The following is a 57,671-nucleotide window of genomic DNA, read 5'->3' on the forward strand; positions in this document are numbered from 1 at the left end:
CATCCGGTGCGAGACTTACGGCCCCCGCACCGGCCCGACAGATCAAATTAAGGACAACCCAGCAGGGCGTCAGTCGGACCCAGAGTCACGACCAGCGCAGGAACACGCCTTACATCATCAATGTCGGACCTCGCTGTCATGATGGAGCCCGTGCCCGCCCCGACCTCCGCCCCGCGCCCCGTGCTCGACGGTCTCGACCCCGAGCAGGCCGCGGCGGTCCGCGCGCCGCGCGGGCCGGTCTGCGTGCTCGCGGGCGCCGGCACGGGCAAGACGCGCACGATCACCCATCGCATCGCCCACCTCGTCTCAGCCGGGCACGTGCGGGCGGATCAGGTGCTGGCGGTCACCTTCACCGCGCGCGCGGCGGGTGAGCTGCGCGCGCGGCTGCGCACGCTGGGCCTGGGCGGTGAGGCAAATACGGTGCAGGCCCGCACCTTCCACGCGGCCGCGCTGCGGCAGCTGCGCTACTTCTGGCCGCAGGTCGTCGGCGAGGTGCCCTGGCGGCTGATCGACAGTAAATTCCCGATCGTGGCCCAGGCCGCGAATCGGGCGGGCCTGTCCACCGCGACCGAGAGCGTGCGAGATCTGGCCGGTGAGATCGAATGGGCCAAGGCCTCGCTCATCGCCCCCGAGGACTACGCCGCCGCGGCGGCCCGCCGGCATCGCGAGACGCCGTACGAGCCGCGTCGCGTCGCCGATGTCTACACCGGGTACGAGGCGCTCAAGACCAGCGCCGAGGGCGTCCTGCTCGACTTCGACGATCTGCTGCTGCACACCGCGGCCGCCCTGGAGGGCTATCCGGCCGTCGCCGAGGAGTTCCGCGGCCGGTACCGCTGTTTCGTGGTCGACGAATACCAGGACGTCACCCCGCTGCAGCAGCGCGTGCTCGATGCCTGGCTGGGCGGGCGCGACGATCTGACCGTCGTCGGCGATGCCAACCAGACCATCTACTCCTTCACCGGCGCGAGTCCGAGCTATCTGCTCGACTTCTCCCGCCGCTTCCCGGAGGCCACGGTGGTGCGGCTCGAGCGGGACTATCGCTCGACTCCGCAGGTCGTCTCGCTCGCCAACCGGGTGATCGGCGCGGCCCACGGCCGAATCGCCGGTACCCGCCTGCAGCTGATCGGCCAGCGCCCCAGCGGCCCGGAGCCGGCCTTCGCCGAATACGAGGACGAGTCGGCGGAGGCCCTCGCGGTCGTTAAGTCGATCGCCCGCCTGCTCGGCACGGGGGTGCCCGCGGCGGAGATTGCCGTGCTCTACCGCATCAACGCCCAGTCCGAGGCGTACGAGCAGGCACTCACCGAGGCCGGGATTCCGTATCAGGTACGCGGCGGCGAGGGCTTCTTCCAGCGCGCCGAGGTCCGACAGGCGGTGCAGGCGCTGCGGCAGGCCGCCGCGCGTGAGGATCTGCCCGATGCGCGCGGCCCGGAGCTGGTCACGCTCGTTCGCGCGGCGCTGTCGCGCCTGGGACTGACGGCCACCGAGCCGAGCGGTGCGCAGGCGCGTGAGCGCTGGGCCTCGCTCGTCGCGCTCGTGCGGCTCACCGAGGAGCTGGCCGAGCAGGATCCCGACCTCGAGCTGGCCGGTCTGCTGCGCGAACTCGGCCTCCGGGCCGAGGCGCGGCACCCACCGACCGTGCAGGGGGTCACCCTGGCCTCGCTGCACGCGGCCAAGGGGCTGGAATGGGATGCGGTGTTCCTGGTCGGCCTGGCCGACGGCACGCTGCCGATCGCGCACGTGTTCGGCGAGGGCGGGGCGGTGGCCGACGAGGCCGCCCTCGAAGAGGAACGCAGGCTGCTCTATGTCGGCGTCACCCGTGCGCGCGAACACCTCCAACTGTCTTGGGCGCTCTCGCGCGGCGGGCGAAAGACCCGGCGCCGCAGCCGATTCCTCAACGGCCTGGTGCCCGAGGATTCGCCCGCCTCGCGGATCGCCCAGCCCGGGGGCGAGCGCCGCGGCCCGAAGCGAGAGCATCCCCGGTGCCGGATCTGCAACCGCCCGCTGCTCGGCACCGCCTCGACCATGCTGGGGCGCTGCTCGCGCTGCCCGGCCGAACTGGATGCCGAGCTGCTGGCCGCGCTGCAGGACTGGCGGATGAAAAGGGCGATCGAGTTGTCGGTTCCGGACTACGCGGTGCTCACCGACGCCACCCTCACCGCGATTGCCGAGCAGCGGCCGGCCGACGTCCATGCGCTGGAAGCGATCCCCGGCATCAGGCAAAGCAAGCTGCGCCAGTTCGGTGCCGACGTACTCGCCATGGTGCGCTCGCGCGAACGCGCGCAAGCCCCCAAAACTGCAGGTGAAAAATAGGTTGTGCGGCCGTGTAAGGCACCCGTAGGGTGGTTTACGTGCACCGGGAGGTCATTCCGTTGCGCACAGTGATCTAACGGACAACGAGTTATGGAGGGAGACAGACCAATGAACGGCATCGTGAACGCCTTTGCCCCGACCGGCCTTGCCGCGTCGGCGATTTCGTCCGTGTCCGTCTCCCGGGGGGTCCTCATGCAGAGGACCGGTCTGTCCACCCGCATCACAAGCGTTTTCGGTGCCGAATTGCAAGCGCCGAAGCGTGTGATCAAAGCGGACAAGCCCCAGCGGAGCTGGCACCCGACGAACACCTTCGTCGGCGCCCATGCAGGTGATTCCGGAGTGAACCCGGCCTACCTGCCGGCAGCCCGCCTCCGCGAGGCAGACCCAGCGACCGTGATCAGGAGTCGACACCGAAGTCGACTCAGGTAGGGGAAACCCCCCACCAGCCTCCTGGCCACGGATCGCAGAAGCGAAACCGTGGCCAATATTTTTAAGGCCTCCAGCCACCGGCACCGGTTTCGCGGAAGAACGCAGTTTCTTCCACACAAGTTGACCGCTGCACGAGCTGAAGGAGCAAGACGTGTCTACCGCGACCGCTTTTCGCGTGACATGCCGTACACCCGTGGCCCCGACTTCCCGCCCTCGCGGAGTCTCGCTCACCCTCCCCTGCCGGGTCGGAAACCCCGACCTGTGGTTCGCCGAGAGCCCTGCGCAGTTGGAAGAGGCGAAGGCACTGTGCGCATCCTGCCCGATCCGCAAGGGCTGCCTGAGCGCCGCCCTGGATCGTGCTGAGCCCTGGGGTGTCTGGGGCGGCGAGATCTTCGAACAGGGTGTTGTGATCGCCCGCAAGCGGCCGCGTGGCCGCCCGCGCAAGGTTACCGTGGCATGAGCCGCCCCGTCTTTCACGGGGGGCATCACCAAACCCCGCATCTGAACCATCAGATGCGGGGCTTCGGCCTTTCCGGGGTGTTCTCGGTATGGGCGGTGCGAAAAATCAACTGGCGCGGAGGTGTTCGGCGTAGCCGGGGACCCAGTCCTGCATCAGCTGCATGAACGGGACCTCCGCGTCGAGCTGCGCGCAGATCCCGATTGATCCCATCAGCACCCGGAAGATCATCGAGTGCTCGCGCGGCAGCTGCAACGACCAGGAGGTGCGCATCTCGGCACTGGTGACGTCGGTGGCCCTGCCCGCGACCCGCTGCATCCATCGGCGAGTGAAGTGGAAGGTGTCGGTGCGAATGGGATCGGTGAAGGGGCGCAGGAAGTTCGAGATTTCCTCGGCGGTGACGGTCTTGCCGGGGATGACCCAGCCGTTGTCGGACATCAGCCGCGTCAGCTCGTCGAATCGGTCGTCGACGGCGAACGCCACCATCTGCCCCAGGATCGGCGGGAAGCCGCCGGGCAGCGGTGCGCACATGCCGAAGTCGATGACCGCGAGACGGCCGTCGGGCAGCATCATGAAGTTGCCCGGATGCGGATCGCCGTGCAGCAGACCGCATGTCGCGGGGGAGGAGAAGTCGAACTCACCCATCAGCCCGGCGACCCGGTTGCGCAGCTCGCGGGTGCCCTCGGGATCCTCGTTGCCCCGCTTGATGATTGCCGACAGCGGGGTAGCGTCGGCGAGCCATTCGGTGACGATCACCTTCGGGGCGCTGGCGACCACCCTCGGCACCAGGATCTGCGGGTGCCCGGCGAAACCCTTCGCGAACGCGCGCTGATTCGACGCCTCGATCCGGTAGTCGAGCTCCTCCTCCATGTGCTCGCTGATCTGGGCGAGGACGGGCTTCACGTCCGAGGCCTGCAGGATGCTCGCGATGGCCCCGCCCATGCGGTTCAGAGTCTTCAGGTCGGCGCGCAGCGCCTCGTCGGCACCCGGATACTGCACCTTCACCGCCACCTCGCGCCCGTCGGACCACACCGCCCGATGCACCTGGCCGATGCTGGCCGAGGCGGCCGGCTGCTCGTCGAAATCGCGGAAGCGCTTGCGCCAGCCGGTGCCGAGCTGCTGATCCAGCATCCGGTGTACCGAGGCGGTGGGCATCGGCGGGGCCGCGGCCTGCAACTTGGTGAGCGCCTCGCGGTAGTGCTCACCGAATTCCGGCGGCACCGCGGCCTCCATGACCGACAGCGCCTGCCCGAATTTCATTGCGCCGCCCTTGAGCTCGCCCAGGATGGAGAACAGCTGCTCGGCGGCCTTCTGATTCAGCTGCGCGTTGATCTCCTGCTTGTCGCCCCCGGCGAGCTTGCGGCCGAAGCCCACGGCGGCCCGCCCCGCAATGCCCAGCGGAATTTTCGCCAGCTTGGCATTGCGCGACGAGCGCCGACTCACAATCTCTGACACCTCCCCATCATGGCGGACGTACCGGCCGGTGTGCCATGAGAATTCGCTAAATCCGGACCGCGTGGCGTGGGTCACAGTCCCGCTGTTCGCGGGGCCGGACACCGCGCTCGCGTGGGCCGGATCGGCGGATCTCAGGCTACGGTGAACCCGCCGTCCACGGGCAGGATCGAGCCGGTGACGTATTCGGCGTCGATCAGATAGCCGATTGCGGTGGCCACGTCCGCCGGGCTACCGACGCGCCCGGCGGGCACCTGCTGCCCGGCCGCGGCGAACTGAGCCTGGCGCTGGTCGGTGGGCAGGAACGACCACCAGGCCGTGTCCACGACGCCGGGCGCTACGACGTTGACCCGCACCGGCGCCAGTTCGGCCGCCAGCGGCGGGACGATCCGCTCGATTGCTCCGTTGACCGCGGCGAACGTGACCGTCCCCGGAATGGCCGCGCGGGCCGAGGAAGCGGACACCATGGTGATCGAACCGGTCACCTGCGCGCGCTGGATCGCGAACAGGTAGCCGAACAGTTTGCCGTCGAATCCGGTGCGCAGATCCGCCAGGTCGATCTCGCGCAGCGGGCCGATGCCTACCGCGCCGGGGCTGAAGGCCAGTACCAGGTGATCGATGCTGCCCATCCGCTCGAAGAACGCCGCGACCTGTTCCTGCGAGGCGCCATCGACCGCCTCGGCGGCGTGCACCCGGTCCTTCACCGCGGCCAGCTTCTCCGGATCGCGTCCGGTGACGGTGACCTCGTGGCCCTGTGCGGTCAGTCGTTCCGCGGTGGCCAGTCCGATGCCGGCGGTGCCACCCATGATCACGATGCGCATTGCGCGTCTCCCTCTACTTTCAATACGTTGCGTCTCGATAGTATTTCGAACCGTGGCGTCTTGTAAAGTGGTCGCCATGGTTGGTGACAAACCGCTCGGACGCCCCCGCAGCGAGGACCGCCGTCGCGCGATCCTGGCCGCGGCGGTGGACGAGCTACGGGAGCGGGGCTATGCGGCCCTGACGATCGAGGGCATCGCGGCCCGCGCGGGCGCGGGCAAGCAGACGATCTACCGCTGGTGGCCCTCGAAGGCCGATGTGGTGCTCGAGGCGCTGCTCGACGCGGCCGACTCGGCCATTGCGGTTCCGGACACCGGATCGCTGCCGCAGGACCTGCTCGCCTTTCTGGAGGCCACCTTCCAAGAGCGCGGCCAGCGCCCCGTGCTGGTCGGCCTGATGGCCCACGCAATGCTGGATCCGGTGTTCGCGCAGGGGTTCCGGGATCGCTTCCTGTTCGCGCGGCGCGCTGTGCTGCGGGAGATCTTCGATCGGGCGGCGGCGCGCGGGGAGATCGCGGCCGGCATCGACCCCGAGCTGTTGATCGACGTCGTCTACGGCGTGCTGTGGTATCGGCTGCTGCTGGACCACGCGCCGCTGGACGACGCGGCCGGGCGCGATCTGGCCGATCTGGTGCTGCGGGCCGTGCGCTGAGGATCGTGCCCCAACCGCTCGCGCATCCCCGAAGGTCACGATCGGACGGTGCCCGTCCCACCGCGCCCGGTCGGCGCGCCGATCGTGCGGCAGCCACAGGCCGCGTGAACGGGCCAGTGCCGCTTGTCGATTCGGAGCGAGTCGGGGTCCAGCTCCAGCGTGGCGCCGAGGGTGAGCGGCGGGCGTGCGGCGATGCCGTCCAGGACGGTTTCCACGTCCCGCAGCACCAGGGCGGTGGCCGCGGTGATGGTCGCGGCCGAGCCGTGTCCGATACGGCCCAGCAGCTGAGCTGCCAGATGCGGCCAGTCGTGGTCCAAATCGCCGCGGGTCAGGTCGGCGCAGCGCAGGCAACTGGTGCCGCCCGGCAGCACCATCGGACCGACGATTCCGCGACCGTCCCGCATTCGCACCTGTAGGTGGGGAATCCGGTACAGCACAAGGTCGTTGGCCAGGATCGGATCGGGCACCAGCGCATCGGCCAGGATCACCAGATCTGCCGACCAGCCCGCGACCGTCGCGGCGGCGAGGTAGCCGCGGGATCGGGTCGGGCGCAGGCCCAGGCGCCGCACACCCGCGGCAATGGCCTCGGACAGCGGCCCGCGGCCGTGTATGTGGATCCGGCGCACTCGTGGGGGAGTGGCAGGTGATCGCGGATGTGTCAGCAGTCCGGCGGCATCCAGGTCCGCCAGGATCTCGAGGGCCGCGGTCGCGCCGATGCCCAAACCGTCCGCCCGCCAGACGATCTGGGGATGGCTGTGCAGCCCGTCGAGCAGCCGCAGGAACTCGGCCACCGTCTCGGCGGCGATTCCGGGCGGCTCCAGCACCATCGCGCGCTCGGGGTCCCATCCCAGCTGCACGACCCCGGACGGCCTGCGCAGCACCGTGACGCGGGGATGCAGCATCGGCCCACGCGGGGAAGTGCCACTCATGCCTCCACCTCGCTGGCGCTCGGCTCCGGCATGCGCGATGCACGCTGTGTTATTGGTTCGCTCCGCTGCGCTCCGCTCATGCCTCCACCTCGCTAGCGCTCGGCACCGGCCCTCCACCTCGCTGGCGCTCGGCTCCGGCATGCGCGATGCACGCTGTGTTATTGATTCGCTCCGCTGCGGTCATGCCCGCGCCCCGCGAGTGCGTGCACGGCGGTGCGCCGGCTGCCGGGCGCGATCGCGGCCTGGATACTCCGTGATCTCCTGGGCGACAATGGATTCCACCTGGAAACAGGTCGAGATGGCAGGGGCGGGCGAGGGCATCGCACCGCGAATCCCGCCTGCGATCGGTGCACGGTTGGTCATGGATGCAGTGTGCCCGCGGCGGTGTGCGGGACGGCCGGAACAACCACCGGTTATCCACAGGCGGACCGGTCGTCCACAGGGCAATTCGGCCGGGTGAGATGTTATCCAGGCCCCGCTCGCGGGCGTCTTCTCGCCGACTTTGCGGACTCGAGATACCCGGGGGACCACAATTTTCCGACTGGGCCTCGATCCGGGTGCGACAAGCGGCGCGGCGGCGGCCTGCATCATCGACGATGCCCGATCCAGTCGCGGATCCGACCGGCTTGGTCCGGATCCGGGTGCGACGCCCCCGTGGTGGCATTCGTGCACTCGACTTGGTCCAGGGTGCGACGCCCCTGTGGTGGCATTCGTGTGTGGTGGACCAGACTCGGTTCAGCCGGCGGACCCGGCCGCGACATCGGCCGGGAGCGGCGGCACCGTCGCCGGGTCGGAAAATACCGCGCGGCGGGCGAATTCGATCACCCCGAGCAGGATCGCATCCTCGCCGAGCAGCGCGCGGGTGACGTCGAACTCGATGGCCGGGACCAGTGCCCGCCGCCGGGACAACTCCCGGTCGATGGCCGGGTGCAGGTGCGTGAACCACTGTGCCAGTAGGCCGCCCAGCACGACCTCATCCACGTCGAGCAGCGTGGCGACGGCCAGTACCGCCGCGCCCAGCGCCCGCCCGGCCGTCTCGAGGGCGGCCAGTGCGGCCGGATCCGCGGCGTCCACGGCAGCGGCGAACCGCGCCAGGGCCCGCTCGAGTCCGCCCTGCTCCAGCACAGCGCCCAGCCCGGCCGCGGTGAGCACGGCCTCGGGCCCGGCGTAGCAGACCAGGCAGCCGCGCGCGCCGCAGGAGCAGTCCGGGCCGTCCAGGGCGACGGGCATATGGCCGGGCTCACCGGCGATGCCGTGGCTGCCGGTGTGGATGCGTCCGTCCAGTACCACGCCGCCGCCGATGCCGGTACCCGCCTCGATGTAGACCAGCCCGCGCGGACGCTGAGGGTGCGCGTGATACTCGGCCAGGGCCGCGGCGTTGGCGTCGTTGATGACGTCGAGCGGGCAGTCCGCGTCGGGCAGGGCGGCGGCGATGAGCGTGCCCAACCGGACCTCCTGTAGCCAGCCGAAATCCGTTGCCGCGATCACGGTTTGGTCCACCCCGACCGGACCGGCCATGGCGATGACCAGGCGTGCGAGTTCCGCGTCGGGGAACTGTGCGATGGCCGCCCGTGCCCGCCGCACCGCGGCGGCGACCGCGTCCGCGATGTCCTGCGGCACCCCGGGGGCGCTGCGGTGCGGCACCGACTCGCGCCAGACGATCCTCCCGGCGAGATCGGCGACGGCTACCCGCAGCTGCTCCAGGCTGATCTGCACCGCGACCGTCAGCGCCCGCTGCGCGACCATGCGGAGCAGCCGCCGCGGCCGTCCGCGCCCCGCGCCGTGCCGTACCCCGTCCTCGCGCACCAGCCCGCGCACCGCGAGATCGGCGACCAGCCCGGTCACCGAGGCGTGCGACAGGCCGGTGGCCGCGGCGATCTCGGTGCGGGCGCACGGCCCGTTCGCCGCGATGTGCCGCAGCACCAGCCCGAGATTGCGCCGGCGAACCGCGGCGGAATCGCTGGGCGCCGCGGCCGGTGACGAGTTCTCCACATCGATCAGACTAGGCTCGGAGCTAATTATTTCAACCATTGACATATTTATCGCGAGGTCGCAATACTGCGGTGACCAGTACCCGACGAATCGAGGTCATCCATGTCGGCAGTTCCGCTCTCTCGCCGCTCGCTGCTGCTCGGGGCCGGGTCCATGGCCATGGCCGCGGGCTGCTCGAGCGGCACCTCGACCGCGTCCGACACCGTCCGTACCGCTCTCGGACCGGTGCGGGGCAACCGCCGCTTGACCGGGTTCGCTTTCCTGAACATCCCCTACGCGGAGCCGCCCGTCGGGGCACTGCGCTTCGCCGCACCGGTGCCGCCCAAGTCCTGGACCGAGACGAAGGACTGCACGAAATACGGTCCGACCGCGCAGATCGAGCAGCTCTCGGCGGTGACGACCATCCCCGAGCCGAGCATCCCCGGCGCCGCGTACCTGAACCTGAACGTCTTCACCCCGGATCCCTCGTCGAGCGCGAAACTGCCTGTGCTGGTGTGGATTCACGGCGGGGGCTTCATCGCGGGATCCCCCGCCAGCCCGTGGTACGACGGCGCCTCGTTCAATCGCGACGGCGTGGTGGTGGTCGTGCTCGGCTACCGCCTGGGTATCGAGGGATTCCTGCACGTGGAAGGTGCACCGGACAACCGGGCGGTGCTGGACTGGATCGCCGGCCTGGAATGGGTGCGCGACAATATCGCGGCGTTCGGCGGCGATCCGGCGAGGGTCACCATCGCCGGGCAGTCCGCGGGTGGCGGCGCGGTGTGGGCGCTGATGGGCGCGCCATCGGCGCGGTCGCTGTTCCGGGCCGGAATCAGCGAATCGGGTGCGCTGACCCAACCCAACGACGCCGAGACCGCGGCGGCGGGCGCCGCGGCGTTCACGCAGGCCACCGGCGTGCCCGCAACCGTTGCGGCGCTGCGGGATCTGACCCGCGAACAGCTGCAGCAACTGCAGGACAAGCTCCCGCAACCCGGCGTCGGCGCGAATCCGTCCGTGCTGCAACTGGCTCCGGTCGCCGACGGCACGCTGATCCCCGAATCGTCCGCGGCCATGCTGAATTCGGGCCGCAGCGCCGATGTCCCGTTGCTGATCGGATTCACCCGCGACGAATTCAATATGATCGCCGCGAAGGTCACGGATGCGACGGCCCCGACCATGTTGTCCGCCATGGGAATCGACGCGGCCACCGAAAACGCCTACCGCGCGGCGTATCCCGGCCTCACGACTCCCCAGCTGGTCGGACAGATCGGCAGCGATCTGGTGCTGCGCGGCCCCGGCTACCGAGTTGCCGAGGATCACGCCCGCCGCGGTCGCCCCACCTGGCTGTATGAATTCACCTGCGGCTCAACCGCTTCCGGGCCATACCACGGCATGGCCGCACATTGCCTGGACATTCCGTATGCCTTCGACCTGCTGTCCGCCCCGAACGTCAGCACCGTCGAGGGCGACAATCCGCCGCAGGCCCTGGCCACGGCCATGCACAAGGCGTGGGTCGAGTTCATAACGCATGGCGACCCCGGCTCCGCCTGGCCGCGCTACACCCTGGACAAGCGCGAAACCATGATCTGGGACGACAACTCACACGTGGCCCAGGATCCCTTCATGGCCCAACGCCCGTTGTGGACCCACTGAGGCGCGACCTCCCGGCGGCGCTGTCGAGCATTCCACGTGGCACACCGTCGTTCCGGCGTGACGAGCGAACGTCGCGATGACGCTGCACCGCAACCCTTTCCGCGGCTACTCGGCAGCGTCGTCCTTGCCCGGCTCGGAGTCCGCACCGGGCTGAGCATCCTTGTCTTTCGCCTCGCGCTCCGCACGCTCGCGGGCCTCGGTCTCGGCCAGTTGCGCCAGCGGATCGTCGAATTCGCCGGTGCCGCCGCCGATCACGCCGTCGATGAAGCCGGCCGGGCTGTCCAGGTCCGCGGAACTGGGCAGCAGGTCGGGGTGAGCCCAGACGGCGTCGCGCACCTCAATGCTCGCGTCCGTGGTGAGGCGGCGCCACAGATCCGCCGCCTCGCGCAGCTTGCGCGGACGCAGTTCCAGCCCGACCAGGGTGGCGAAGGTCTGCTCGGCAGGACCGCCGGTGGCGCGGCGGCGGCGCAGGGTCTCGGCCAGCGCCCCGGCGCCGGGCAGCCGGTCGCCGACCGCCTCGGCGACCACGACCTGCACCCAGCCCTCGATCAGCGCCAGCAGCGTCTCGAGCCGATCCAGCGCGGCCTTCTGCTCCGGGGTGGTCTGCGGCTCGAATGTGCCCTGGGACAACAGTTCCTCGAGCTTGGACGGATCGGTCAGCATCATCGGATCGATGCCCTGGGCGGCCTGTTCGATGGCCGAGAAGTCCATGCGGATGCCGCGGGCGTAATCCTCGACCGCGCCCAGCACCTGCTGGCGCAGCCACGGCACGTGCCCGAACAGGCGCTGATGGGCGGCCTCGCGCGCGGCCAGGTACACCAGGATCTCGCTCTCGGGACGTTCCAGCCCCTTGGAGAATTCGGTGATCGCGGCGGGCAGCAGGGCCGCGGTGCCGCCGGGGCCCAGCGGCAGGCCGATATCCGTGGAGGTCAGCACCTCACCGGCCAGCTCCCCTAGGGCCTGGCCCAGCTGCGAGCCGAACGCCATCCCGCCCATCTGGCCCAGCATGCCGATCATCGGCCCGGCGACCTGCCGGGCCTCCTCCGGCAGGGTCTGGGTCCACATGCCAGAGACCTGCTCGGCCACCGGGTCGCACAGCCGCTTCCAGGTCGGCACCGTCTCCTCGATCCAGTCGTTGGCCGTCCAGGCCACCGTCTTGGTCGCGCCCGCGGGGAGCGTGGTCGCGGCGTCGAGCCACAGCTCGGCCAGGTGGGCTGCGTCGGCGACGGCCTGCTGGGTGCTCGCCGAGACCGGCGGCACGCTCGCACCGAGCTGCTGGCGGGCCAGCCGCTTGGCGATGTCGTAGTTCACCGGACCGGCCTGCGCCGCGCCCGGCTGACCCATGGTGGAGAACATCTGCCCCAGCTGTGTGAGCATCTGCCCCAGCTGGGAGGGATCGAAGTTCTCCCCGCCCATGGCGAATCCGAAGGGATTGCCCGCGGCCCCGAAGGGATTGCCGGAGTCGCCGATGGGATTGCCCGCGCCGGAACCGCTCTGATCGTCGCGACGCTCGCGGTCGTCGTCGTCATCGTGGTTCGAGAATCCGAAGGGCACATCACTCATACCCTTAGGCTACGCGGGTGCCGGGGACCCGAGCCGCTACCCTGGGCCGGGTGAATCGCCGGATCCTCACCCTGCTGGCCGCCCTGGTGCCGGTCCTCGTGCTCGGTATCGTCGGCAGCGCCGTCACGGTGCCCTTTGTCGCTCTCGGCCCCGGTCCGACCTTCAATACGCTAGGCGTGGTCGAGGGCAAGCAGGTCGTGGACGTGCAAGGCGCGCCGGTCCATCCGACGTCCGGCAACCTCAATATGACCACCGTGTCCGTTCGCGACGGGCTGAATATTTTCGAGGCGTTCGGGCTCTGGGCCGACGGAAACTACGGTCTGGTGCCGCGCGCGGAGGTGTATCCGCCCGGAGTGCCGCGCGACCAGGTCGACAAGTCCAACAAGCAGGACTTCAAGAACTCCGAGGACAACGCGGAACTGGCCGCGCTGCACTATCTGAAGTACCCGACCGTGGTGCAGCTGGAGACCGTCGCCGACGATGCCCCGGCCAAGGGCCTGCTGGACAAGGGTGATCAGCTGATCAGCGTCGACGGTAAGCCGGTGGCCACCTCCAAGGATGTGGTGGCCGCCGTGCAGGGCCTGAAGCCCGGCACCGAGGTGCCGTTCGTGGTGCGCCGCGGTGACGCCGCGCAGACCGTCACGGTGAAGCTCGGCGCCCGCCCCGATGACGCGTCCAAGGGGTATCTCGGTGTGACGCCCGCCGAGGTCGCGCAGGGCCCGATCAAGGTGGACTTCAACCTGGCCGACATCGGCGGCCCCTCGGCCGGACTGATGTTCAGCCTGGGCCTGGTGGACAAGCTCAGCAGCGGAAAGCTCAACGACGGCAAGTTCATCGCGGGCACCGGCACCATCGACCCCGACGGCAAGGTCGGCCCGATCGGCGGCATCCAGTACAAGATGATCGCCGCGCACGACGCCGGCGCGCAGACCTTCCTGGTCCCCGCCGACAACTGCAACGAGGCCCGCCAGCGCACGCCGAAGGGCCTGCAGCTGGTCAAGGTCGACAGCCTCACCACGGCGATCGACGCCCTCAACGACATCGACGCGGGCAAGCCGGCGCCCAGCTGCGGTTAGAAGTCCTCCGAGTCGTTCTCCAGGGTGTGCGCCAGGGCCTGCACCAGATTCGGCGCCAGGTTCGGGGCGGTGCGCAGGTCGATGTCGTTGCCGAAGGGGTCGTCCTCGTCCTCCTCGGGGCGGATCTGCAGCAGGCACAGCGAGACGCCCTCGCGCAGCACCCCGGCGAACAGGCGCGCGTCGCGGCGGCCGGGGTGGGTGATGGCCGCGTCGCGGGCCGCGCGATCGGCGGCGTCGCGGTCCGCCAGCAGGGGTGCGATGGCGTCGTCGAGAGTCTGCTCGGCATCGGGCGGCAGCACCACGATCTGCTGCACCAGCACACAGCCCCGCACGGCCTCGGGCCAGCTGGTCGTGGCCAGGAATTCGTCGAGCGCCAGCTCGCCGGTCACGTCGTCGGGAAACGGTTCCTGCGCAATGGGAGTCAGCTCCGCGCCCTCGTCGAGCTGATCCTCCAGACCCGGCTCCGCGGCCACCAGATCGGCCGTGGGTACCAGGGCGAACATCTGCGGCGGCCGATCCCACCCCTCCGCGTCGGCGAACTCCGCCACCTCGCGTATGCAGCGGTACAGGGCCGATTCCGGGTTGTCTACGGTCACGCGCGGTGAGTCTAAGGGGCTGCGGGCGCGGCCGGGCGACCTGGTCGCCCCGAACACGCCCGATCCGCTGACAGCGAATCCGCACCCGTCCGGCGAGGGAGATCGCTGCACAATGCTCGTATTTCCGTAGAGTGGGGCCGAGCGGTCCGAACGGACCACACGCAACGTATGCAACTGCGGTGCGACGAGCGCGAACTCGCGCCCGCCGACGCCGCCGGACCAGGGAGAGTGTCACCGTGGGCATGCGCCCCCCGACAGGCTTACCTTCGCTGTCTCGCCGCAGCCGTGTGCTGCTGGTGACGGCCCTCGTGCTGGCGGCGCTGCTGCTGGTCGGGCCGCGGCTGACCGATGCCTATACCAATTGGCTGTGGTTCGGCGAGGTCGGTTTCCGCAAGGTCTACACCACCGTGCTGTTCACCCGGATCGTGCTGTTCGTGGTGGTGACGCTGGTGGTCGGCGCGATCATCTGGCTGGCCCTACTGGGCGCCTACCGGGAGCGGCCGGTGTTCGTGCCGGTCTCCGGGCCCAACGATCCGATCGCGCGCTACCGCACCACCGTGATGGGCAGGCTGCGGCTGTTCGGCATCGGCCTGCCGCTGCTGGTGGGCCTGCTGTGCGGGCTGGTGGCGCAGTCGAGCTGGGTCACGGTGCAGCTGTTCCTGCACGGCAGCTCGTTCGGGGTCAAGGATCCGCAGTTCCATCTGGACGTCGGCTTCTACGCCTTCGATCTGCCGTTCTACAAGATGGTGCTGAACTGGCTGTTCGTCGCCACGGTGATCGCATTCTTCGCGAATCTGGTGACGCACTACGTCTTCGGCGGGCTGCGGCTGTCCGGCCGCGAGGGCACGCTCACTCGCCCGGCGCGCATCCAGCTCGCCACCATCGCGGGAATCTTCGTGCTGCTCAAGGCGTTTGCCTACTGGCTCGACCGGTACTCGCTGCTGTCCAGCACCCGCAAGGAGCCGACGTTCACCGGCGGGTCCTACACCGATATCAACGCGGTGCTGCCCGCCAAGCTGATCCTGCTGTCCATCGCGATCATCTGCGCGCTGGCGTTTTTCGCCGGGGTCGTGCTGCGGGATCTGCGGGTTCCGGCGATGGCCGCGGCGCTGCTGGTCCTGTCCTCGATCCTGGTGGGTGCGGTGTGGCCGCTGATCGTGGAGCAGTTCGAGGTGCGCCCGAACGCGGCCACCAAGGAGTCCGCCTACATCCAGCGCAACATCCAGGCCACCCGCCACGCGTACGGCCTGGAAGCCGACAAGGTGCAGTACCGCAGCTACCCTGGCACCCAGGCGGTGGATCCGGTCACCAATCCGACCGACCAGCAGACGATCGCGAACATCCGCCTGCTGGATCCGAACCTGCTGAACGCCACCTTCACCCAGACACAACAGCTGCAGAACTTCTACGGCTTCCCCGATCCGCTCGACATCGACCGGTACTCCCTCAACGGTCAGATGCAGGACTACATCGTCGCGGCGCGGGAACTGGTGCCGGGCAACCTGTCCGGTAACCAGACCGACTGGATCAACAAGCACACCGTGTACACCCATGGCGACGGATTCGTTGCCGCACCGGCCAATCGGGTGAACGTCGCGCCCCCGAAGGAGACCGAGAAGGCCGCCTCCGGCGTCACGAACAACAACGGATCCTCCGCGCAGTCGGCCACCTACGGCTATCCGGTGTTCAATGTCGGCGACAAGTCCACGGTCAGTGACCTTTTCACGCCACTGGACAAGCAGGCGATCCAGGTCACCCAGCCGCGGATCTACTACGGCGAGCTGATCGGCAAGTCCGACGCCGACTACGCGATCGTCGGCGGCAACCACCAGTCGGCCCGCGAATACGACACGGGTACACAGCAATTCACGTACGACGGCAAGGGGGGCGTGCCGATCGGCAGCTGGTTCAACCGGCTCGCCTTCGCCGCCAAGTACGCCGAGCGCAACATCCTGTTCTCCGGGGCGATCGGCTCGGACTCGAAGATCATCTACAACCGCGATCCGCGCCAGCGGGTGGAGCAGGTGGCGCCGTGGCTGAGCACCGACGGCGACGTCTACCCGGCGGTGGTCGACGGGCGCATCCAGTGGATCGTCGATTCCTACACCACGCTGGACAACTACCCCTACGCACAGCACACCTCGCTGGATGGATCGACCGAGGACAGCGTCGACCAGAACACCGGCCGGGTGATGCCGCGCAAGCAGGTGAGCTACATTCGCAACTCGGTGAAGGCCACGGTCGACGCGTATGACGGCACCGTCACGCTGTACGCGGTGGATCCGACCGATCCGGTGCTCAAGGCGTGGGAGGGCGTGTTCCCGGGGACGGTGAAGCCGCCGAGTGCGATCTCCAAGGACCTGCGCGCGCACTTCCGGTATCCCGAGGACCTGTTCAAGGTGCAGCGGGAGATCATGGGCCGGTACCACGTCGACGATCCGCGCGAATTCTTCAACAGCAACGCGTTCTGGTCGGTGCCCAGCGATCCGACCTCGGACGCCCCGACCAGCGCGAGTCAGCCCCCGTACTACGTGCTCAAGGGCAATTCGGACACGGGCCAGCCGTCCTTCGATCTGACCAGCGCAATGACGGGCTACAAGCGCCAGTTCCTGTCCGCCTACATCTCGGTGAGCTCCGATCCGGTCGATTACGGCAAGTTCACCGTGCTCGTGCTGCCCACCGATTCCCAGACCAAGGGTCCGGGGACGGTGCAGACGGCGATGACGACCGATATCCGGGTATCGACCGAGCGCACAACCCTGACCGGTGGCAACACCAACAAGGTCAGATACGGGAATCTGCTGACCCTGCCGATCGGCAAGGGCGGGATTCTCTACGTGGAACCCTGGTATCTGGAACGCAACAGCGTCAACGTCGCACCGCCCAACAACACCAACAACGCCTCGTACCCGCAGCTGGTGAAGGTGCTGTCGTACTACAACGCCAACGTCGGCTACGAGGCCACGCTGGGCGATTCGCTCAACAGCGTGCAGGGCGGCCTGGGCACGGCCGCGACGCAGCAGCCCGGGCAGGCCGCGACGAATCCGTCGCCGAATCAGAGCCAGCAGCCGCCGCCGAACCAGGGCGTGGTCCAGCCTCCGCCCGTGGTGCCCCCGACGGGGTCGTCCGCGGCCCGCGATGCCGCGGTGCAAGAGCTCAACACCGCGCTCAAGGGCGTGAACGACGCCCAGAAATCCGGCGATCTCGGGCAGCTGGGCACGGCCTTCCAGGCGTTGCAGAAGGCGATCGATGACTACAACAAGGCCGGGGGATAGCCGGGCCGGTCGATACATACAGCACGGCGCCGCCATCACCAGTGATGGCGGCGCCGTGTCGTCTCTCCGGTATGGGGAGGAGCGTGCGGGAACCTAGCGGCCCAGCGACTGGATCAGGCCGTTGTTCTGCTGCAGGAGCTGCTGGTACTGCGCGCCGACGCCGAGCTGCTTGGCGAACTGGTCGCCGGTGCCCTCGGCCTGGGTGATCAGGGCCTCGCGGCTGCCGGGCGCGGGCGCCGCGGGCGCCGCCGGGGCGGGGGCCGCTTGCGGGGCGGGAGCGGGCTTGGTGGCGGCCTCCTGGGACGAGGGACCCCAGCGCAGGTACTTGCCGCAGACGGGCCAGGCGCCCTGTCCCTGGCTGTTGAGCACGTTCTCCGCGACACGGACCTGCTCGTCCTTGCTGGCGTTGCTGGCCATTCCGGTGCCGCCGTTGGCACGCCAGGTGCTCTGCGTGAACTGCAGGCCGCCGTAGTAGCCGTTGCCGGTGTTGATGTTCCAGTTGCCGCCGCTCTCGCACTGGGCGACGCCGTCCCAGTCGTGGGCCGGGGCCGCGGAGGCGGAGGCGGCGATTCCGAACGGGACGACGACAAGGGCGCCGGTGACGGCGGCTAGGCCGAGGGCACGACTGCTGATCTTCCGGTTCTGGTTCATGGTGGTTGTCCCTTCCCGCGCCCACCTACCACGTCGGTTGCCCGCGGAGTCCCTGCCCCCAGGTGTCGGGGTTTGCGCGAACCGCGGGGCAGGGGTGCCGGTGTGCGGCGGTTCGGCTGGGTGCCCGTCACGGTGTCGATCCGGGTCGACAGTGACCATAACGAACAAATCTCGGCAGATCACGTCTTGATAACTACCGGAATTGCATGAAACGAATAACCGGAAAATTGGGGTCGATGCAGGTTGGCTATGCCATATTTGACAATTCTGGACGGTCTGTTATCTCTCTGTTATGTGTTTTAAATCACTCGAGAAATGTGGCATAGGTCACGTTATTTCGGCGCGTTCGGAGTCAACGCGCGCGGGCGGTAGAGGGTAATCTGAGCGATTCGAGTTTGCCGTTAGCGGAAGTAAGAACCGCGCGGCCCGCCATCGCGCGACCATTGGATCCGGGCCGGGCAAGATCGTTCCCGGCGCCTCTCGGATTGCCCGGAAATAAGCTCTGACCAGTCGATTTGCGATCGCAGAGCACTCGTGTGTAATGTTATGTTCACCGACGCGGGGTGGAGCAGCTCGGTAGCTCGCTGGGCTCATAACCCAGAGGTCGCAGGTTCAAATCCTGTCCCCGCTACAAACGAGGGCGGTCCTGACCAGTAGGTTCAGGACCGCCCTCATCTTTTTGCCGAGGTATCTCACGGCCTCGCTGCCGTCATTATTACCAAGTGATTCTATTCGCCGACCGCGGCGGCGAGCCGGGGCAGCGGGTTGCGGCACTCCACCTCCATGCGCCTGCGCCGCTTCCTCCGGAGGTAGACCACGGTATGCGCCCGCGCTATCCGCGACCGGCCGGTCGTCATGGTCCGGCCGGACACATCATCACCCGTCGTGCTCGGCCGAGCGGCGCGGGACCAAAGACTCTTCCTGCCCCACCGGCGTGGACGGTTCAATCGAGGGTGCCGAGTTGTTCGAAAAGGGTTGAGGCATGGTGGAAAACACGCTGCGCATTCGATTCGGCGACCATCAGAAGACTTCCGCCGGTACCCCCTTCCGTGAACCCTGTTTCGCGCAGGTCCTCGGGCACGTCGGCACGGGGCTGGAGGGTATCGAGATCTGCTTCACGCTGCGCGGATCGGCTGCGGCGACCTTCCCCTCGCCGCCCAGTGGTGACGGCATCACCTGGTTTGCCGCCACCAGCTCCGAGGGCATTTCCGCCGCGATCCCGATTACGCCCCATTTCGCCGGGACCGTCGAAGGCCATGTCACCGCCAAGATGATCCCCGCGCCGCATCCGGTCGACTTCACCCTGACCGCGGGGTGAGGCGGTCGGCACGGTTCAGCGGCCCCCGGGGACTGTGCCCCATGAATCGATAGCCGCCGGTCCGGCGGATCGGTGGCTGAATCAAGGAGGAAACTATGACCACTGCCAAGCAGATCATGCACGAGGGTGCACGGTGGATTTCACACGAAGAGACCTTGGAGCGGGCCGCGCAACTGATGCAGGAACTCGATGTCGGCTCGCTGCCGGTCGCTGACCAGAACGACAGGATGTGCGGCATCATCACCGACCGCGATATCGTCGTCAAAGCTATCGCCCAGGGCCATGATCCAGTCCGGACCACCTGTGCCCAGCTGTGTGAGGGCACGCCACGCTGGATCGACGCCGGCGCCGACATCGAACAGGCGCTGCACGAGATGGAGGCCCATCAGATCAAACGGCTACCCGTGATCGAAAACAAGCGGCTGGTCGGCATGATCAGCGAGGCCGACATCGCCGGGCACCTGAGTGACGACAAAGTCGCCGAGTTCGTCGAACAGGTCTACACACTGACCTGACCGTTGACCACGCAGCACTCCGGACCGCCATGATCGCTGCACTCATCGACTCGGCGGCGGCATCGCTGCAAAGGTGGTCACGGCAGCTGAATGGTGTGCTGGTGGTCGGCGATCGCTTGCTGGAGCCGAGCGCGGGAAAGTGTATAGGGGCCGCATTCGCAGGACGCGGGCAACGCATCGTCAACGGTGTCGTCACCGGCCAGGAGGTCGACGTAGCGGGAGCCGTGCCGATGGGCGCCGTGCGCGGTGTCGACGAAATCACGCGCACCGTGCGCATGTGGTCCGGGAGCGGACTGGAAAACCGGGCCGGCCGGGGTATCGAACACCATCGCGATGTGGTGGCCGCGGCCGCACCGCACATGGACCAAGACATGTTCGCTGCGGTGCACAATCGAGTCCAATGCGCCTTCGGCCATCCGTCGCCGTTCCGGCGCGGACAGTTTCGAAATCTTCGTCATCGCTCCACCATCGCGCCTCCCCGCTATCGGCAGCAGAGCCGAAATCAACCATTGGAGGGGACGATCGGCCACCCGGTTCGTGTCACGACGATGTCGTTGATCGAACGTCACAGTAGCCACCCCGGCCCCTGGCCCCACGGGCGTTGCCGCAGTATCGCATCGGTATCCGGCGGAAGACTCGGCGGTACAGCAGGGAGTTGCCGGTGATCGTGCCCGTTGTGTCGCTGGTTGTCGCGCACTCGGCCTGCCCTCCTCGGGGACGGCGATGACCACGTCGCCGAGGGCACCCGGCCCGATCCAGCTGATGCTCGCCGGTGATGTGATGCTCGGGCGCGGCATCGATCAGATCCTCGCCCACCCCGTCGATCCCCAGCTGCACGAGCCGTGCGTCAACGATGCCCGCCGCTACGTGGAGTTCGCTGAGCAGGCAAGCGGCCCGATTCCGCGCCCGGTCACACCCGACTGGCCGTGGGGCGCCTCGTGCGGTTCAGCCGATCACCACCGGCGGCACGCTCATCGTCGCCCGCCCGGCAGCAGTCGGGGTCATGACCCGTCCGAGCCGAGTGCCGACCAGCGGTGATGGGCTCGGCGCAGTGCGCGAGCGTCGGAATAGCCGAGCTCGCGAGCCATATCGCCACCGTCGACCGGATGCTGTGCCGAGCGGGTCTCCAGCACCGCCCGACGAGCGCGGTCGAGTTCGCCACGCCAGGTGGTGCCCTCCTCCGCGAGCCGGCGCTGCAAAGTGCGCCGGCTGGTGACCATTTCCCGGGCGGCGCGATCGACGCTGACCGCACCGTCGCCGAGCATCGGGATCAGCACCTCGTGCAGCCGCTGCGACCACGTCGCCGCGCGCACCGTCTTCGGCTGCGTGGCGGCATAGCGTCGCAGCACCGCGGCGAGCATCGGGTCGGCGGTGCGCAGCGGCAGCGTCAAATCCGCGGTGCGGAAGGTGATCCGATCGGTCGGAGCGCCGAAGTCGATCTGCTCGGTGCCGAATGCCTCGATGAACTCCCTGTGCTGCCGGGGTGCTCGCTGCCGCAGACACACCCGCACCGGATTCACCGCCGTTCCCGTCACCCGCCGGGCCCGGGTCACATTGGCCATCAGCGCGTACTGCATTGCCAGTTCACGCCCGCGGTCCGTGCCATCGAGCAACCGGATGTCGACGCTGACCTCGTCCTCGCTCGCATCGGCCAGTGCGAAGTCGTAGTTGGTCGTCACCACCCCGAGGTACGGCCGGCTCACCGCCAGCCCTTCGCCCAACGTCGGTGCCGTGATCAACAGATAATCGTGCAGACCCATCTGACCCGGGCGATAGGAATCGGCGATCCGCAGGGCGATGTGCGGATCACCCAATTCCTTCTCTGCGCGTTCCCACAGCCGTAACTGGCTGCTGGCGGGCACCATCACATCGCTGCTCGACAGCATCCAGGTCGATAACCCCACTTCATCGGCGAGTCTGTGCCGAACCTCCGGCGAGAGGCCCGAACTCTCGAGCACAGTCCGGGGAAGGAGTATCAGATCCACCGCTTCCATACGACACCTACACGGGAAAGCGCAGCCACCGGCCCGGGATGCGCGACTATCCGGTCATGATAGGACGTTCCGCCCAGCCGTAATATCTCGAACCGGAGGCAAGCGCCACCCGAGCGGTTATCCGAAATTGCTTGCGACACACTGATTGTGGTGTGTGCCGGCTAGGAAACGGCGCTCACCTGCGCCGGGGCGTCGCCCCAACGGTAGCCGTATCCGCGGACCGTCGAGATCAGGCCGGGGCGGTCCAACTTGCCGCGCAGCCAGGCCATGTGCACATCCAGCGACCGGGACACACCCATCACCGCATCGCCCCAGACCCGGTCCATCAGCTGCTGGCGGCTCACCGCCCGGCCCGGCCACTCGACCAGCACCTTGATCAGCTCGAATTCCTTGTGCGTGAGCATGATCGGCGTTCCGGCCACCACGACGCGCCGGGCGTTCAGATCGACCCGCACGTCCCCGGTGACGACGACGTCGACCGCGGCGGGCGGGGTTCGGACCCCGCGATTGCGGGTCGCCTTCTCGAGTCGCGCGATCAGCTCCTGCAGCCGCGGCGGCCTGGTAACGCAGTCATCCGCGCCGAGGCGCAGCGCTCGCACCAGTGAGCGCTCGTCGCGCTGGTCGGCCAGGACCACCACCGGTATCGAACTGACCTCGCGAAACTGCCGCAACGCCTGCATGCCCGGCATGTCCGGCAGGCTCAGCTCGAGGATGACCGCGTCGCATTCGCGATAGGAGGTCAGCAGATCCAATCCCCGGCGCCGCCGTTGGATCTCGTGGTGATGTGCGGTCAGTCCCTCCGCCAGTGCGTCCCCAACCTGGTCGTCGTCTCCGACCAGTAGTAGTCGCATGGCCGCCGTCCCGTAGAGCCGTATGGAAATTTGCCGAGCGGCCCCGGTGCCGCCGGTCGATTCATCGTGCCATGGGGACGGCCGCGGCCGGGACGACCGAACGTGCCAACATTGCGCTGAACCGCGCCAACCGTGGCGCCGGTATCCGGACGGTCGTATCCCGCTGGGACGAGGGCGATTCCGAGGGACGGACGGCCCGCGCGGCACGACTCCGGGCTGGCGCGTTATTGCGAGATGTCGGCACGTGTGGTCCTGGTCACTTCGATTGCCGTGCACAACCATTGAGAGCGGTAGACGGATGGCGCACGGTGTCGCGTCACTATTCGATCGAGGTGGTGTTGGGAATGTTGTCGCCGCAAGACCTGTCTCGGCGCGTGACCGTGCGTTTTCCGGTCGCGGCCCCAGGCTCGGAGTGGGTACTCGAGTACACCGCGACCGCGGCGGAGGCGGTCGAATTCGCTTCGTCCGCACGGGAATTCGGTCTCAAGGTCGCTGTCGACACCCAGACCCGCCCCGGGCTACGGCCCTTACCGTGCCGGCGGCTGTGGGCCCTCCCGTAATGACGATGTGGCCGCAACAGGTGGGGTCGGCGTGAACTCCACCGGCAGGCTCTCGAGCGCCCGGTGGAACGGGCCCGGCCGCCAGACGGGCCGACCGGCCGGGAAGGTGAGCCGCATATCCGGCAGCATGTCCAGGAGTTGGTCGATGGCGTCCTGCGCGATCAGATACGCCATCGAGCGCCCCGGACAGGCGTGCGGCCCGGCGCCCCATGCCAGATGCGAGCGATTGCCGACGAGGTCGTCGGTGCGGATCGCTGGATCGTTGTTGCAGGCGGCCATGCTGATCAGGACGGGCTGATGTGCGGGCAGCCAGAAGTTGTCGATGAGGATCGGCTGCCGGGGATAGGTCGCGAGCATGTTCGCCAGCGGCGGGTCGTCGAACAGGACCGCGTCGAGAGCGTCGCGAGTGGACAGGTTGCCCCCGGCGACCACGTCGCCCAGCCCGTCGTTCGACAGAATCGGCAGCAGGGTGTTGGCGATGAGATTCTGCTGCAATTCGAATATCGTGGCGCAGAAGCTCGCGGCGTGGTTGACCACCTCCTCCAGGCCGAGCCCGGACGGATGTCGCAGCAGCCGCGTGGTGACGTCGTTACCCGGTTCGGCCTGTTTGAGCTGTACCAGTTCCACCACGGCCTCGCCGAACAGTCTGTTGCCTTCCTCGGCCCCGATGCCGTCGAACATGGCCGCCAGGGCCGCCCCTATCCGCTGCCCGATCTCCGGCGGGCAGCCGAGCAGGGCGGCGGCCACTTCGGATCCCAGCGGCGCGGCGTATTGCCGGAGCAGGTCGGCGGTGCCGTCCGCGGAAAAGCGATCGATCAGCGAGAGCGCGATCCGTTCCACGGTGCCGTGCACGGAATGCAGATCCATAGCGTCGATGCTCGCGGTGACGGCCGACCGATAGCGTGCGAAATCCGATCCGGCGCTTCGGGAGGAGATGGGGCGCCACTGCATGATCGGCAGGATGGGGCACTCGGCGGGGATGTTCTGCTCCCAGGTGCGCGGATCGGCCGGGAAATGGTCCGGATCGTTGAGTATTCGCAACGCTGCGCGGTAGCCGATCACCAGTGTCGCGGGGACGCCCGGCGCCAGCTCCACCGGCGCCAGGGAGCCGAACCGCGCGCGCATCTCGCGATAGTAGCGATGGGGATCCGCGGCGAATTCCGGCACGTACAGCGGGACCGGTGGTCCGTCTGCGCCGCTGGGCGAGCCGCGTCCGGCCGGGCAGGTCGGGGGCGGTGGGATCGGCACGGGCGAAATCTCCTGACGGTACGTCGATGCGAGCGTCGACCACGTTACGAAGGGAGTCCGCGTCCCGCATGGAGGTATCGGGTGCCGCGCCGAATATTTAAGATTCCGTTGATGTTTCGCCGGTGTCACGGTGGCGGTCCCGCGGCGCGATGGCCGAAGTCCTAAGGGGTTGTTAAAGAATTCCCAGCGGGATGCGGACGGTGTGCTTCGCATCGCACAATTCCAGTGTGCCGCAATGGATTCGGTGCCGGTGACAGTTCACGTCCGAAGGGGATTCCGCTATGACCGAGACCAGCGCTTGCCAGGGGTTGTCATGACCGCTCCCGCGATTTCCACGGCGCCCGGTGGCATCCCGTTACTGGGACATGCCCTGCGCATGCGGGACACCCCGCTGGAGTTCTTCTCGTCGCTGCGCGACTGTGGCGATATCGTCGAGATCAAGATCGGGCCGCAGCGCGCGTACGTACTGAATTCTCCGGAGCTCATTCGCCAATTGCTCGTCTCGCAGCATCGCCAATTCGATAAGGGCGTGCAAATTCAGGGCGCCAGAGATCTGTTCCGTGACGGATTGGTCATCTCGGAGGGGGAGACGCACCGGCGGCAGCGCCTGATGATGCAGCCGGCATTCCATCGGAAGCGGATCGCCGCATATACCGAGGTCATGCGGGAGCAGTTCGTGGAGCGGACTGCCGCCTGGCGCGATGGCGAGGTCATCGATGTCCGCGTCGAGATGAGTGAGCTGACCTTGGCCGTGGCGGCGAAGGCGCTGATCTCGTCGGATCTGGGCAAGGATCTGGTGGCCGAGATGCTGCACCGCCTGCCGCGGCTGTTCGACCTGCTGTATCAACGGCTGATGTCTCCGGTGGCGATGCTGAACCGCCTGCCACTGCCGCGCAATCGCGAGTACCGGGCGATTCTGGCGCGCCTGCATCCGATGATCGACGGGGTTATCGCCGATTACCGTGCCAGCGGCGACGGCCGCGATGACCTGCTGAACACGATGCTGCAACTGCGGGACGAAAGCGACGGAAGCACCCTGACGGACCAGGAGATTCACGATCAGGTCGTGGCGATTCTGGTGGCCGGGACGGAAACCACCGCCGCCACGCTGTCCTGGGCGTTCCATCTGCTGGCCGGGCATCCGGAGGTCGAGGCGCGAGTGCACGCGGAGGTGGATGAGGTGCTCGCGGGCCGGCCGGCGCAGCACGCCGACCTGCCGCGCCTGATGTACACCGCGCAGGTGGTCAGCGAGGCGTTGCGCTATTACCCGCCGGCGTGGATCGTCACGCGGACGGCGACCGAGGATGTGGAGCTGGGTGGTTACCGGATTCCGAGGGGAATGTCGGTGATGTTCAGTCCCTACAGCGTGCAACGCGATCCGCGATGGTTCACCGATCCGCAGAAGTTCGACCCGGACCGGTGGTCGCCGGAACGGGCATCGGAGATCCCCAGGGACGCGATCGTGCAGTTCGGCGCCGGACCGCGCAAATGTATCGGCGACGTCTTCGCTGTCGTCGAGGCCACCATGGCACTGGCGACGATCGCCGCGGGCTGGCGGTTGCGCGCCACGCCGGGAGCACAGGTGGAGCAGGTCGCGACGAGCACGCTGGTGCCCCGCAACCTGTTCCTCACCCTCGAAAAGCGCGAATCCTGAATCGGCCGTCGATCTCGACCTGGTCACCCGCTGACACCAGCGTGACGCCGCCACCCCGACGAGGCGGCGGCGCCGCACGCACACGGCCCGGGGCCACGGTGGTCCGGCCGGCGAAGACTCTCGGGCGGGCCGAATCATGTTCTGGCGCAATCTTGAAAGGTTCTGGCCGGGATCCGCACCAGGAGGATCCACGGCGGTTCGCCGCCCTGCTGACAGACTTCCTCGCCGATCACCGAGGTTGGACGGAGGGTCATTCCGGAACGCCTGCCGCAGGTGTTATTGCCTCTGTCGCAGGAACTTTCGTCCTGTCGAGGTTATCTCCGAGGCGGGTCAGCAGCTGCTTCAGGGTGTCGATCTCCGCGGGGGTGAATCCGGCGACGGCGCGGTTGTCCAGGGCGGCGAGCCGGTCGTGCGCGGCGATTGCGAGAGTCTCGGTCTCCGGTGTCAGAGCGATGGTCTGGCTGCGCGCGTCGCGGGGGTGCGGGGTGCGCTGGATCAGTCCGTCCCGATCCATCCGGGTGAGCAACTGCGCCATCGAGGGCTGCTCGATGCCGGTGGCCTCGGCCAGCTCCCTCTGGGTCGGCCCGGCGCCCTCGTGCAGCAGTGCGAGCACGGGGACCTGGGCGTAGCGCAGGCCGAGGGGTTTGAGCAGGGCGTCTCCGTCGCGGGCCAGTGCACGCGAGGCGCGGTTGATCAGTTGAGCCAGGCTCGGGGCGGCAGTGGGATGCATGATCCTCCTTTACATAGGTACCTATCTAGTGTTACATAGGTACCTATGAACATTACATCGAAAGCACCCCGAGTCGTCATCTCCGGCGCCGGTCCCACGGGCCTGATGCTGGCAGCCGAACTGCGTCTCGGCGGCGTTCAGGTCGTCGTGGTCGAGCGGCGTGCGGCCGGGACGGTCGGCGAATCGCGCGCACCGGGCATCAATGCCCGCAGTATGGAGGTATTCACCCAGCGCGGGCTGGCGCAGGAATTCCTGAGCCGCGGCAAGGTCCTGCCCGGGGTTCTGTTCTCCGGGATCCCCATGGCTCCGCATCGGATCGATCCCGAGTGGCCCGCCGCGCTGATCCTGCCCCAGCACCAGACCGAGAAGATCCTGGCGGCCCGTGCGGTCGAACTCGGCGCCGACTTCCTGTGGTCCACCGCCGTGGTGGATCTGAACCAGGACGACGAGGGCGTCGAGGTGGTCATGGACGGGCCCGCGGGCCGGTCCATGCTCCGTGCCGACTACCTCGTCGGCTGCGACGGCGGCCACAGTGCGGTGCGCAAGCTCTGCGATATCCCGTTCCCCGGCGACGAGCCCGTCTCGTTCTGGGTGGTGGGCGACGTGCACCTGGACTCCCCGCCCGACGGCGACGGGGTCTTCGGCCGCAACGAGCGAATCGGCACCTACCAGATCTCCCGGGCCGAATCCGGCTGGTTCCGTCTGAGCATGATGCGGACCACCCCACCCGCGGATCGCACGGCGCCGGTCACCCTAGACGAGCTGCGCGAGGTCATGCGCGAGGGCCTCGGCACCGACTACGGGCTGCGCGAGGCGCGGTGGATGTCCCGCTTCGCTGATGGGTTCCGCCAGGTCACCGAGTATCGGCGGGGCCGGGTCTTCCTCGCCGGGGATGCCGGGCACACCCATTCCCCGATCGGCGGGCAGGGCCTGAATCTCGGGATTCAGGACGCGGTGAACCTCGGCTGGAAGCTGGCCGCGGTGCTGAACGGCGGTGCGCCGGATGCGCTGCTGGACACGTATCACGAGGAACGGCACGCGATCGCCGCCACCGTGCTGCAGCTGACGAAGGCGCAGACGGGGCTGATCAAGCCCGGGCCGCAGATGGATGCGCTGCGCGGCGTCGTGGCGGACATGCTTGCGGTGCCGCAGACCTGCCTGCACCTGAGCGGCATCCTCAGCGGGCTGAACCTGCGCTACCCGCTCGGCGACTCGCACCCCCTGCTCGGCCGCCGCATGCCCAACCTGCCCCTGACCACCGACAACGGTGCCACTGACGTGTTCGGCCTGCAGCATCTGGCCCGTCCACTGTTGATCAACCTCGGCGCGGCCGACCTGGCCGGTACCCCGTCGGCGTGGGCGGATCGCGTGGACTACATCGAGGCCCGACGCACCGGCGAGGACCTCGGCAATCGTTGGCGCCTACCGGTTTTCGGCGATATGCCCGCCGTGGATGCGGTTCTGGTCCGGCCCGACGGGTACGTGGCCTGGGTCGCCCCGTCGGGCGAGTCGTTCGACCACGACGCACTGACAGGCGCACTTACCCGATGGCTGGGCGCCGCGCATACCCCGGCGCCAGACCCGATTCGATCGTGACGCGGCCGCCGAATGGCGTCTCGTTATCGCCGGGCCGTCGCGAAACTAGATCGCCCGGTCGGTGCCTGACCAGTAGGGCTCGCGCAGACGGCGTTTGAAGATCTTTCCGGAATCCTCGCGAGGCAGCTCGGTCGCGAATTCGACGACCTTCGGGAGTTTGAATTTCGACAGCGTCGCCGCCAATGCGTCACACACGGCGTCGCCCGTCAGGACCGCGCCCTCCTCCGGTTCTATCCACGCGCACACCGACTCGCCGAATTCGTCGTCGGGTATGCCGAAGACCGCACAATCGCGCACGCCGGCGATCGCCAGCAGGGCCGACTCGATCTCGGCGGGGTAGATATTGACGCCCCCGGAAATGATCATGTCGCGACGGCGGTCGCACAGGAAGAGATATCCGGCCTCGTCGAGCCAGCCGATATCGCCGACGGTCAGCAGCGCGTCGCGCTCCATGGCGTCGCGCTCGTCCTGCCGGCCGTGATAGGTGAAGTCCGGCACGGCCTCCGATCGGACGTAGACGTCACCGATTCCCTTGGGCGGTAACGGCTTACCGTCGTCCCCGAGTATGCGCAGGGTCACCCCCGGCAGCGCGCGCCCGACGGTGCCGGGCCGGGCAAGGGCCGTCGCCGAATCGTGCGCGGTCATGAGCCCGGTCTCGGTGGAGCCGTAATATTCGTTGATCACCGGCCCCCACCATTCGATCATTCTCCGCTCGACGTCCACCGGACACGGCGCGGCTCCGTGCACGACGAAACGGAGCGAGGAGAGGTCGTATCGCGCGCGGACCTCCTCCGGCAGCTTCAGCAGCCGGATGAACATGGTCGGAACCATATGCATGTGGGTGACCCGGTGCTCGTCGACCAGCGCGAGCAGCTGCTCCGCCTCGAAGCGCGGCTGCAGCACGATCGTCTCCGCCAGGCCCGCCGCGGCGAACCCGTAGGAATTGGGTGCGGAGTGATACATCGGCCCGGTCATCATGACGACCATCGGCCGATCCGCCGACAGTCCGTAGGCGGCCTCGAGAATGATCTGCTGCGCGGCGCCGTTCTCGGGCGTCGCGGGCCGGCGCCGCACGCCCTTGGGCCGCCCGGTCGTGCCCGAGGTGTAGAACATCGCGGACGGGCCGAAGGGCTGCTCCGGAAGGGCATCGCAGTGCGCTCCGGACAGCCAATCATCCCAGGGCGTGGCGCCGCGAAGGCTCGCGCCCGGCGTCAGGCCGTAGGCGGCGGCAATCTCCCGGGGGACGGCGGCCTCGATGACGGGAGGGAGCCCGGTCAGCGAAGTCAACGGCGACAACAGATCCCGATGTCCGATCAGTAGTTTCGCGCCGCTGTCACGCAGGACGTAGGACACCTCTTCTGGTGTCGCGTGCCAGTTCATCGGGGTTGCGTAGGCGCCGAGCCGGCGTGCGGCGAGGCTCGCGGCGAAGAACGGAAAGTCGTTGCGCAACAACAGGGCGACCGCATCTCCGGCTCCGATCCCGATGCTCGCCATGGCGATTGCGGCGCGCCGTACCTGCTCATCGAGTTCTGATGGGGCCAGCACCCGCTCGCCCGCGATGAGCAGCGCCGTCATGCCGCGGCCCCGTGGTCCGGGCATCGCGCCGAGGGCAATCGGACCGCCGCCCTGTGCATTTCACGCCCGAGATGGCGTAACGGTGTGCTGTTCATCCGATTGCTCCTTGAAGACGTCAATCCGTATTCGATTCGCGGTGCAGCTGCGCCAGGCTCTCCCGCACCAGCGCCTGGTGCCGCTCGGCGTCCTCGCGGGCGCGCCTGGGGCTCCACCGGCCGACGAGTAGGAAGATCGTGGGCACGAACACCAGCTGTGCGGCGAAACAGACCCACCACCAGACCTGCCATTGATGGGGATTGTCGTGCTTGGCTCGGGTCACCTCGCCCGCGTGCTTCGACAGATACCGCAGGTCGGCCGGCGGGACGGGCGCGGTGGCCAGCTGCTGCAGCCGTGCGGCCGCGGCCGTGGGATCCGGGGCGAGGCCGGCGCGCATCAGTTGCGATACCGCCGCGGCACCGGCCTGCTGATCGGTTGGGTGCTGGGCCAGCGTGGTGAGCACTCCGGGCGAGACGGCGCCGATGGTGCCCACCTGCTCCGGGTACTGCTGGACTATCGCGGCCACCCGGGTGCCCTGGTCTACCAGCGTCGAGACCGCCGTGACCGCGAGTGTGAATCCGGCGAGCGAGATCGCGACGACGAGGCGAATGGTCCAGCCCCACAGCGCGAGTCCGGTCGCGGTCGCCGCCGGGTTGTGCCGTTCGACGGTCTCGGTGAAGCTCGCCATCCAGGCGCAGTAGGCCACGCCGCCGCCGATCGCGCCGACCGCCATTACGGCCGCGAACTCGTAGTAGGAGGTCTGCGGGCGGGTGGCCAGCGTCGCGAAGGCGCCGATGGCGGCCAGGCTGATCGCCGTGCCCAGGATCATGAACGGCTTGCGCACGCGGATCCGATCGGACAGCACGCCCGCCACGACCAGGGCGATGGCGTTCGAGCCCCAGTACCAGTTCGCCAGGGAGTTGGCCCGCGCCTCCGAATAGCCGAAGACGGTCACGAAGTAGACGACGAAGAAGCCGACGGCGATGTAATAGAAGAACAGGAACATGCTGATCCCGAACGCCGGCGCCAGCACGTCCAGGCGTAGTAGCCGGCGCCACTGATGGCGCAGCGCGTCGGCCGGATCCAGCCCCGCCGCGCGCGCCTCGATGAGCTCGCGGTCGCGCACGCTCACCATGAGCTGGTCGCGCAGGGCGGGCGAGAGCTCGCGGAGCCCGACGAAGGCGATCGCGGCGATGACGAACCCGATGATTCCGCACACGTAGAACTGAAATCGCCACTGCGGGTGGGCATCCAGCGTATTGCTGGATATCTCGGTCACCGCGAGGCTGCCCAGCACCGGCCCCATGGTCCAGAAGCCCATGGCCGACGCGCGGCCCAGCTGCGGGGAGAAGTCGCGGATCAGGGCGGGCGTCGCCACCAGCATGATCCCCTCGACCACGCTCAGCACCGCGAAGAGCACCAGGTACGCAGCCTTGTTCGGTGCGTGCGGCAGCCCGAACAGCACGATCGCCGCGGTGACGAACAGGCCGACGACGACGAGATTGGCCCGGCCCCAACGGTCCGCGAGCCCGGCCGCGAGCGAGCCGAACGCGCCGACCGCGTTGCCGATCACCGAGACCATCACATACCCGCCGAACGAGAATCCGAGATCGCCGATGATCTTGGTAGCCACGGCGCCCGGCACGTAGAGCTCGTAGTACAGCACGATGGTGGCGAGCACCGTAATCGCCAGATAGGTGTAGCGGGCAGCGGAATCGGGATAGTGCCGCAACGCGCGCCGCCAGATCCAGTCGGCTGGTCGATGGCTCGGAGCGGGTTCGGATGCGAGTTGATCGAGCACGGAAACCTCGCAGACGACAGCATGTGCTGGTGATACCCGTTGCCGGATAGTGTGATTCAGGACACAAAGATAGTCAGAACTGAATCCGGCGTCAAGTACGGAAAGCGGCCGCGCACGCACACGGCTCGGCGAGAAAGGATCTCGCCGAGCCGTAGATCGTCCGGTGCGGCCGTCACGCACCGGATCGCGTGTTCAGTGCGTGCCGGCGGAGGCCTCCGGCTGCTTACCCGTGCGCCAGTGGTTGAACAGCAGGTTCAGCACGAAGACCACGATCACCGCGGAGGTGATCGGGCTGCTGGCGATCATCTGGAAGTCGGTCGGGAACTTGGTGTAGAAGCTCGGGGCGACCGAGGGCAGCAGTGCCACCGACAGGGTCACCGCGATGATCAGCATGTTGTTGGTGCCCTCGAACTGCACCTTGTGCAGCACCCGCAGTCCGACCGCGGTGACCATCGCGAACATGACGGTCGCGGCGCCGCCGATCACCGGACCGGGAAGTGCCGCAACGAGACTGCCGACCTTGGGCACCAGGCCCAGCGCGACCAGGAACCCGCCGCATACCGCGACCACCCACCGGCTGCGCACGCCGGTCAGGCCGACCAGGCCCACGTTCTCGGCGAATGCCGTGTCGGGGAAGGAGTTCATGAATCCGGCCAGCACCGCGGACAGGCCGTCCGCGGCCAGGCCGCGCGCCAGATCGGCGGGCTGCAAAGGCTTGTCGACCATCTCGGCGACCGCAACCATGTCCGCGGTCGACTCGGTGAAGGTCACCAGCATTACCACGCACATGGAAATGATTGCCGCGATGTGGAATTGCGGTGCGCCGAAGTTGAAGGGCTGCGAGATGCCGAACCAGCCGGCCTTGCCGACGCCCGAGAGGTCGACCAGCCCCATCGGGCCCGCGACTATGGTGCCGATCACGATGCTGAGCAGCACCGCGATCTGGCTGATCAGGCCGCGGCCGAACTTGTGCAGCAACACGATCAGCAGGATCACCAGCCCCGCCAGTGCGATATGCGAAATCTGGCCGTAGCTGGGCGATTTGGGGTCGTCGCCGGCGATGAGCCCGGCGTCCGCGCCGATCAGCGACAGTCCGATCACGCAGATCACGCAGCCCGAGACCAGTGGCGGGAAGAACCGCACCACGGTGGCGAAGAACCGCGCGATCATCAGCCCGAAGATGCCCGAGACCAGGATCGCGCCGTACACGGTCGGTAGCCCGGCCTCGCCGCCGCCGAACTGCTGCGCGATCAGGATCATCGGCGAGACGCAGGTGAAGGTCGCGCCCGCGACGATCGGTAGCCGCACGCCGAGGATCTTGCCGATGCCGATGGACTGGATGAGCGTGACTATGCCCGATACCAGCAGGTCGGCGTTGACCAGCACGCCGATCGTATGGGCGGACAGTTTCAGCGCGCCGCCGACCAGTAGCGGCACGGCGACGGCACCGGCGTACATGATCGCCAGATGCTGCAGGCCCAGTAGCGTGAGCCGGGCGGGGGGAGGGACCTCGTCGACGGGGTGTCGCTGTGGCGCGATGCCATCGGGTTCGGGGGAGGGGCGCGAGAAGCGCAATTGCATGGCAAGCCTCCTGGGCAAGCAGAAATAACGGCCGACAACTACCGGAACGACGGCCCGAATCTGTCGCGGGAATTCTCGCACGAGTTACCCACGGCGCCAGCGTAAAAGCCACGAGCCGTTGCCCGGCTGTGCCGCAACGCTATGTTTACAACACGTAACACCCCGGTCGTGCCGATTTGGATGATAATCCGGTCGGGGCGGTGATTCGGGTCGCTCCATTTGGAGGATCATCCGAATGGCCGGACGGGGGCGGCGTCCGAGGTTGACCGCCGGTCCGGGCGCGGCTAGTTTTGGTGCCCATCCACACGCGTTACCGGAGAATAAGGAGGCGATCGGGATGTCCGCGGACCACGACCTGCGCCGCCTCGCCCACCGCATGGTGTGGGTGCCCGGCCGCGTCGCGCACGGCTGCTGAACTGCCTGGTCACCGCGCTGTTTAGTGCGTCGCCCGGATCCCGCGGGGCCGTGGACGCCGGCATCGCCACCGTCGCAGACCGATTTGCGCGGGCAATTTCTTGCCGCTGCGCCTCGACGTAGAAAGCCGCCTAAAATGGATATTGTCGTTATCCGTCATCCATTCGATCGACAGTGTAAAGAGGGCCTGCCATGGTAGCGCCGCGGATCATGGTCAATGGCGAGAGCATGCCGATATCTCCCGCCGCCCCGGCGACAACTGTGCTGGATTTCCTGCGGCAGTGGGGTTTCACCGGGAGTAAGGAGGGCTGCGCCGAGGGGGAATGCGGCGCCTGCTCGGTCCTGGTGGCCCGCCCCGGCATCGCCACCCCGACCGAATGGGTCGCGGTCAATGCGTGCCTGATTCCCGTTGCGGCGCTGGACGGTCAGGAGATCGTCACCGCCGAGGGCCTGGGCACACCGAAGGCGCTGCATCCGGTGCAGTACGAGATGGCGGTGCGCGGCGGATCGCAATGCGGGTACTGCACACCGGGATTCATCTGCAGCATGGCCGCCGAGTACTACCGCGCGGATCGCAATGAACAGCTCTCCATCGCAATGGAATCCGTGGCGGCGAACGGCGTCACAGCGCGGTTCGACGGCGCCGCGAACGGTTCCGCGGTGGGGGCGGCCGATTCGGTGTCGGCGGGCTCCGGCGGCGCGCACGACGACGGCTCCGAGCACGGTCCGAACGGCTTCGACCTGCACGCCCTGAGTGGAAACCTGTGCCGCTGCACCGGATATCGCCCGATCCGCGATGCCGCCTATGCACTCGGTGACCCGGCGGCGGACGACCCGCTCGGGCAGCGCCGCGAGGGTGCGCCGCCTGAGCCGGTGCCGACCGTCCTGGAGCGTGACGGCCAGACCTTCGCCCGCCCGGCCACCCTGGCCGAGGCGCTGGAGTTGTTGCGCGCCCGTCCGGACGCCGTGGTCGTCGCGGGCAGCACCGACTGGGGTGTGGAGGTGAACATCGGCGGCCGCCGCGCCGAGTACGTCGTCGCGATCGATCGGCTGCCCGAACTGCGCGGCCTGCGGGTCGAGCCGGATCGCATCGAGATCGGCGCCGCGCTGACGCTCACCGAGATCGAGCGGAGCCTGCGCGGGACGGTTCCGCTGCTGGCCGAGCTGTTCCCGCAGTTCGCCTCGCGGCTGATCCGCAACGGCGCGACGCTGGGCGGCAACCTGGGCACGGGCTCGCCGATCGGCGACGCCCCGCCGGCGTTGCTCGCGCTCGGCGCGTCGCTCGTGTTGAGCGGCGCGGATGGTGAGCGCGAGGTCGCCCTGGCCGAGTACTTCACCGGATACCGGCGCAGCGTGCTGCGCCCCGGCGAGCTGATCCGCGCGATCCGCATTCCGCGACCGCTGGCGCCGGTGACGGGGTTCCACAAGATCGCCAAGCGGCGTTTCGACGATATATCCAGTGTCGCAGTGGCTTTCGCGCTCGACATCCGGGACGGCGTAGTGCGCTCGGCTCGGATCGGGCTGGGCGGGGTGGCCGCGACCCCGATCCGCGCGTACGAGACCGAGGCGGCGTTGATCGGTCTGCCCTGGTCGCGCGAGACCGTCGAGGCGGTCGCGCGGGTGCTCGAGGGGGAGGGCACCCCGATGAGCGACCACCGCGCCAGCGCCGAGTACCGCGGCGCGATGCTCGGGCAGAGCCTGCTCAAGCTGTTCGCGCAGACCCACGAGGAGGTGTCGGCATGAGTGTTCTTTCCGAGCGGCCCGAGAGCCCCGCGGTGGGCCTGCCGATTCCGCACGAGAGCGCTGCCCTGCACGTCACGGGCGCCGCGCTCTACACCGACGACCTGGTGCATCGCACCAAGGACGTGCTGCACGCCTACCCGGTCCAGGTCATGCACGCACACGCGCGGATCCTGGCGCTGCGCACCGGACCGGCCCTGGCGGTACCCGGGGTCGTGCGGGTGCTCACCGCCGCGGATGTCCCCGGCGTCAACGATGCCGGGGTCAAGCACGATGAGCCGCTGTTCCCCACCGAGGAGGTCATGTTCTTCGGGCACGCGGTGTGCTGGGTGCTCGGGGAGACCCTGGAGGCGGCGCGGCTGGGCGCGGCCGCGGTCGAGGTCGAGACCGAACCACTGCCCTCGCTCATCACGATCGCGGATGCGATTGCGGCACAGAGCTTTCAGGGCGCCCAGCCGACGGTGCGGTGCGGTGACGTGGCGGCCGGATTCGCCGAGTCGGCGCACGTGTTCACCGGCGAATTCCAGTTCTCCGATCAGGAGCACTTCTATCTCGAGACGCATGCCGCGCTGGCCCAGATCGACGAGGCCGGACAGGTTTTCGTGCAGAGCAGCACCCAGCATCCGTCCGAGACCCAGGAGATCGTCGCGCACGTGCTGGGCCTGCACAACCACGAGGTGACCGTGCAGTGCCTGCGGATGGGCGGCGGATTCGGCGGTAAGGAGATGCAGCCGCACGGATTCGCGGCCATCGCGGCGCTGGGCGCCAGCCTCACCGGACGCCCGGTCCGGTTGCGGCTCAACCGGACCCAGGATCTGACCATGTCCGGCAAGCGGCACGGCTTCCACGCCTCCTGGCGGGTCGGATTCGACGCGCAGGGCCGGTTGCAGGCGCTGGATGCGACTCTCACCGCCGACGGCGGCTGGAGCCTGGACCTGTCCCAGCCGGTGCTGGCCCGTGCGCTGTGCCACATCGACAACACCTACTGGATTCCCAACGCGCGCATCGCCGGTCGCATTGCCAAGACAAACAAGACCTCCAATACCGCCTTCCGTGGTTTCGGCGGCCCGCAGGGCATGCTCGTGATGGAGGATCTGCTGGGCCGCTGCGCCCCGCTGCTGGGCCTGGATCCGGCCGAGCTGCGCCGGCGCAACTTCTACACCGCAGGGCAGTCCACCCCGTACGGGCAGCCGGTACGCAATCCCGAACGGATCCACACGGTCTGGCGGCAGGTGCACGAGAGCGGCGAGCTGGAGCACCGTCGTCGCGAGATCGAGGCGTTCAACGCCGCGCACCCGAATACCAAACGGGGACTGGCGGTTACCGGGGTCAAGTTCGGTATCTCCTTCAACCTGACGGCCTTCAATCAGGGCGGCGCGCTGGTGCTGATCTACAAGGACGGCTCGGTGCTGATCAATCACGGCGGCACCGAGATGGGGCAGGGTCTGCACACCAAGATGCTGCAGGTGGCCGCGACGACCCTCGGCATACCGCTGCACAAGGTGCGCCTGGCCCCGACCCGGACCGACAAGGTGCCCAATACCTCGGCCACGGCGGCGAGTTCGGGCGCGGACCTGAACGGCGCGGCGATCAAGAACGCCTGCGAGCAGTTGCGCGAGCGGCTGGTGCAGGTGGCCGCGACCCGCCTGGGCTGCGGCGCGGCGGATGTGCGGATCGTCGACGGGGTCGCCCGGGCGCTGGGTGCGTCGGGCGCCGGCCTCGACTGGGACGATCTGGTGCGCACCGCCTACCTGCAGCGGGTGCAGCTGTCCGCGGCCGGCTTCTACCGGACCGAGGGGCTGCACTGGGATGCCGCGACCATGCAGGGCTCGCCGTTCAAGTATTTCGCCTACGGCGCGGCGGCCAGCGAGGTCGAGGTCGACGGCTTCACCGGCGCCTACCGCATCCGCCGGGTGGACATCGTGCACGACGTGGGCGACAGCCTCTCCCCGCTGATCGATATCGGCCAGATCGAGGGCGGTTTCGTGCAGGGCGCGGGCTGGCTCACGCTCGAGGACATGCGCTGGGACACCGGCGACGGCCCGGGCCGCGGACGGCTGCTGACCCAGGCCGCGAGCACCTACAAGCTGCCGAGCTTCTCCGAGATGCCCGAGGTGTTCAACGTCGAGCTGCTGACCAACGCCACCGAGGAGGGCGCGGTATACGGGTCGAAGGCGGTGGGGGAGCCGCCGCTGATGCTGGCGTTCTCGGTGCGCGAGGCATTGCGTGCGGCCGCGGCGGCTTTCGGGCGGCCCGGGCGCAGCGTGGAGCTGGGCGCCCCTGCCACGCCCGAGGCGGTGTACTGGGCCATCAAACGGGCGCGGCAGGGAACCGCCGCGAGCTTGATTGATGCACAGGGGATTTCGCCCGCGGTCGCAGACTCCGTCCGATCGGCCGGCAACGGTCGATCGGGCGAGGTTCGTTCCGGTAACGGCCGGGTCGCCGGTGTGCGGCCGGACGACGACCCCTCGACCGTGCCGGGCAACGGCCGATCGGGCGGCCGCGCGGACGCGGGCGCGGCGCACGACAACCCCACCGGCGCAGGGGTTCCCGGCCATGGCTGAGCTGACCTGGATCGCCGCGGTCGCGGGGTTGCGCGCCCGCCGGGAGCCCGGCGTGCTGGTGACCGTCGCGGCGGTGCGCGGGCATGCACCGCGTCGCGCGGGCGCGAAACTCGTTGTGGGACAGTCGCGGACGTGGGGCTCGATCGGTGGGGGCAATGTAGAAGCGGTCGCGATCGACCGGGCCCGCGAGCTGCTGGCCGCGCCCGATCCGGAGCCGGAGCTGATGGATTTCGCGCTCAACGACAAGGTGATCAACGCGCACGGCGTGCAGTGCTGCGGCGGCACGGTCGCGGTGCTGCTCGAGCCGCTGCCGGTGGTGCCCGCGGTCGCGATCTTCGGGGTGGGGCACGTCGGGTTGGAGTTGGCGCGCATCCTGGCCCGCCAGGACCTGGACCTGCACCTGATCGACACCCGACCCGACGTGCTCAGCGACGAGCGCCTCGCGGTGCTTGCCGACGCGACCGCGCAGGTGCATGTGCATCAGGTGCCGATGCTGCCCGAACAGGTTCTCGCGGAATTGCCGTCCGGTACGCACCTGCTGATCATGACCCACGACCACGCCGAGGACGCCGCGCTGTGCGATGCCGCGCTGCGCGGCGGCGATTTCGGCTCGATCGGGCTGATCGGCTCGTCGGCCAAATGGTCGCGCTTCCGCCGCCGCCTGCAGACCGAGGGCGGTCACGCCCCCGAGGCCGTCGCCCGCATCCGCACCCCCATCGGACTCCCCGAGATCACCGGCAAGGAGCCCGCGACGATCGCGGTCGGGGTGGCAGCGGATCTGCTGCTCACCTTCGAGCGCGAACGGGCGGCCGCGGCCGCCCCGGGCCGGCAGCCCGAGGCGGTGTCACCGCAGTCGCCGACCGTGCAGCCCAAAGCCTGAGGAACTCACCGCTGTTCCGGCGTGCCGCCACTGTCGTTCCGGCATGCGTGGGCCGGAATCTGCTGGCGCACGATGGATCCCGGCCACGAGCACGCTGGGATTACGGCGGCGAGCGGTCGGTGCCCGCCTACGCCGGGCCGGGTGCGCGGCGTGCCAGGACCTTTCGCTGGCAGATGCGCCACCCATTCGATTCCCGGCGGAGCGTGTCCTCGTAGACGACCGTCCCGCTGGTGCCGTCGGCGTTGACCGCCAGCCCCTTGGACCGCGCTCGCACCCGGTCGCCCTCCTGTGCGATCAGCACGGTGTTGGTGACGTGATGTCCCAGCGGCTGGGCCGGATCGTCCTGGTTGTCTCGGGCCATCTTCTCCAGCGCCGCGAGGCCGTGGGTGGTGCCGAGCCCGAAGTCTTCCAGGTCCAGTACCAGGTCGTCGGTGTACAACTCGCCCCACCGATCCCAGTCGCGGTCGTCGGCGATGTGTCCGTGCAGCGAGATCGCTTCGTGAATCGCGATCCGATCCGCCGCGGTGATGTCGAGCATCCAAGCCTCCGGTGTAAGTGGGGAGCTCCCCGTTTATCTGCCGTTAGACTAACCGGGGAGCTCCCCAGTTCGCAAGGAGAATTATGGCCGACCGACCGCGCCGCGCCGACGCGCGCCGCAACTACGAGCGGGTGCTCGCGGCCGCGAAGGAGGTGTTCGAGGAGCTCGGCGTGACCGCCCCGCTGGACGAGATCGCCCGGCGCGCCGGGGTCGGCAACGCGACGATGTACCGCCATTTCCCCACCCGCCGCGACATGGTCATCGCTGTCTATGCCGAGGAGGTCGCCGCTCTGGGCGAGCTGGGCCGCGCCCTGCTCGCCGACCCCTCGCCCGCCGATGCGCTGTTCGCCTGGCTGCGGGCGTTCATCGCCCATGTGTCCACCAAGAGCGAACTCCCCCTTGCCATTCCGGATGACGAGGCGGGCGATCGGTCCGCGCTCTACCGGGATTGGCATGCCACGATGCACACCGCGGCCGCCGAGCTGCTACGCCGTGCCCAGGACGCCCGCGCGATCAGGGCCGACCTGGACGTCGCCGATCTGCTTGCCTCGGCCAACGGAATCGGCCGGGCGGCGGCGGACGACGCACAGGCCGACCGCTTATTGGCCATCGTCCGTGCTGGAGTCGTGCATTAACCCGGCCTTTGTATGCCGCGCGGTGGCCACCGAATTGGCCATGGGCGGGCGGTGACGGGCGTCGACCTCGCGCACCCGCTCTGTGTTCGGGCCCAGGAGCCGGTGGCCGCCCGGCGCGCGAGCTGTACGCGACCGCCGGCGATCGGATCCCGCCGCGGCGCGTTCCGATCATCGGGACGAGCGGGGGACGCGCCCGTGGTCCGCGCCCTACCGTCGAGAAAAAGCTGTTCGGCGGAAGTGGTGCGTAGTGAAGTGGGACGAAGAAGTCGATGTGCTGGTCGCCGGGTCGGGCGGCGGCCTGTGCGGCGCCTATACGGCCGCGCGGGAAGGGCTGCGCGTCGCGGTCGTGGAGGCGACGGACAAATTCGGCGGCACGACGTCGCTGTCCGGCGGCGGCGGGGTGTGGTTCCCGTGCAACCCGGTGCTGCGGCGCGCGGGCATCGAGGACACTCCCGAGGACGCGCTGACCTACTACCGCGCGGTCGTCGGCGATCGGACCCCCGCTGAGCTGCAGGAAACCTATGTGCGCCGGGGCGCGGACGTGATCGAATACCTCGAGCGCGACGGCAGCTTCTCCTTCGAGGTCTTCCCGTGGCCGGACTACTTCGGCAAGGCGCCCAAGGCCCGGCTGGACGGGAACCGGCACATCATCCCCACCCCGCTGCCCGTGGCCGAAGCCGGCGCCCTCGGTGAGTCGATCCGCGGCCCCCTGGCCACCGATCGCCTCGGCGAGGAACCGCCCGAGCTGCTCATCGGCGGCCGCGCACTGATCGGCCGATTCCTGAAGGCGTTGTCCGCCTACCCGAATGCCTCCCTGCACCTGAACACGGCGCTGGTCGAACTGGTCGTCGAGGACGGCGCCGTGGTTGGCGCCGTGGTGGAGCGTGAGCGGCAGCGCATCGCCATCCGGACCCGCCGGGGTGTGGTGCTGGCCGCCGGCGGTTTCGAGGGCAACGACGAGCTTCGGAGTCGATACGGGGTGCCGGGCGTCGCGCGGGACACGATGGGGCCGTGGGGCAATGTCGGCAAGACGCTCGAGGCCGCCCTGGCGGTCGGGGCGGATGTCGACCTGATGGACCAGGCGTGGTGGTCCCCGGGAATGATCCACCCGGACGGGCGCGCGGCATTCGCGCTCTGGTTCACCGGCGGCCTGTTCGTCAATCAGGACGGCGTGCGGTTCGTCAACGAGTCCGCGCCGTACGACCGGCTGGGTCGCGCGATCATCGAGCAGATGGACAGCGGCGCAACGACATTGCCGTTCTGGATGATCTACGACAACAGCACCGGCGCGGTGCCGCCCGTGCAGGCGACCAACGTGCCGATGGTCGAGCCGGAGAAGTATGCGGCCGCAGGTCTGTGGCACACCGGACAGACCCTGGAGGAACTGGCCGAGAAGATCGGGGTGCCGGGCGCCGCGCTGACCGCGACGGTCGCCCGCTTCAACGAGCTGGCGGCCCGGGGCACGGACGAGGACTTCGGCCGCGGCGACGAGGCCTACGATCGGGCGTTCACGAACGGGGAATCGCCGCTGGTGCCGCTCGGGGACGGGCCGTATCACGCGGCGGCCTTCGGGATCTCGGATCTGGGCACCAAGGGCGGACTGCGCACCGACACCGCGGCGCGGGTGCTCGACACCTCCGGCGCGCCGATCGCGGGGCTGTACGCCGCCGGAAACAGCATGGCGGCGGTGAGCGGGACGGTGTATCCGGGCGGCGGAAACCCGATCGGGGCCTCGGTGCTGTTCAGCCACCTGGCCGTGCTGGATATGGTCGGGCGCTAGGCCTTTCGGGCGCCTGCCGTCCGGTGTCACACCGGATGGCAGGCGAGCCGATCAGCGAGATCCGGCCGATCCGCTGTCCATGCTCGAGCTGCCCGACCCGGATGAACCGGTGCCCGCCACGTCGGGTGCGGCTACCAGGCTGAAGTTGTTGCACCAGCCGCCGCTGCCCGAGCCCTGGCAGGCGATGTACACGATCGGGCCCGTGGCGGTGAAGGTCCGCGACACGGTCGTCGGTGCGGACACGCTCTGGCTGACGTAGGCCACGCCGGTGCCGGAATCCAGGGCCAGGGCCAGCACCGATCCGCCCGGGCTCGCGCCGGCCCGCACCGAGAAGGTGTACCCGGCGCCCTTGGTCACCGGGACATCCTGTCCGACGTAGCCGTTGTTGTGCACGCTCGCGCCGTTGCCGCCCACGTTCGCGTTGTAGATGTGCTTGTTCCAGGCAGCGAGCCCGCTGTGGAAGTCGGCATTCGCGACCAGATTGGCCGCGGCGGCAGGGTGATCGCCGAGGGGGATCGGCGCGGCGAGAGCCGGGGCGGATGCGCACAGGAAACCGATTGCGGCCATCGCTGCCACGATGTGGGCGCGGCCGAAACACGGTGAGCTGGTCATCGAGGGTTCTCCTTGCTGGGGCCGCCGGGACCATTCCTTCAGTTATCGGCTGGCAATCAATTTTTGACCACTCACCGTAGCACCGACCTGGGCATGTTCTGCCCCAAATAGACGTAATTGCAATCCGAACACCGGCGGGTCTCGGCGGCGCGTACCGTGTCAAGTAATCCATTGGCAAATTTCGTGGCTAGTGTGCGGATATGGACTTGGTGCTCGAATGGGATCGGCATCCGGGAACCGGTCTGCGTCTGGCGAGCGAGTTGGCGGGCGCGGCGGGCCTGGCCGTTCTCGAGGATGATGTCCTCGGGCCGGTCGAGCGCGGCCCGGAGCGGCTCGGGGTCCTGGCCGCGCGGCGCGGCGGCGAGCTGCTCGGCTGGGTCGAACTGTCCGGCGGCAGGAGCGAGCGCAGCGAGCGACCAACAGGCGCAGCCGCCCGCGCGGTGGCCGAGCCGGTGTTCGCCTCCCGGTACCTGCGCCGAATCCAGGTGGGGCACTACGATTTCGAGCCCGCGACCGATGCCGAGGAGGCGGTCGTGCGGGCGCTGCTGGCGGGAGCCGCGCGGCAGGCGCGTGCGCTGGGATACCGGGTATTGCAGTGGCACGGTACCGATGTCGGTCCGGAGGGGCGCGCGGCTGCCGAGCTGGGCGCGGTCGCGGTCGGCGAGTACGCGCGGATGTGGACCGCCGAACCGCGCACCTGGCAGGCCCCGAGCGCGCTGGCGTTCGGCGATCCGGTCGACTGCGTGCTGCACGCCCTGGCCGAATCCACCGAGCCGTCGGGACAGGCGCTGGTGGTGGCGCTGCTGAGTCCCGGCGCCGTGGAGCCGATCGCCAGCGTGGCGACCTCGGTCACCGGCAGCGAGGCGTATATCAATGCGGGGGAGGGCTTTTCGTATCGCGACGTCGAGTCCGACGCGCTGGCGGCGCTGATCGGCGCGGTCATCACCGAGCTGCACGACCAGGTTCCCCAGGCACTGGTGCTGCGCGTATTCGAGGACGACGACCCGCGCATCCGCGCGGCCCTGGCTACCGCGGGACTGGACCTGACCGCGCGCTGCCGTGACTACGAGCTCGCGCTCGACCCGTAGCCCGGACCCCTACCCGTTCGTCGCGGGCGGTCCGGCCCGCAGGCCCGCGCAGGCGACGGACAGCAGGCGTTCGGCCGCCTCCGGGGCGCTTTCGCAGGCGACGCCGATGCCGCGGCCGAGGCGGATCAGGTCGCGGGGTTCGATATCCGAGCGCACCAGTCCGTCCCGCTGGGCCGGTCCCAGGACCCGGGCCGCGGCCTCGAGCGCCATGGTGTGGCACAGGTGGAAGGTCTCCGAGTTCGGATCCAGCGCGGCCTTGAGCGTGAGCGCCAGCCCCCGCCGGTTCATGATGAACTCGACCTGTGCGGTCATCCACCGCTGTAGCGCGTCCAGCGGTGAGCAGCTCTCGATCAGTTCGTCGGCGCGGCGGCTCAGGTCCTCGATGCTGGATCGGTAGACGGCCTCGAGCAGGGCCTCACGGTGGGGGAAGTGGCGGTACAGCGTGCCGGGGCCGACCCCGGCGCGGCGGGCGATCTCGTCCAGGGGAGCCTCGGGTCCGCAGTCGGTGAACGCCTGACGAGCGCATTCGAGGATGCGCTCGTAATTGCGCCGCGCGTCCGCGCGCATCGGCCGTGTCGGTGCGTTCATGGCGCCCTCCAGGGATCTGCGGAAACGGAGTTCTTCTCCACATGCTAACCCTCCCGGAACGGCGGCGACCGGCGTTCCGGTCGGCGGCGGCAAGCATTCGATTCACCGCGATCGAGAATGCAGACCCCGCACGGTGATTCGCCTAGCGTCGAACTGCCCATCCAGAGCGACCGAGAGACCTGGCTCCACGACGTCGCAGCAACCCGGCCGCCGTGGATGTCCGCGCGCAGGGGTGCTACCGCCAGGACCGATGGAGGTTCGACGAGCCATGAGACCCCTGACAGTATTCCGCGCCGCGCGCGCCCGGCGGGCGGTCGTGCTGACCGCCGCGCTCACCACCCTGGCGCTGGTCGCCGGCGCCTGCGGCGCCGGGTCCGAGCCCGGCAACGAGGTGCGCAGCGTGAACGGGCAGAGCTTCGACCTGTCGCCGCAGCAGAGCACCCGGGTGCGCGCGGACAAGGTCGATTCGATCGCCGCGCAGGTGCCCGCGGCCCTCCGCAACCGCGGCACCCTGATCGTCACCGGGTCCGCCGACAGTGGTGCGCCGCTGCGGTTCTACGCCACCGACGACCGCACGGTCATCGGATCCGAGGTCGATGTCGCCGCGCTCGTCGCCGACATCCTCGGGCTGAAACTCGAGGCGCGGACCGCGGATTGGGCCCAGAACTTCGTGGCGGTCGACTCCGGCGCGGTCGACGCGTTCGTCTCCAACGTCACCGTGACCGAGGAGCGCAAGGAGAAATACGACTTCGCCACCTATCGCCTCGACAACCTGGCCCTCGAGGTGCCCAAGGACAGCACCTGGCGGTACGCCGACCGTAAATCGCTGGCGGGCAGGCGAATCGGAGTCGGCAGCGGCACCAACCAGGAACAGCTGCTGGTGCAGTGGGATCAGCAGAACCGGGCCGAGGGCCTGCCGAAGATCGATATCGCCTACTACCAGAAGACCGCCGACTACTATCTCGCGCTCGCCTCGCACCGCCTGGACGGGATGCTGGGTCCCAACCCGACCGCGACCTATCACGTCGCCACCTCCGGGCAGACGAAGATCGTGGCGACCTTCTCCGGCGCCGGAACCGCGCTGCAGGCTGAGATCGCGGTGCTCACCAGGAAGGACAACGGCCTTATCGGGCCCGTAAATCGGGCGCTGCAGTACGCGATCGCGCACGGGCTGTACCGCAAGGTGCTGGACCGCTGGGGTCTGGGCACCGAGGCCGTGCAGCAGAGCCGCATCAATCCGCCCGGACTGCCGAAGCGGTCGGCATGAGGGCCGCGATCGCGCTACTGGGCGTTCTCGCAACGGCATTCGTGCTCTCGGCCTGCGGCACAGGCGCCGGAACCAATGCTCCGGCTGGGCCGCCGCGGCCGGGCGGCACGCTGCGCTACGGCCTGTCGCTCGCGCCGACCTGCTCGGATCCCGCGCAGTCCGCGACCAACCAAACGTTGTATGTGACACGGCAGATCGTCGATTCACTGACCGATCAGGACCCGGCGACCGGGGCGATCGTGCCATGGCTGGCGCAGAGCTGGCAGGTGAGCCCCGACGCGCGAACCTTCACGTTCCACCTGCGCCCCGGGGTCACCTTCAGCGACGGCACCGCACTGACCGCAACGTCGGTGCGGAATACCTTCGATGCCATCGTGCACACGCTCACCGGTGCCAAGGCCCCGCTGGCGGCCAGCTACCTGGCCGGTTACACCGGCACGAGCGCGCCGGATCCGCTCACCGCGCAGGTGAGCTTCGACAGCCCCAACGCGCAGTTCCTGCAGGCGGTCTCGACGCCGCAGCTCGGCATCCTCGCCGACGCCACGACCGCGAAGCCGGCCGACCAGCGGTGCGGGGGAGACGACATCGGCAGCGGGCCGTTCAGCTATGCCGCCTACCGCCAGGGCGCCTCGGCCACACTGGTCAAGCGCGCCGGATACGCGTGGGGCTCGGCGGTATTCGCGCACCGCGGCGCGGCGTATCTGGACCGGATCGAATTCACCGTCGTCCCGGAATCCGGGGTGCGCACCGGCAGCCTGTCCTCCGGGCAACTCGATGCGGTGAGCGATGCGCTGCCGCAGGACGCACCGCAGATCGAGGCATCCGGGGGCCGGGTCCAGGTCACCTCGAATCCCGGTGTGCCCTTCGGGATTCAGCCCAATCTGACCCGCGGCCCGCTGCGTGATCCCGCGGTGCGCGCGGCGCTGCTGCCCGCGATCAACCGGCAGGAACTGGTCGATACCGTGCTCGGACCGCAGTTCAAGCCCGCCGAGGGGGTGCTGGCCTCGAAAACCCCTGGATACGTGGACCTTTCGAGCCATCTGCGCTACGCGCCGGACGCCGCGCGGCAGCTGCTGGACCGGGCGGGCTGGGCGCCCGGCGGGGACGGCATCCGCGTCAAGGACGGTGTGCGCCTGTCGTTCGGCGTGCTGTTCAGCCACGCCTTCGCCGGGAATCAGGCGATCCTGGAGCTGATTCAGCAGCAGTTGCGCACGGTCGGCATCGATATCCGGCTCGAGCCTGCCGCGGACGCGGAATACACCGCGCGGCAGAACAGCAAGGATTTCGATGCGGTCTACTACAACATCACCCGTGCCGACGGCGATATTCTGCGCACCAACTTCGGCCTGGGCGGCCAGAACCTCAATGTGCGCGGGCCGATTCCGGAGCTGGACGATGCGCTGTCCGGTGAACTGCGGACCACGGACCCGGCCGAGCGTGCCCAATTGATCGGCCGGGCACAGCAATCGGTGCTCGGCAACGGCCTGTGGATCCCGACCATCGAGCTGTCCCAGGCCATCGGGGTATCGCACGCGGTATCGGACGTGAAGTTCGAGGCGTCGGCCCGCCTGCAGTTCTTCGATACCTGGCTGCACCGCGGGTGAGCGGCCGCGCCGCGCCTCAACGACGGCGCGCCCGCGGCGCGTGCCAGTGGAAATGCAGTGCGAGCAGGCGGAATACGAATGCGCTCGCCGATGCCAGCGCGCCGGTCCAGGCGGTGAACGCCCCGAAGTGCAGCAGTGCGGCCGCCACGCTCGCGCCGAAAAGCGCGGGCATGGCATAGATCTCCTGATCGGGCCGCAGCACGCTGGGCTGGACCCCGGCCAGCACGTCGCGGATGAGCCCGCCGCCGACCGCGGTGACCACGCCCAGCAGCGCCGAGGGCACCGTGGCCAGGCCGTGCTGATACGCCGCGACCGCGCCGGTGACGCTGAACACGCCCAGGCCGAGGGCATCGGCGACATCGAGCGGTCGCGCGACGAGCCGGCGCGGCGGATGCCAGAAGAAGATGATGACGGCGGCCAGCAGCGGCAGACCGAGATACCAGGGATCGGTGAACGCCAGTGGCGGGCTCTGGCCGATCACCAGATCGCGCACCACCCCGCCGCCGAATGCGGTCGCGCAGGCCAGCACTGCGATGCCCACCAGATCGTAATTCTTGCGCACCGCCAGCAGCGCGCCGGAGACGGCGAAGGCGAAGACGCCCAGCAGGTCCGCGGCCCGCTCCACATCGCCTGCGGTCCCGCTCAGCGCGATCATCGAATACTCCGCTCCGAAATTGGGTTACCTCCGAGTTACCCGCAGATCATAGGCTGGACCGGGATGACGTCCGGCGGGCCAGATCAGCGACGGCAATGCCGCTATCGCCATCGGCGCGCGGGTTCGTGCCGGAAACGACATTCTCACTGGTTACCCAGCTGCAGCGCATCGCCGCCGAACCGGCTCGGCGATGCGCACTGGACCGGAATCCAGCGGCCCGGTCGGACGTTCGGGGCTGAGCGTCTGCTGCGCTCGGGGGCACATTTTTTGTCGTATCGGTGGTGCGGCGGCCCGATCGGTCGGCAGAGTGGGAGTGAACGGAATGGTTGGAAGGATGGCGGTGATCTGGTGATCGCGTTCGAGCAGGCCCTGACCGAGCACCGTTTGGTGGCGATTCTGCGGGCCCGGGAGCCCGCGCCGCTGGTGGAGGCGGCGCTGGCGCTGATCGAGGGCGGCGTGCGCTGCCTAGAGATCACCCTGCCGAGCCCCGGGTCGCTGCCCGCGGTGCGGATGCTGGCCGACCGAGCCGGCTCGCGGGTCTGCCTGGGCGTGGGGACGGTGCTGACCGCCTCCGAGGTCGCCGCGGCCGCCGATGCCGGTGCGCGTTTCGTGGTCGCGCCGAACTTCGATCCGGAGGTGGTCGCCGCCGCGACGGCGGCCGGGCTGGGTTCACTGCCCGGCGCGTACACACCCACCGAGATCGTCGCGGCCTGGCGGGCCGGGGCGACGGCGGTGAAACTGTTCCCCGCCGCCACCCTCGGCCCGGAATTCGTTGCGTCCGTGCGCGCCCCGCTACCGGAGATTCCGCTGGTCGCCGTCGGTGGCGTCGGCTTGGCCGAGGCCAAGGAGTACCTGGACCGCGGCGCCCTCGCCGTCGGCGTCGGGAGCCCGCTGCTGGGGGACGCCCTGCGCGCGGACGCGGGCGAACGCGAATGGGCCGCCCTGCGCGCCCGGGCCGCCGAATTCGTCGCTGTGACGGCAGACCCGAATGAGTGAACGCAGCTCACGCGCGAAGGCGCAATGGGTATTGCGCTCGTGCCGGAGCAGGCCGCCAACGCCAGGGGATGTGCGCCGAGGTCGCGCTGCGTGCTGCGGCAGCGTTGGGGCGTGTGCGGTGGCTCGTACCCATATCGATTCCGCAGTAGGGAGATTCGCGTGAGCAGTGGTCTGGTGACGTTGGGCGAGACGATGGTGGCGCTGAGCTCGGCGCGACCGGGGCCGCTGCGGGGTGCGCGCAGTCTCGACCTGTCGATGGCCGGTGCCGAGGCGACCGTGGCGATCGGCATTGCGCGGCTGGGGCATCCGGCGACCTGGATCGGGCGGCTGGGGGACGACGAGCTGGGCGAGTCGGTCCGGGCCGCGCTGCGCGGGCAGGGGGTTCGGGTGCTCGCGCGGGCCGACGCGCAGGCGCCGACCGGGTTGATGATCAAGGAGCGGCGCACAGTCGATGTGAGCCGAGTGCACTATTACCGCGCGGGCTCGGCCGGATCGCGGCTCTCGCCGGACGACATCGATGCCGAAGTCATTGCGCAGCACGGCATTCTGCATATCACCGGTATCACGCCCGCATTGTCGGACACCGCCGCGTCCGCGGTCCGCACTGCGGTCCGGGCCGCGCGCGCCGCCGACGTCATGGTCAGCTTCGACGTCAACTATCGCTCGCGGCTGTGGACCGAAGCAGCGGCGCGAGAGCAGCTTTCGGCAGTGGCCCGGCTCGCCGACATCGTCTTCGCCAGTGTGGATGAACTCGGACTCGTCACCGACGGACCGCTCGCCGATCCCGTCGCCGCGGCCGCCACGCTGCTGGACGAGGGGCCGGCGCGGATCGTGCTGACCGACGGCGCGCGGGGGGCCATATCGGTCGGTGTGTCCGCGCGCGGGTCGGCCGGCTCGCTCGGTTCGGCAGTCGCCATCCCCGGTATTTCGGTGCTACGGCAGCCCGCCCTGCCGGTTCGGGTCGCCGACCCCGTCGGCGCCGGCGATGCCTTCGTCGCGGGCTATCTGTCGGCGGTGCTCGATGGCCTGGAGGAGACCGACCGGATGCATCGTGCCGCGGCCGTCGCCGCGATCTGCGTGGGCAGCGAGGGGGATTGGGAGGGGCTGCCCACGCGCGCGGAGCTCACGCTGGCCGGGCTGGGCGGCGGCACGGTCGCACGCTGAGGGAGATCACCGGCTCTGCCCGGTGTGGAACCCGGGGCGCGACCGCGCGGACTTGTTGCGGTACATGGCCGTATCGACGGTGTGCATCAGATCATCGATGGCGTCGGGATGTTCGGTGACCAGGGTGGTGCCGATCGATGTGCCGATCGAAATCGTGTGTCCGGCAACGACTATCGGCTCGGTTATGGCCGCAACCAGGCCGTCGGACAGGGTGCTGAGCTGTGCTTGGCCCGGGCAGTGCTCGACCATGACGATGAATTCGTCGCCGCCCAGGCGCGCGGCCAGCCCGCCGGGTTCGGCGGCCGTCCGCAGGCGCTGCGCCACCGTGGTCAGCACCTGGTCGCCCACCGTGTGGCCGTAATCGTCGTTGACCTCCTTGAACCCGTCCAAGTCCAGGTAGCACAGCCCGATCGGCGGGGCGGCGTGCGCGAGCCGATCGAAGAACAGCACGCGATTGGCCAGGCCGGTGAGATTGTCGTGATGGGCGTCGTGCCACAGCTGATCCGACAGCGCCTTGCGCTCGGTGATGTCCACCGCGACGCCGATCAGGAAGCGCGCCTGTCCGGCGGTGTCGCGCACCGCGGACATCGACAGGTCGATGGTGGTGCGGTGGCCGTCGGGGTGGGCGTGGCCGGTCTCGAGCCGGAATCGATCGGTCCCGCCCGCGAGCAACTGCCTGAACTGCTGGTAGGCCGTGCCGATATTGATCGGCCCGAGCACGTCGGCGACCAACTGCCCGGTGATGGCATCCACTGGCGCGCCCAGCATCTCGGCCATCGCGGCGTTCACGTCGACCACCCGTCCGGTGGCCGCGTCGATGGTGCCGATGCCGACCGAGGCGCCCGCGAAGATGGCCGCGAACCGGGCCTCGGACAGCTGCCGCTGCGCCTGCGCCTCCCGCACCGCCGTCAGCGCCGCGGCCAGCGTGGTCTCCTGCTCGGCCAGCGCCGCGGTGCGCAACGCCGCGGTGAATCCGGCCGCGAACTCCGCGGCGACCTCGATCGCGCGCTCGCGCACCAGGACCGGATCCGGCTCGGGCTCGGCGCAGACCGCATCCACCATGTCGCGGCAGATCACCGAGACCGTGCGGCTCACCGCGGCCTCGTCGCGGTAGTTCGCCGCCACCAGCGCCGAGGACGCGACGCGGGCCGATTCGATGCCGGCCTGTCCGCGCAACGCGGCCAGCAGCTGCTCGCTCAGCCCGGCCAGCAGGGCCTCGATCTGGGTTCGGGTGAGCGTGGGTGCCACGACGCCGTCGAGCGCGTCGGCCCACCGCACCGCCACCTCGTGCGCACCCACCTGCCTGGCCCCTGTCCGATCGGTCCCTGGTCTACACCTTGCGGCCCACACCGGCCAGACCGAGCGAGCGGCCCGGCGCCTCGTGCAGGTCGCGATCGGATTCCGGATGCCACAGCGGCAGCTCGACCACCCCGGGCTCGATCATCTCCCAGCCGTCGAACATGGCGGTGATCGCCGCGCGATCCCGGAATCGAAGGCCGGTATGGGAATCGTTGGCCGATTGCGCCTCGAGCCCGGCCGCGTCCTCGGGACGCTGTGCCGAGGTCAGGTGCGAGATCGCGACGTAGCTGCCCGCGGGCATCGCGTCCCGCAGCCGCGCGACCAGCTCCCGCGGCTGCTCGTCGTCCCGCACCAGGTGCAGCACCGCGACCAGCAGCAGGCCCACGGGCTCGGACAGGTCGATCAGTCCGGATCTCGCGGCCAGGTCCAGCAGTTCGTCCGGTTTACGAAGGTCGGCCTGGACGGCCGCGGCGAAGTCGTTGCCGATCAGGATCGTGCCGGCCTGGGTCACCGCCACCGGATCGATGTCGGCGTACAGCACCCGGGCCCGTGGATCGATCTGCTGCGCCACCTCGTGCACATTGCCGGCGGTCGGGATGCCGGAGCCGATATCGAGGAACTGCCGGATCCCTGCGTCGGAGAGATAGCGGACCGCCCGCCGCAGGAATGCCCGATTGCTCAGCGCCAGCCGCGGTAGATCGGGCACGAGCTTCTTGCCCATTTCGGCGGCCTTGCGGTCGATCTCGAAATTGTGCGAACCGCCCAGCAGGGCGTCGTACATCCGTGCCGGGCTCGCCTGCGTCATATCCACGCCCTCGGGCGCCCATGCCGGCCTGTCCACTCGAAACCCCTTTGCATCCTGCACGCGTGAGTCGAGCCGTTCCCCGGCTCGCCGTGCGAGATGTGATCGCGGTTCGTTCACCCGCACGGGTGCATCTGAAATGCTAGCCGTGCGCGCCCCCGGCGGCGGGCAGAGTGTCGATCTTGGCGCGCCGGTCACACCAGGTTGATCGAATCCAGCACCCGGGTGCCGATTTCGGCATCGCCGGTGACGGCGACGGCGCAGGCGCGCCAGGGCACCCGGCGGGTGCTCCACTGCGGGAACTCCGGCGACAGTCCCGCGATATGGGCCGCGGCCCCGGCGGCCCGGCCCGGCCGCACCCGCAGGCGCCCGCCGTGCGGCTCCAGGCGCCACGTGCCGCCGCCGGGCCCGGTGAGCGTCAGCGCGACCGGATCCTCGAGCCAGTTGAGCGCCTCGCGATGGGAATGTTCCAGCAGGGTCATCAGCCAGTTCAGGATCGCGGTCATGCGGCGGGCGTCGGTGGCCGGGGCGGGCCGGTCCAGGGCCGTGGCGATGTCGTGGCGCAGGTGGGTGTGCCACTCGAAGAGCAGGATCGCGGGTGCGAGTTTGACTGGGTACCAGCCCAATTCGGCGATCGGAGTGCGAATCAGGCGCAGGCCCGGCGCGGTCAGCACGGCCAGTGCCGCGCATCCGCGGCGGCTCCACGCGCCGAACTCGGCGAGCAGGGGCGCGCCGGCATCGGGCTGCCTGTCGTGGACCAGTTGCTCGTTCAGGCGCTCCAGATTGTGGGTTGTCATGTACGGGACCATGTCCCGGGAGACCACGGCGCGCACCGCGGTGGTCATGTGCACGAAAACATCCGTGATCGACCAGCCCGCCGCGGCGCTGGGCGCCCGCCACTCGGCCTCGCCGAGGCCGTCGCAGAAGCCCAGCACGGTTCGGCGTTCGTCGCGCAGTGCGAGCAGATACGGGGAGCTCATCGCGCTGCTCCCACGACCACCGGACACCTCATCGAGTCCGCACATTACCCGGTGGCGGGCAGGATGTCCGCGTCGCGCGCGGTTTCCGGAGTGTCATCGTTTACCAAAAGATTGCTGAAATTCGATGTCCGACTCGCCGATTCGGCTGGGTGTCCGTTTGGACGGGCGGCGCGCCGAAGGCTTACTATCCTGCCTGGTGGTCGAGTGTGAAAGCGGCGGCGGGCGCAGGCTGTTGCTGAACAATTGCCTGTGTCGGAGGCGGTGCTCGAGGTCCGCCGGCGATGTGGACTTGTCGGTGTCATGGGGCATGCTCTTGGCACGCAGACGTCCACGAACCCGCCCGGAGTGCACCATGTCAGCCCGACAAACGAAGCCGCAACCGTTGTCCGACACAGAAGTTCGGCAGATCGCCGCGGACCTTGCCGCGGGTCGCCCGCCGATGGTGTGGTTCACCGCGGAGGCGGTCGGAGTGCCCGAGGGGCGTTCCGGCAAGGTGCTTGCCCTCGGTGATCCGTCCGAGGGCGATTTCCTGCAGGTGAAACCCACGGGCTCCAAGGATGTGTTGTCGTTCTCGCCCACCGAAGTGACGCTGACCAAACCGGCCCGGCGCCCCGCGCCCGAGGCCGCCGCGAAACCCAGGAAGGACACCCCAGTGAGCATGCCCTCGTCCGTCGCACCGTCCGTCGCCTCCTCGCCCCTGCCGCCGAGCCCCCGCCCGGTGAGCACGCCCGAGGCCCCGGCCGCGTCGAAACCGGCTCCGGCGGAAGCCGATGGCCCCGCCGAGGGCGCAGCGCCCAAGGGGGCCGCGGCCAAGTCGGCGTCGCGTCCGGCTACCAAGGCGGCCGCCGCTGCGCGCAAGCCGAAGCCCCCGGAGGTCACGGTGACACTCTCCGGCACCGCCGACGGCGAATGGACCGTCGATGTGGTCAACGGCAAGAAGCGCACGGTGCGCGGGTTGGCGGTAGCCGGCTCGGCGGTTGCGCAGGCCGCGAAGCTCCTGCATCCCGAGGTCGCCGAGGTGGTGGATTCGGTCCTGGATTCGGTGCGCAGCTCGCAGCGTGCCAAGGTGGAGCAATTGCAGTCCGAACTCGATCAGGCCCGCCGCGTGCTCGACGAGCTGCAGGGCTGAATTCCCGGGCCGGCCTAGACGGTCGTCTCGCGGTGCTGCCGGGGCCCACGCTTGTCGTTCCGCCAGGTTCGCCGGGCCTCGGGATGTCCGTGGGGGCGCATTTCGTCCTGGAAGACGTACCCGAGTGAATACTCCTTGGCGTGGTACATCGCCGAATCCGCCTCGCGGAGTAGGTCGTAGACCGTCACCTCGGGGGGCGCGCCGTCCCGGGGAGTCGAGGGGTGCGGGCCGACCGCCGGGCTCGGCGTGAGGTGCCCGTGCTCCTGCGCTGTGTGAGATTCCTTGGGCGGCTTGCCAGTCGGTGACGCGGCCGCGGGCTCGTCGGGTGTCGCTCCCGCGTCGGGCGCGTTGCGGGGAGATGTTTCGGTGGGCGTGCCGGTCGGTGTGTGGGCACCGTCTCCGCTCGCGGGTACCGCCGCGGTGTGCACACCGTGCGCCGGCGCCGCGATGTGCACGCCGTGTGTGGGCGTCGCGGTGTGATTGCCGTCGGACCGTCGCTCGTCCGGTGCTCCCCCCGGCCCGGCGTCGTCGTGCCGGACATCGGAACGCGGTGCGCCGCAGGCGATTCCGATGCTGGCCGTGATCGATACCGCGCCGACGCTTAGCTCGAACGGCTTGCCGAAGGCCGCGATCAGCTTCTCGGCCAGCGTTGCGGTGTCCGTGCGGTCGGCGCGGGTCAGCACGACGAATTCGTCGCCGCCGTAGCGGGCGGCCACGTCGTCGTGGCGGATGACGCGGCGGATGCGCGCCGCCGCGTTGGCGATCAGCTCGTCCCCGATGGCATGTCCGTAGCTGTCGTTGACCGCCTTGAAGCCGTCGAGGTCGATGAACAGCAGGCACAGTGTGCGTCCCGCCCACCGCTCGTGATTGCGGGCCGGGGCCTGCAGCAGTGCCGAGCGGTTCAGCAGTCCGGTGAGCATGTCGTGGTCGGCCTGATACTGCGCGCGCCGCTCGCTGCGGGCGCTGCGCACGATGGCGCGCTCGCTGCGCAGCAGCACACCGATCAGCAGCAGCGCCAGCAACACCGACTCCACCGCGCGGTCGTAGACGCCGGGCCGGCTGGTCACGGTCGGCACCAGCGCGGCCACCACCAGCACCGCGGCGATCACGCCGGCGCGCTGGCGGGACTGGTCCGGGTGGACGCGCCGCTGCTGGCTCAGGGTGACCATCGTCGGATGCAGCGCCGCGAGGCCCACCAGCAGAAAGGAAATCAGCAGCGGGACAACCAGGATCCGGTGCGCCACGTGCAGCGTACCGGCGGCCTCGAGGTTGTAGCCCAAATCGGCCAGCAGGATCATGGCCAGGCTCGCATGCAGCAGGCGCAGCGAGGTCTCCGCGCGCGTGGACGTGACCACCGAATGCACGACGACGGTCAGCAGCAGCGCATCGATCACCGGATAACAGGCCGCCACCAGAGCGGAAGGGCGCACACCTTGATCCAGCAGCGGTGAGATCAGCAGAGTCCACGAGGCCAGTAGCGCACCCAGGCCGATCAGTCCGGAGTCCAGCAGCAGGCCGCGGCTGTCACGGGCGCGGCGCGGCGTGAGCCACAGCAGCGCCGCGACGAAGACCCCGGCGTACCCGCTCAGGGTGAAAACATCGTCGAAGAGGTAGTGATTGGTGCCGAACAGTTCGCGCAGCGCGATGCCGATCGTGAAGAGCACGACCGATCCGGCCAGCAGGTACCACGGCATGGGGGCCGGCGAACTGTAACGACGCAGCCCACGCACGATCATCGCGATCGATGCGGCCAGCACCGCGCCCAGGACGATCGCAATCACCGCCGTCAGGGAGGTGAGCAGCGGCAGCGCGATCGTGAGCGCCGCGACCATCGGCATAAACGCACCCCACAGCGGCCTGGCCAGATGCCGGGGGTCCGCAAAATGCCGTATGCCGAGCACCATCTCCCCTTATCCGCTCCGGTCCTCCATGAAGAATCGTGTTCTGCGGCGGGTCTGAACCGGCCTGCCGCGCGCGGGCGTCGGTGGACGAAAACAAGCGTTGTGGTACGTGCAGATGCCCCAGCCGATGTCCACACACTCGGCCGCCGAGACTCGGGCGACCGATTCGATCATGACATGAATGGCGGCTCCTTGTCGCGCACCCGAGGCCGCCAACGTGCTCGAGCTTGATCGAAGGGTGCCTGCCGTGCGTGCCGACGTGTCGGTCACGAGATTACAGGGGCGGGCCGTGGCGCCGATGCGGAATGCGCGAGCCCCGGTCAGACCACCCTGCTATGTGAGCGTTAACGGGCCGCTATGATCCCCGCAATGGCCGACCGGCCATCGGAGGATTTTGATCGAAACAGGAGGCTGCATGCCACCCCATGCCGCGCCACCAGGAATCTTCGACTCGGTGCTGACCGCAGGACCGGCGCAGGCCGTGCTCGCGGAGGGCAACAGCCTGCGCCTGGACGCGGCCCCCGTCGACTATGCCCTGGTAGCACTGTATTTCATCTTCGTTCTGGGCATCGGCCTGCTGGCCCGCCAGCGGGTGTCGTCGAGTATCGACTTCTTCCTGTCCGGGCGGTCGCTGCCCGCCTGGGTCACCGGCCTGGCGTTCATCTCCGCGAATCTGGGCGCGGTGGAGATCATGGGCATGTCCGCCAACGGCGCCCAGTACGGCATGCCGACCATGCACTACTACTGGATCGGCGCCATCCCGGCCATGCTGTTCCTCGGCGTGGTGATGATGCCGTTCTACTACGGCTCCAAGGTGCGCAGTGTGCCCGAATTCATGCGGCGGCGCTTCGGCACCGGCGCGCATCTGGTCAACGCGATCAGCTTCGCGCTGGCGCAGGTGCTGATCGCGGGCGTGAACCTGTATCTGCTCGGCTCGATCGTGAACGTGCTGCTGGGCTGGCCACTGTGGGTGTCGATCATCGTCGCTGCGGTCATCGTGCTGTCGTACATCACCCTCGGTGGTCTGTCGGCGGCGATCTACAACGAGGTGCTGCAGTTCTTCGTGATCGTCGCGGCGCTGTTGCCGCTCACGCTGGTCGGCCTGCATCGCGTCGGCGGCTGGAACGGGTTGAGGGACAAGGTGTCCGCGCTGCCCAACGGTTCGGAGCAGATTCACTCCTGGCCCGGTAATCAGCTCAGCGGCTTCTCCAACAACTTCCTGTCGGTCGTCGGCATCGTGTTCGGCCTGGGCTTCGTGCTCTCGTTCGGGTACTGGACCACCAACTTCGTCGAGGTGCAGCGCGCGCTTGCCACGCATTCGATCTCCGCGGCCCGGCGTACCCCGATCATCGGCGCGTACCCGAAGATGTTCATCCCGCTGATCGTCGTCATCCCCGGCATGATCAGCGCGCTGATCGTCCCGCAGGTGGCCGAGTACAAGGCGACCGGCAAGGGCGATGTCACCTACAACGACGCGCTGCTGTATCTGATGAAAGACATCCTGCCCAACGGACTTCTGGGGGTGGCGCTGGCCGGGCTGCTGGCGGCGTTCATGGCCGGTATGGCGGCGAACATCTCGGCCTTCAACACGGTGTTCAGCTTCGACCTGTGGCAGCAGTACGTGGTGAAGGACAAGCCGGACGGGTACTACCTGAAGGTGGGCCGCTGGGCCACGGTCGGCGCCACCGTGATCGCGATCTTCACCGCGTTCATCGCCGGGAACTTCTCGAACATGATGGACTAC

46 protein-coding genes, 1 tRNA gene and 1 riboswitch (1 of these 48 running past the window's edge) are annotated in these 57,671 nt (G+C 68.9%); of the genes, 24 read left to right on the plus strand and 23 right to left on the minus strand.

Annotated elements, in window-relative coordinates; all coding sequences use genetic code 11:
* Window positions 1-141: 141 nt before the first annotated feature.
* Together KO481_RS33905 and KO481_RS33910 are read left to right on the plus strand one after the other, a co-directional pair.
* Complete coding sequence (locus KO481_RS33905; protein WP_245401931.1) at window positions 142-2,310, plus strand: ATP-dependent DNA helicase UvrD2; 2,169 nt, start codon at window positions 142-144, stop codon at window positions 2,308-2,310.
* 622 nt (window positions 2,311-2,932) lie between these two features.
* A complete protein-coding gene (locus KO481_RS33910) occupies window positions 2,933-3,199 on the plus strand; it encodes a WhiB family transcriptional regulator (protein WP_215922600.1) in 267 nt (88 codons plus the stop codon).
* Window positions 3,200-3,304: 105 nt separating this feature from the next.
* Here KO481_RS33910 and KO481_RS33915 read toward each other — a convergent pair whose 3' ends face one another.
* Entirely contained in the window at window positions 3,305-4,651 is a 1,347-nt protein-coding gene (locus tag KO481_RS33915; protein ID WP_215922601.1) for an ABC1 kinase family protein, read from the minus strand.
* 131 nt (window positions 4,652-4,782) lie between these two features.
* The gene (locus KO481_RS33920) at window positions 4,783-5,469 is read right to left on the minus strand and encodes an SDR family oxidoreductase (protein WP_215922602.1); all 687 of its coding nucleotides are present in this window, start codon (window positions 5,467-5,469) and stop codon (window positions 4,783-4,785) included.
* A gap of 76 nt (window positions 5,470-5,545) precedes the next feature.
* On the opposite strand from KO481_RS33920, the gene KO481_RS33925 reads away from it, so the two are divergent.
* On the plus strand, window positions 5,546-6,118 hold the full coding sequence (locus KO481_RS33925; protein ID WP_215922603.1) for a TetR/AcrR family transcriptional regulator: 573 nt from the start codon (window positions 5,546-5,548) through the stop codon (window positions 6,116-6,118).
* A 35-nt stretch (window positions 6,119-6,153) separates the two neighbouring features.
* Here the strand turns inward: KO481_RS33925 and KO481_RS33930 are convergent, their stop codons facing one another.
* Both KO481_RS33930 and KO481_RS33935 read right to left on the minus strand, forming a co-directional pair.
* Complete coding sequence (locus KO481_RS33930) at window positions 6,154-7,047, minus strand: hypothetical protein (RefSeq protein WP_215922604.1); 894 nt, start codon at window positions 7,045-7,047, stop codon at window positions 6,154-6,156.
* 735 nt (window positions 7,048-7,782) lie between these two features.
* Entirely contained in the window at window positions 7,783-9,039 is a 1,257-nt protein-coding gene (locus tag KO481_RS33935) for an ROK family transcriptional regulator (protein WP_215922605.1), read from the minus strand.
* A 102-nt stretch (window positions 9,040-9,141) separates the two neighbouring features.
* Here KO481_RS33935 and KO481_RS33940 point away from each other — a divergent pair, with 102 nt between their 5' ends.
* On the plus strand, window positions 9,142-10,671 hold the full coding sequence (locus KO481_RS33940; RefSeq protein ID WP_215922606.1) for a carboxylesterase/lipase family protein: 1,530 nt from the start codon (window positions 9,142-9,144) through the stop codon (window positions 10,669-10,671).
* 105 nt (window positions 10,672-10,776) lie between these two features.
* Here the strand turns inward: KO481_RS33940 and KO481_RS33945 are convergent, their stop codons facing one another.
* Window positions 10,777-12,234 (minus strand): zinc-dependent metalloprotease, encoded by a 1,458-nt coding sequence (locus KO481_RS33945; RefSeq protein ID WP_215922607.1) that lies wholly within the window; start codon window positions 12,232-12,234, stop codon window positions 10,777-10,779.
* A 50-nt stretch (window positions 12,235-12,284) separates the two neighbouring features.
* Between KO481_RS33945 and KO481_RS33950 the strand changes: the two genes are divergently transcribed.
* Window positions 12,285-13,310: a YlbL family protein gene (locus tag KO481_RS33950; protein ID WP_215922757.1), complete on the plus strand. Its 1,026-nt coding sequence runs from the start codon at window positions 12,285-12,287 to the stop codon at window positions 13,308-13,310.
* Here KO481_RS33950 and KO481_RS33955 read toward each other — a convergent pair.
* Complete coding sequence (locus tag KO481_RS33955) at window positions 13,307-13,906, minus strand: PPA1309 family protein (protein WP_215922608.1); 600 nt, start codon at window positions 13,904-13,906, stop codon at window positions 13,307-13,309. The two genes, KO481_RS33950 and KO481_RS33955, sit on opposite strands and share 4 nt — an antisense overlap.
* 236 nt (window positions 13,907-14,142) lie before the next feature.
* Between KO481_RS33955 and KO481_RS33960 the strand changes: the two genes are divergently transcribed.
* Window positions 14,143-17,181: a UPF0182 family protein gene (locus KO481_RS33960; RefSeq protein ID WP_215922609.1), complete on the plus strand. Its 3,039-nt coding sequence runs from the start codon at window positions 14,143-14,145 to the stop codon at window positions 17,179-17,181.
* 93 nt (window positions 17,182-17,274) lie between these two features.
* On the opposite strand, the gene KO481_RS33965 is transcribed toward KO481_RS33960, so the two are convergent.
* On the minus strand, window positions 17,275-17,832 hold the full coding sequence (locus KO481_RS33965) for a transglycosylase family protein (RefSeq protein ID WP_245401913.1): 558 nt from the start codon (window positions 17,830-17,832) through the stop codon (window positions 17,275-17,277).
* 557 nt (window positions 17,833-18,389) lie between these two features.
* Here KO481_RS33965 and KO481_RS33970 point away from each other — a divergent pair.
* From KO481_RS33970 to KO481_RS33980, 3 genes are all read left to right on the plus strand, one after another.
* Window positions 18,390-18,463 (plus strand) — tRNA-Met (locus KO481_RS33970).
* A 351-nt stretch (window positions 18,464-18,814) separates the two neighbouring features.
* Window positions 18,815-19,150, plus strand: coding sequence for a hypothetical protein (locus tag KO481_RS33975; RefSeq protein WP_215922610.1), 336 nt, complete (start codon window positions 18,815-18,817; stop codon window positions 19,148-19,150).
* Between the two features lie 95 nt (window positions 19,151-19,245).
* A complete protein-coding gene (locus KO481_RS33980) occupies window positions 19,246-19,665 on the plus strand; it encodes a CBS domain-containing protein (protein WP_215922611.1) in 420 nt (139 codons plus the stop codon).
* 77 nt (window positions 19,666-19,742) lie between these two features.
* On the opposite strand, the gene KO481_RS33985 is transcribed toward KO481_RS33980, so the two are convergent.
* A complete protein-coding gene (locus KO481_RS33985; RefSeq protein ID WP_245401914.1) occupies window positions 19,743-20,234 on the minus strand; it encodes a hypothetical protein in 492 nt (163 codons plus the stop codon).
* A 154-nt stretch (window positions 20,235-20,388) separates the two neighbouring features.
* Here KO481_RS33985 and KO481_RS33990 point away from each other — a divergent pair, with 154 nt between their 5' ends.
* On the plus strand, window positions 20,389-20,703 hold the full coding sequence (locus KO481_RS33990) for a hypothetical protein (RefSeq protein ID WP_215922612.1): 315 nt from the start codon (window positions 20,389-20,391) through the stop codon (window positions 20,701-20,703).
* Here KO481_RS33990 and KO481_RS33995 read toward each other — a convergent pair.
* The 3 genes from KO481_RS33995 to KO481_RS34005 form a co-directional block, all read right to left on the minus strand.
* The gene (locus tag KO481_RS33995; RefSeq protein ID WP_281066246.1) at window positions 20,667-21,659 is read right to left on the minus strand and encodes an AraC family transcriptional regulator; all 993 of its coding nucleotides are present in this window, start codon (window positions 21,657-21,659) and stop codon (window positions 20,667-20,669) included. The genes KO481_RS33990 and KO481_RS33995 overlap by 37 nt on opposite strands.
* 161 nt (window positions 21,660-21,820) lie before the next feature.
* Window positions 21,821-22,510 carry a response regulator transcription factor gene (locus KO481_RS34000; protein ID WP_215922614.1) on the minus strand — a complete coding sequence of 230 codons (690 nt, stop codon included), beginning with the start codon at window positions 22,508-22,510 and terminating at the stop codon, window positions 21,821-21,823.
* Window positions 22,511-23,037: 527 nt separating this feature from the next.
* Window positions 23,038-24,318: a cytochrome P450 family protein gene (locus KO481_RS34005; RefSeq protein ID WP_308166874.1), complete on the minus strand. Its 1,281-nt coding sequence runs from the start codon at window positions 24,316-24,318 to the stop codon at window positions 23,038-23,040.
* A gap of 313 nt (window positions 24,319-24,631) precedes the next feature.
* On the opposite strand from KO481_RS34005, the gene KO481_RS34010 reads away from it, so the two are divergent.
* Window positions 24,632-25,972, plus strand: coding sequence for a cytochrome P450 (locus KO481_RS34010; RefSeq protein ID WP_215922615.1), 1,341 nt, complete (start codon window positions 24,632-24,634; stop codon window positions 25,970-25,972).
* 250 nt (window positions 25,973-26,222) lie between these two features.
* Here KO481_RS34010 and KO481_RS34015 read toward each other — a convergent pair whose 3' ends face one another.
* The gene (locus tag KO481_RS34015) at window positions 26,223-26,702 is read right to left on the minus strand and encodes a MarR family winged helix-turn-helix transcriptional regulator (RefSeq protein ID WP_215922616.1); all 480 of its coding nucleotides are present in this window, start codon (window positions 26,700-26,702) and stop codon (window positions 26,223-26,225) included.
* Between the two features lie 45 nt (window positions 26,703-26,747).
* Here KO481_RS34015 and KO481_RS34020 point away from each other — a divergent pair, with 45 nt between their 5' ends.
* Window positions 26,748-28,298: an FAD-dependent monooxygenase gene (locus KO481_RS34020; RefSeq protein ID WP_215922617.1), complete on the plus strand. Its 1,551-nt coding sequence runs from the start codon at window positions 26,748-26,750 to the stop codon at window positions 28,296-28,298.
* Window positions 28,299-28,343: 45 nt separating this feature from the next.
* Here the strand turns inward: KO481_RS34020 and KO481_RS34025 are convergent, their stop codons facing one another.
* The 3 genes from KO481_RS34025 to KO481_RS34035 all read right to left on the minus strand — a co-directional run bounded on the left by KO481_RS34025 (window position 28,344) and on the right by KO481_RS34035 (window position 33,291).
* Complete coding sequence (locus KO481_RS34025; protein WP_215922618.1) at window positions 28,344-29,897, minus strand: acyl-CoA synthetase; 1,554 nt, start codon at window positions 29,895-29,897, stop codon at window positions 28,344-28,346.
* A 91-nt stretch (window positions 29,898-29,988) separates the two neighbouring features.
* A complete protein-coding gene (locus KO481_RS34030; RefSeq protein ID WP_308166875.1) occupies window positions 29,989-31,710 on the minus strand; it encodes an MFS transporter in 1,722 nt (573 codons plus the stop codon).
* A 192-nt stretch (window positions 31,711-31,902) separates the two neighbouring features.
* The gene (locus KO481_RS34035) at window positions 31,903-33,291 is read right to left on the minus strand and encodes a nucleobase:cation symporter-2 family protein (protein WP_215922619.1); all 1,389 of its coding nucleotides are present in this window, start codon (window positions 33,289-33,291) and stop codon (window positions 31,903-31,905) included.
* A gap of 606 nt (window positions 33,292-33,897) precedes the next feature.
* Between KO481_RS34035 and KO481_RS34040 the strand changes: the two genes are divergently transcribed.
* Genes KO481_RS34040 through xdhC form a run of 3 tightly spaced genes read left to right on the plus strand, consistent with a single transcriptional unit; the run spans window position 33,898 to window position 38,889 of the window.
* Window positions 33,898-35,448, plus strand: a complete 1,551-nt coding sequence (locus KO481_RS34040; protein WP_372452168.1) for a xanthine dehydrogenase small subunit — start codon at window positions 33,898-33,900, stop codon at window positions 35,446-35,448.
* Complete coding sequence (gene xdhB / locus KO481_RS34045; protein WP_245401916.1) at window positions 35,445-38,009, plus strand: xanthine dehydrogenase molybdopterin binding subunit; 2,565 nt, start codon at window positions 35,445-35,447, stop codon at window positions 38,007-38,009. Before KO481_RS34040 ends, xdhB begins: the two co-directional genes overlap by 4 nt.
* Entirely contained in the window at window positions 38,002-38,889 is an 888-nt protein-coding gene (xdhC, locus tag KO481_RS34050) for a xanthine dehydrogenase accessory protein XdhC (protein WP_245401917.1), read from the plus strand. The genes xdhB and xdhC overlap by 8 nt, the downstream gene beginning before the upstream one ends.
* Before the next feature lie 127 nt (window positions 38,890-39,016).
* Here xdhC and KO481_RS34055 read toward each other — a convergent pair whose 3' ends face one another.
* Window positions 39,017-39,427 (minus strand): nuclear transport factor 2 family protein, encoded by a 411-nt coding sequence (locus tag KO481_RS34055; protein ID WP_215922620.1) that lies wholly within the window; start codon window positions 39,425-39,427, stop codon window positions 39,017-39,019.
* Window positions 39,428-39,510: 83 nt separating this feature from the next.
* Here KO481_RS34055 and KO481_RS34060 point away from each other — a divergent pair, with 83 nt between their 5' ends.
* Window positions 39,511-40,062, plus strand: a complete 552-nt coding sequence (locus KO481_RS34060; protein ID WP_215922621.1) for a TetR/AcrR family transcriptional regulator — start codon at window positions 39,511-39,513, stop codon at window positions 40,060-40,062.
* A gap of 247 nt (window positions 40,063-40,309) precedes the next feature.
* Window positions 40,310-41,842 carry an FAD-binding protein gene (locus KO481_RS34065; RefSeq protein WP_215922622.1) on the plus strand — a complete coding sequence of 511 codons (1,533 nt, stop codon included), beginning with the start codon at window positions 40,310-40,312 and terminating at the stop codon, window positions 41,840-41,842.
* Between the two features lie 51 nt (window positions 41,843-41,893).
* Here KO481_RS34065 and KO481_RS34070 read toward each other — a convergent pair whose 3' ends face one another.
* A complete protein-coding gene (locus KO481_RS34070) occupies window positions 41,894-42,454 on the minus strand; it encodes a hypothetical protein (protein WP_215922623.1) in 561 nt (186 codons plus the stop codon).
* 200 nt (window positions 42,455-42,654) lie between these two features.
* Here KO481_RS34070 and KO481_RS34075 point away from each other — a divergent pair, with 200 nt between their 5' ends.
* The gene (locus KO481_RS34075; RefSeq protein WP_215922624.1) at window positions 42,655-43,542 is read left to right on the plus strand and encodes a hypothetical protein; all 888 of its coding nucleotides are present in this window, start codon (window positions 42,655-42,657) and stop codon (window positions 43,540-43,542) included.
* Between the two features lie 9 nt (window positions 43,543-43,551).
* On the opposite strand, the gene KO481_RS34080 is transcribed toward KO481_RS34075, so the two are convergent.
* Complete coding sequence (locus KO481_RS34080; protein ID WP_245401918.1) at window positions 43,552-44,130, minus strand: TetR/AcrR family transcriptional regulator; 579 nt, start codon at window positions 44,128-44,130, stop codon at window positions 43,552-43,554.
* A gap of 154 nt (window positions 44,131-44,284) precedes the next feature.
* Window positions 44,285-44,387: riboswitch (SAM riboswitch) on the plus strand.
* Window positions 44,388-44,398: 11 nt separating this feature from the next.
* Here KO481_RS34080 and KO481_RS34085 point away from each other — a divergent pair.
* Both KO481_RS34085 and KO481_RS34090 read left to right on the plus strand, forming a co-directional pair.
* Window positions 44,399-45,397, plus strand: a complete 999-nt coding sequence (locus tag KO481_RS34085) for an ABC transporter substrate-binding protein (RefSeq protein WP_215922625.1) — start codon at window positions 44,399-44,401, stop codon at window positions 45,395-45,397.
* On the plus strand, window positions 45,394-47,001 hold the full coding sequence (locus KO481_RS34090) for an ABC transporter substrate-binding protein (protein ID WP_215922626.1): 1,608 nt from the start codon (window positions 45,394-45,396) through the stop codon (window positions 46,999-47,001). Before KO481_RS34085 ends, KO481_RS34090 begins: the two co-directional genes overlap by 4 nt.
* 16 nt (window positions 47,002-47,017) lie before the next feature.
* On the opposite strand, the gene KO481_RS34095 is transcribed toward KO481_RS34090, so the two are convergent.
* Window positions 47,018-47,656, minus strand: a complete 639-nt coding sequence (locus KO481_RS34095; protein WP_215922627.1) for a trimeric intracellular cation channel family protein — start codon at window positions 47,654-47,656, stop codon at window positions 47,018-47,020.
* Between the two features lie 348 nt (window positions 47,657-48,004).
* Between KO481_RS34095 and KO481_RS34100 the strand changes: the two genes are divergently transcribed.
* Window positions 48,005-48,652, plus strand: coding sequence for a bifunctional 4-hydroxy-2-oxoglutarate aldolase/2-dehydro-3-deoxy-phosphogluconate aldolase (locus tag KO481_RS34100; RefSeq protein WP_215922628.1), 648 nt, complete (start codon window positions 48,005-48,007; stop codon window positions 48,650-48,652).
* 159 nt (window positions 48,653-48,811) lie between these two features.
* Window positions 48,812-49,816, plus strand: coding sequence for a sugar kinase (locus KO481_RS34105; protein ID WP_308166876.1), 1,005 nt, complete (start codon window positions 48,812-48,814; stop codon window positions 49,814-49,816).
* Between the two features lie 6 nt (window positions 49,817-49,822).
* On the opposite strand, the gene KO481_RS34110 is transcribed toward KO481_RS34105, so the two are convergent.
* The 3 genes from KO481_RS34110 to KO481_RS43605 form a co-directional block, all read right to left on the minus strand.
* Window positions 49,823-51,115, minus strand: a complete 1,293-nt coding sequence (locus KO481_RS34110; RefSeq protein ID WP_215922630.1) for a sensor domain-containing diguanylate cyclase — start codon at window positions 51,113-51,115, stop codon at window positions 49,823-49,825.
* A 31-nt stretch (window positions 51,116-51,146) separates the two neighbouring features.
* On the minus strand, window positions 51,147-51,956 hold the full coding sequence (locus KO481_RS43600) for an SAM-dependent methyltransferase (protein WP_308166877.1): 810 nt from the start codon (window positions 51,954-51,956) through the stop codon (window positions 51,147-51,149).
* Between the two features lie 155 nt (window positions 51,957-52,111).
* Window positions 52,112-52,897 (minus strand): maleylpyruvate isomerase N-terminal domain-containing protein, encoded by a 786-nt coding sequence (locus KO481_RS43605; protein WP_245401920.1) that lies wholly within the window; start codon window positions 52,895-52,897, stop codon window positions 52,112-52,114.
* A gap of 382 nt (window positions 52,898-53,279) precedes the next feature.
* On the opposite strand from KO481_RS43605, the gene KO481_RS34120 reads away from it, so the two are divergent.
* The gene (locus KO481_RS34120) at window positions 53,280-54,026 is read left to right on the plus strand and encodes a DUF6319 family protein (protein ID WP_245401921.1); all 747 of its coding nucleotides are present in this window, start codon (window positions 53,280-53,282) and stop codon (window positions 54,024-54,026) included.
* A gap of 14 nt (window positions 54,027-54,040) precedes the next feature.
* On the opposite strand, the gene KO481_RS34125 is transcribed toward KO481_RS34120, so the two are convergent.
* Entirely contained in the window at window positions 54,041-55,864 is a 1,824-nt protein-coding gene (locus KO481_RS34125) for a diguanylate cyclase (protein WP_245401922.1), read from the minus strand.
* Between the two features lie 478 nt (window positions 55,865-56,342).
* Between KO481_RS34125 and KO481_RS34130 the strand changes: the two genes are divergently transcribed.
* A protein-coding gene (locus tag KO481_RS34130) for a sodium:solute symporter family protein (protein ID WP_215922633.1) crosses the window boundary here: on the plus strand, window positions 56,343-57,671 show its 5' portion. 414 nt of this gene lie beyond the right edge of the window; 1,329 of the gene's 1,743 nt are visible here — the first part of the coding sequence; the start codon lies at window positions 56,343-56,345; its stop codon lies off the right edge, out of view.

The organism is Nocardia albiluteola (genome assembly GCF_018860155.1).
In the GTDB taxonomy this organism is placed as follows: domain Bacteria; phylum Actinomycetota; class Actinomycetes; order Mycobacteriales; family Mycobacteriaceae; genus Nocardia; species Nocardia albiluteola.

What these genes read in the sequence shown, in the direction of transcription:
- KO481_RS33905 (WP_245401931.1), top strand. Translation starts at nt 142, where the DNA reads ATGGAGCCCGTGCCCGCCCCGACCTCCGCCCCGCGCCCCGTGCTCGAC.
- KO481_RS33920 (WP_215922602.1), bottom strand. Translation starts at nt 5,469, where the DNA reads ATGCGCATCGTGATCATGGGTGGCACCGCCGGCATCGGACTGGCCACC.
- KO481_RS33925 (WP_215922603.1), top strand. Translation starts at nt 5,546, where the DNA reads ATGGTTGGTGACAAACCGCTCGGACGCCCCCGCAGCGAGGACCGCCGT.
- KO481_RS33930 (WP_215922604.1), bottom strand. Translation starts at nt 7,047, where the DNA reads ATGAGTGGCACTTCCCCGCGTGGGCCGATGCTGCATCCCCGCGTCACG.
- KO481_RS33940 (WP_215922606.1), top strand. Translation starts at nt 9,142, where the DNA reads ATGTCGGCAGTTCCGCTCTCTCGCCGCTCGCTGCTGCTCGGGGCCGGG.
- KO481_RS33945 (WP_215922607.1), bottom strand. Translation starts at nt 12,234, where the DNA reads ATGAGTGATGTGCCCTTCGGATTCTCGAACCACGATGACGACGACGAC.
- KO481_RS33965 (WP_245401913.1), bottom strand. Translation starts at nt 17,832, where the DNA reads ATGAACCAGAACCGGAAGATCAGCAGTCGTGCCCTCGGCCTAGCCGCC.
- KO481_RS33975 (WP_215922610.1), top strand. Translation starts at nt 18,815, where the DNA reads ATGGTGGAAAACACGCTGCGCATTCGATTCGGCGACCATCAGAAGACT.
- KO481_RS33980 (WP_215922611.1), top strand. Translation starts at nt 19,246, where the DNA reads ATGACCACTGCCAAGCAGATCATGCACGAGGGTGCACGGTGGATTTCA.
- KO481_RS33990 (WP_215922612.1), top strand. Translation starts at nt 20,389, where the DNA reads ATGACCACGTCGCCGAGGGCACCCGGCCCGATCCAGCTGATGCTCGCC.
- KO481_RS33995 (WP_281066246.1), bottom strand. Translation starts at nt 21,659, where the DNA reads ATGGAAGCGGTGGATCTGATACTCCTTCCCCGGACTGTGCTCGAGAGT.
- KO481_RS34000 (WP_215922614.1), bottom strand. Translation starts at nt 22,510, where the DNA reads ATGCGACTACTACTGGTCGGAGACGACGACCAGGTTGGGGACGCACTG.
- KO481_RS34010 (WP_215922615.1), top strand. Translation starts at nt 24,632, where the DNA reads ATGACCGCTCCCGCGATTTCCACGGCGCCCGGTGGCATCCCGTTACTG.
- KO481_RS34015 (WP_215922616.1), bottom strand. Translation starts at nt 26,702, where the DNA reads ATGCATCCCACTGCCGCCCCGAGCCTGGCTCAACTGATCAACCGCGCC.
- KO481_RS34020 (WP_215922617.1), top strand. Translation starts at nt 26,748, where the DNA reads ATGAACATTACATCGAAAGCACCCCGAGTCGTCATCTCCGGCGCCGGT.
- KO481_RS34025 (WP_215922618.1), bottom strand. Translation starts at nt 29,897, where the DNA reads ATGCCCGGACCACGGGGCCGCGGCATGACGGCGCTGCTCATCGCGGGC.
- KO481_RS34035 (WP_215922619.1), bottom strand. Translation starts at nt 33,291, where the DNA reads ATGCAATTGCGCTTCTCGCGCCCCTCCCCCGAACCCGATGGCATCGCG.
- KO481_RS34040 (WP_372452168.1), top strand. Translation starts at nt 33,898, where the DNA reads ATGGTAGCGCCGCGGATCATGGTCAATGGCGAGAGCATGCCGATATCT.
- xdhB (WP_245401916.1), top strand. Translation starts at nt 35,445, where the DNA reads ATGAGTGTTCTTTCCGAGCGGCCCGAGAGCCCCGCGGTGGGCCTGCCG.
- xdhC (WP_245401917.1), top strand. Translation starts at nt 38,002, where the DNA reads ATGGCTGAGCTGACCTGGATCGCCGCGGTCGCGGGGTTGCGCGCCCGC.
- KO481_RS34055 (WP_215922620.1), bottom strand. Translation starts at nt 39,427, where the DNA reads ATGCTCGACATCACCGCGGCGGATCGGATCGCGATTCACGAAGCGATC.
- KO481_RS34060 (WP_215922621.1), top strand. Translation starts at nt 39,511, where the DNA reads ATGGCCGACCGACCGCGCCGCGCCGACGCGCGCCGCAACTACGAGCGG.
- KO481_RS34070 (WP_215922623.1), bottom strand. Translation starts at nt 42,454, where the DNA reads ATGACCAGCTCACCGTGTTTCGGCCGCGCCCACATCGTGGCAGCGATG.
- KO481_RS34075 (WP_215922624.1), top strand. Translation starts at nt 42,655, where the DNA reads ATGGACTTGGTGCTCGAATGGGATCGGCATCCGGGAACCGGTCTGCGT.
- KO481_RS34080 (WP_245401918.1), bottom strand. Translation starts at nt 44,130, where the DNA reads ATGAACGCACCGACACGGCCGATGCGCGCGGACGCGCGGCGCAATTAC.
- KO481_RS34085 (WP_215922625.1), top strand. Translation starts at nt 44,399, where the DNA reads ATGAGACCCCTGACAGTATTCCGCGCCGCGCGCGCCCGGCGGGCGGTC.
- KO481_RS34090 (WP_215922626.1), top strand. Translation starts at nt 45,394, where the DNA reads ATGAGGGCCGCGATCGCGCTACTGGGCGTTCTCGCAACGGCATTCGTG.
- KO481_RS34095 (WP_215922627.1), bottom strand. Translation starts at nt 47,656, where the DNA reads ATGATCGCGCTGAGCGGGACCGCAGGCGATGTGGAGCGGGCCGCGGAC.
- KO481_RS43605 (WP_245401920.1), bottom strand. Translation starts at nt 52,897, where the DNA reads ATGAGCTCCCCGTATCTGCTCGCACTGCGCGACGAACGCCGAACCGTG.
- KO481_RS34125 (WP_245401922.1), bottom strand. Translation starts at nt 55,864, where the DNA reads ATGCCGATGGTCGCGGCGCTCACGATCGCGCTGCCGCTGCTCACCTCC.